The sequence below is a fragment of the Nocardioides euryhalodurans genome, from assembly GCF_004564375.1.
Classification (GTDB): Bacteria; Actinomycetota; Actinomycetes; order Propionibacteriales; family Nocardioidaceae; genus Nocardioides; species Nocardioides euryhalodurans.
The window spans coordinates 3506258-3560158 of record NZ_CP038267.1 but is presented as its reverse complement, the minus strand read 5'-3'; the positions used below and the strand labels follow the sequence as shown (position 1 = coordinate 3560158).

The following is a 53901-nucleotide window of genomic DNA, read 5'->3' as shown; positions in this document are numbered from 1 at the left end:
CGACCTCAACCACGAGCGCCGCGACCCGGGTCGTCGCAGGACGTCGTACGGCGACCGGCGCCAGCCGGTCCGCAACGGCGACGCAGCCAACCTGGTGACCGAACTGCTCGGTCTCGGGTCGGTCCCCGGGAGCCAGTTCGACCGCCACCAGCGGCTGGACGTGTCGCGCTAAGGGCGGGATAGCTGACCAGGGGGGCTAGCCGAACCAGAGCTCCGACGACAGCGGCCACGGGTTGTGGCGGCAGCCGTCGAGGCCCTTGGACTGCTGCATCATGACGGGCGCCTTCCGGCCGCGCGCGGAGCAACCGAGGTGCCCGTGACCGAGCCAGTGGCCGGTCTCGTGGTTGACCACCATGTGGCGGTACTCGCGGACCGGGCGGTTGGCTGCGTTCCACGACGGGCTCGCGAAGCGCCAGCGGGTCTGGTTGATGATCACGTAGCGACCGACCCGGCAGCTCCAGGTGGCACTGCACACGGGCGAGAAGTCGGGGACCCGGCTTGCCTCGGCGAGCACCACCGAGAACGAGCCGCCGCGGGACACCCGCCGGAACTGCACGCCGGCCGAGCGCCAGCCGCGCGGGTCGGCGAACGTCTGGGCGACCTGGCGGCGGAAGGTGTCGCGGTCCGCGACGATCCTTCCGCGGGTCTCGATCCGGTAGGTCACCGTGCGCCGGACGGGGACCCGGTGGCCGACCTCGCGGGTCTGCCTCGACACCGCATCGCCCCTCAGGTAGCCCTCCGCGCGCGCGGTCACGCGGACCCGGATCCGACGGCCCACGTCGGCCGCCTGCAGCGTGTAGCGGCGTCCGGTGGCGCCCTCGATCGGGTCACCGCCGCGCAGCCAGCGGAAGGAGACCGTACGCCGGCGGGCCGCCCACTCCCCCGGGTCGGCCGTCAGGGTACGGGTGAAGCGCATCGTCCCGGAGATGCCCGGCCGCTCCGTCGCCACCAGGTCGGCGCGGCGGACCCGGTCGGTCGGCTCGCTGGTGGCGGTCGCGGTCTGGCCGGCCTCGTCGGTCGCCGTGATGCGGACCGACAGCCTGCTGCCGATGTCGCGCAGCGTGGCGCGGCGGCGGGGCGAGGTCTCGCCCCGGAGCCGGCGGCCGTCCCGCAGCCACTGGTAGTCGTAGGTCAGCTGGCTCTCCGAGGTCCACGTCCCGGGCTGGGCACGGAGCACCTGGCGGTAGGCCGGTTCCCCGGTGACGGTCGGCGGGGCGGTGCTGGTCGGCGGGACCGTCCCCTGGGCGCCGGCCACGCCGGTCAGCAGCGAGGTGACCAGCGCCGCCACCGCGGTGACGACGCCGAGCCTCAGGCCCACAGCTGGCCGTCCAGCCGGTCCTCGGCCTCGTCGATGGTGCCCTCGTAGGCGCCGGTCGAGAGGTACTTCCAGCCGCCATCGCAGACGACGAACGCGATGTCGGCCCGTTCGCCGGCCTTGACGGCCTTGGCGGCCTGGGCGAGCGCCGCGTGGAGGATCGCACCGGTGGAGATGCCGGCGAAGATCCCCTCGAGGTCGAGCAGCTCGCGCACGCGTCGGACCGCGTCACGCGGCCCGACCGAGAAGCGGGCGTCGATCAGCGAGGCGTCGTACAGCTCGGGGACGAAGCCCTCGTCGAGGTTGCGCAAGCCGTAGACCAGCTCGCCGTAGCGCGGCTCGGCCGCGACGATGCGCACGTCGGGCTTGGCTCGGCGGAAGAAGCGGGAGACGCCCATCAGCGTCCCGGTGGTGCCGAGACCGGCCACGAAGTGCGTGATCTCGGGGAGGTCCGCGAGCACCTCCGGACCGGTGCCCTCCTCGTGGGCGAGGGCGTTGGCCTCGTTGCCGTACTGGTACATCATCACCCAGTCGGGGTGCTCCTCGGCGATCTGCTTGGCCACCCGGACCGCCTCGTTGGACCCGCCGGCAGCGGGGCTGGAGACGATCTCGGCGCCCCACATCCGCAGGAGCTGGCGGCGCTCCTCGGAGGTGTTCTCGGGCATCACGCACACCAGCCGGTAGCCCTTGAGCCGGGCGGCCATCGCCAGCGAGATCCCGGTGTTGCCGCTGGTCGGCTCCAGGAGGGTGCAGCCGGGACGGATCCGCCCGTCCTTCTCGGCCATCTCGATCATCTTCAGCGCCGGGCGGTCCTTGATCGACCCGGTCGGGTTCTGGTCCTCGAGCTTCGCCCAGAGGCGTACGTCGGGGCTCGGCGAGAGCCGCGGCAAGCCCACGAGGGGGGTGTCACCGACCGAGTGGAGCAGGCTGTCGTACCGCATGGGACCAGCATGACAGCCCCGCCCGAGCGGGGTGGGCGATGTCCGCGTCAGCGGAGGAACGACTCCGGGTCGAACTCCTCGAGCGGGATGATCCGCACCCGCGGCAGGGAGACGTTGAAGGCGCGGACGTCGTCCTCGAGGTCGTGGATCTGCAGGCCCTGCGCGGTGAAGGCGGAGCTGGCGAACTCGCGGAAGGCGAGCAGCCCCAACCGTCGGTCGTCGCCCGCCAGCCGCTTGACGTGCTCGGCGAAGTCGGCGTCGTGGGTGACGAGCAGGACGTCGGCCTCGGGGTGGTCGAGCAGCGCGTCGAGCGTGCGCTGGATGCCGATGTCGACGACCTTCTCGTCGGTCCGCCCGGCCAGCGGGATCGGCCGGTAGGACAGCGCGAGCAGCGCCTGCACGAATGCGCTCGGCAGGTTGTTGCCGCTGGCGTTGAGGAAGAACAGCCCGGTGACGGGCTGGTTCCACAGCCGCTCGGCGTACGCCGTCACCCCCTCCCAGCGCGGCCGCTCCTCGGGGAGCGGTCGTCTCCCGAGGACGGAGCCACCCAGGGTGGCGTCGATGTTCTCGCCGTCGACGAGGACGAAGGTGCGCCGGGGGCTCGAGTCCATGAGGCGGAGCCTAGACCTGTCCGTGTGCGGGTGTGGGCCGGTGGCGGGCTACGCATTTCCCATGTGATGTGGGGGCGTGGTCACTCCTCATGGCGGATCAACCGTGAGAAGTGAGCCGCTCCAGGGAGAACATGGGAAATGCCCCGGCCCGGGCCCTCAGCCTCCGGCGACGGCGGGGAGGACGACGACCTGGTCGCCGTCGCTCAGGGTGGCGTCGAGGCCGCCCATGAAGCGCACGTCCTCGTCGTTGACGTAGACGTTGACGAACCGGCGCAGGTCGGCGCCGCCGTCCTTGTCGTCGACCAGGCGCTCCTTGATCCCCGGGTGGTTGGCCTCGAGGTCGTCGATGAGCGCGGCCAGGCTGGCACCAGCACCGCTGACGGCCTTCTGGCCGTCCGTGTAGGTGCGCAGGATGGTCGGGATCCGGACCTCGATGGCCATGGGAAGCTCCTTGTTCGGTGGTACGTCAGCGGGGGAAGGCGTCGACGACGGAGACCGGTTCCTCGGTCACCTCGCCCTCGACGATCCTGTAGGACCTGAACTCCACAGGGCCGTCGTTATTCCCGTGCTCGCGGGTGCTGACCAGCACGTAGTGGGCGTTCGGCTCCATCGCAAGGCCGATGTCGGTACGGCTCGGGTAGGCCTCGGTGGCCGTGTGGGAGTGGTAGATCACCACCGGCTCCTCGTCGGCCCGGTCCATCTCCTGGTAGAGGTGGAGCAGGTCGGTCGAGTCGAACTCGTAGAAGGTCGGGCTGCCGGCCGCGTTGACCATCTCGACGAACCGTTCCGGCCGGTCGCTCCCCTCCGGACCGGCGACGATGCCGCAGGCCTCGTCCGGGTGGTCACGCTTCGCGTGCGCGACGATCGCGTCGTACGTCGCCTGCTCGATGGTCAGCACGGTTCAACTCTAGGGAGTCGGTGTCGGGCGTCCGGTCGGCGCCAGCATGTGGGCCGGTGGCGTCTGCTGTCCTGATCCGTGCGGCGCGTAGATGACCGACATGCTTCATGGCCGATGAGCCGTCACTCTTGCCACCTCAGATGGTGAAGGCGATGGCGAGCACCATCAGGCCCAGCACGAAGAGCGTGAGGGCTCGCTTCGGGCTTGGAGGCAGGGTGGCCTCGGTGCCGAACTGCTCGAACAGCCGGCGCAGGGCCGTCACGACGCGCTCGCCGTGGTTCAGCCCCACCGCCAGGAGCACGAGGCACGGAAGGCAGTACACGACGCCGTAAGCGACAAGGACGAGGACAGCGGTGGTGGAGGAGACGTCGGCGGTGAGCAGGCGCTCGATGGCGATGAAATACGGAAAAGCGTTGGGGAGGTCAGCGCCCGTCATGATGATGCCGAGACCTGCGGCCGTGGTCGGCGTGAACCAGTCCGGGAGCTCAATGGCCGAACGGCGCCTGGTCCTGAGTGAGCGAGCCGCTGACAGGAAGAGGACCAGCGCGGCGAGACCGAACGCGCCGCGACGCAGCCACGTCAGCGCCCCGGTGATCGACTCTGCGGCAGCCTCAGCGCCGAAGTACACGGCCAGACCGACCAGGAAGACGCTGGCGAACGCCCCGAACACGAAGCCGAGTGCTTCTCCGATCGGGTGTCGGCGCGAACCCAGCAGGATCAAGATGATGGCCACGATCGTGGCCGGGTTCAGTGAATCGAGGGCGGCCAACCCCAGCAGGGTGCCACCCAGTTCCCACGTCATCGATGAGCGGGCGTCATGGGGGCGAGAAGATGCGCGACCAGGCGTTCCACGCGCTCAGCGTCTGGTGGCACTCCACTGGCGAGCGCCTCGGCGAACAGACCGTCTCCGGTCAGCCGGACCACCTCGGCGCGTACCGGATCGCCGACCTCGAGACCGATCAGCGCTTCCCAGCGCCTGACGGCCTCCCCTACCTCAGCCGGCATACCGCCAGACGTGGGGGATCCGGCTGCCAGGACCACGGCTGCGGTAGCGCAGTCAGCATCGTCAGGTGAGGAGAGGCGGAGGTACGTCGCCGTCGGTGACGTCTCAGGAGCACCGTCTGCGGCCACGCGCATGGCCCGGTCGATCCGCTCCACCGACCTCATGATCACCGCAGAGTCGAGGGCCGCCCGGCTGGGGAAGTAGTGCAGCACGCCCTGCTTGGTGAGCCCGACCTCAGCCGCGACCTCAAGGATGCTCGGCAGACGACCTCGTGCTGTCGTCAACTCCGCGACTGCGTCCAGAATGCGTGAGCGCTGGTCCATCCCCCCAGCCTACCTGACGGTAGGTAGGGAGGAGGCGGCCGACTGCTGCCCTCAGCCGACGAAGCGGGCCGCCTGCTCGTCGGAGACCGCCGCCTCGATCCGCGCCCGCAGCTCCGCCCGCATCGGGGGCAGGGCCGAGGTGTCGAACCACCGCACCTCGGTGCTCTCGTCGTCGCCGACGTCGGCCTCGCCCGAGAGCCAGGTGCAGGCGAAGCAGAGGTCGAGGTAAGAGGCCCGGTCCCCGTTGGCGTGGACGACGCCGCGCATCACCGAGGTCGAGGCGAGCCGGTCCACGCGGGCCACGACCTGCGTCTCCTCGAGGACCTCGCGCGCGGCGCACACGGCGGGCTCCTCACCCGGGTCGACGATCCCGGTCACCGGAGCCCACTCGCCGTTGTCGGCGCGCCTGACCAGCAGCACCTGCCCCTCGCGTCGTACGACCGCAGTGACGCCCGGCATCCACAGCTCGGCCTGCCCCACGTGGCGGCGCAGCTCGAGGACGAAGTCAGGGATCGGCACCACGACAGGCTATCCAGCGCCCACCCCCGCGGCGGTCCGGTCCGGACCGGAACCGTTGCGCCTCCCTGCGGCGCTCGGACATGATGGCGACGAATCGGGTCGAACCTCGGGAGCGCGGGGGCGACAGTCGCCCCACGTTTCGACGAACCGGGGGGCACTCGCGTGTCGATCTTCCTGTTCCGCCTCGGAGGTCGGATCGCCCGACGCCGTGGCCTCGTCCTCGCCGTCTGGGGCATGCTCCTCGCCGCCCTCATCGGCGGCGCCAGCATGCTCGGCACCCACTACGACGACTCCTTCGTCATCCCCGGCACCCAGTCGCAGCAGGGCCAGGACCTGCTCGCCGACCGCTTCGGGCTGACCGGAACGAGCGGCCAGGTCCTCATCACCTCGACGGCCGGGCCGATCACCGGCCGGGCCGCCAAGGGCGCCGTGGCCGACATCGTCGACGACATCGACGGGCTCGCCGGCGTCGCGACGAGCAACCCGCTGACCGGCGACTACCCGCTCGTCTCCGACGACAGCCGCTCGACCATCGCCCAGGTCCGGTTCACGTCCCCGGCGCCGTCGGACCAGACCCTCGATGCGGTCACGGACGCCGCCACCCCGAGCGCCTCGAGCGACCTCGAGACCTGGATCGGCGGGGACGCGTTCAAGGACACCTCGGAGCCGAGCCGCGTACCCGAGCTGCTGGGCCTGCTCGTGTCGTTCCTGATCCTCGCGGTCACCTTCGGCTCGCTGCTGGCGGCCGGCATGCCGATCCTCTCCTCGCTGGTCGGTGTCGGCGTCACGATGAGCTCGATCGTGCTCATCACCTCGGTCGCGACCGTGTCGAGCAGCGCCCCGACCCTGGCCGAGATGCTGGGGCTGGCCGTCGGGATCGACTACGCGCTCTTCATCCTGTCGCGGCACCGGCGCCACCTCGGGGAGGGCCACTCGCCCACCGAGGCGATGTCGCGGGCGCTCGCGACGGCCGGCAGCGCGGTCGTGTTCGCCGGCGCGACCGTGGTGATCGCCCTCACCGGGCTGTCCGTCGCACGGATCCCGGTGCTCACCGTGATGGGCCTCTCGGCAGCGGCCGCCGTGTCGATCGCGGTGCTCCTGGCCCTGACGCTGCTCCCGGCGGTCGCGCTGCTGCTGGGCGAACGGCTCCGCCCGAAGCCGCGCACGCCCAAGGAGCGCAAGGTACGCCGGTCGCGACGCCACGCCGGCGGGACGGCCGAGCCGCGGCCGCCGCGGACGGGCTTCGGCACCCTCTGGGTCCGGGCCACCACCAAGGTCCCGCTGCTCACCATCGCGGCGGTGCTGGCCCTCTTCGCCCTCGCCGCCTCCCCGGCCAGCGAGCTCCGCCTCGCCCTCCCCGACAACAGCACCGCCCCGACGGACACCCCGCAGCGGGAGACGTACGACGAGATCACGAAGGCGTTCGGCGTCGGCTACAACTCCCCGCTCTCGGTGACGGCCGACATCATCACCAGCTCCGACCCCTCCGACACCGTCGACCAGCTCGCCTCGAAGGTCGCCGCCGTGCCCGACGTCGTCGCGATCCTCCAGGCCACGCCCAACCAGGAGGCCGACACCGGCCTGGTCGCCCTGATCCCCGCGGAGGGCCAGACGGCCGCCTCCACCAGCGAGCTCGTCCAGGACCTGCGCGACCGCAGTGCCGGCTGGGAGGAGGAGCTCGACGTCAGCGACATCCTGGTGACCGGCCAGACGGCCATCAACATCGACGTCTCCCAGCGGCTCGGCGACGCGCTGCTGCCCTTCGCCTCGCTGGTGATCGGCCTGTCGGTCGTGCTGCTGATGATCGTGTTCCGCTCGATCGCCGTCCCGCTCAAGGCGACGCTGGGCTACCTGCTCTCGGTGGGGGCGGCGTTCGGCGCGGTCGTGGCCGCCTTCCAGTGGGGGTGGCTCGACCCGTGGATGGGCGAGTCGGCGGGTCCGATCGTCAGCTTCCTGCCGATCTTCGTCATGGGCGTGCTCTTCGGCCTGGCGATGGACTACGAGATGTTCCTCGTCTCGGCGATGCGGGAGGACTACGTCCAGAGCCGGGATCCGCAGCAGGCAGTGCTCCGCGGCTTCAGGGCCTCGTCGGTCGTCGTCACGGCCGCCGCGCTGATCATGACCAGCGTCTTCGTCGCCTTCATCCCCGGCGGCTCCTCCACCATCAAGCCGATCGCGCTCGGCCTCGCGGTGGGGGTCGCGGTGGACGCGTTCATCGTGCGGATGACGTTGGTCCCAGCAGTCATGGTGATGCTCGGCCACCGCGCGTGGTGGCTTCCCGGCTGGCTGGACCGGCTGCTGCCCGAGGTCGACGTCGAGGGCGCGGCCCTGCATCGCAAGATCGACTACGAGGAGTGGGAGGCCGGCACCGGCCGGACCTCGCTCCTCGCCCGACAGCTGGTCGTCCGCGAGGGCGGACCACCCATCGACGTCATCGCCCCGCCGGGGACCGTCACGGAGGTGCGGGTCCCGTCCGGGGTCGACGAACGCACCCTCGGGCAGGTCCTCGTGGGGCGCACCCCCGCGCGCGGCGGTGAGCTCGTGGTCGGCGGGCGGCTGCTGCCGGAGCAGCGCGAGGAGGTCAACCGAGCGGCGACGCTGGTCGAGCTCGGTCGCGCCGACCCTGCGTCGGTGACCGAGGAGCGGATCCGCGCCACCGCCCGTCTGGCCAGCTCGCGCCGCAGCGTCCAGCGCGAGCACGTCGACCGCACGCTGGCGCTCGCGGCCGAGCTCGACGCCCACGTGGGCCCCGGTGGCTCAGCCGTCCTGTGGCCGGCGACCGTCCAGGCGGCCCAGGCGCTCGCCCGGCAGGTCGAGGTGGTCGTGCTGTCCGGGCGCGACGACCTGCTGCTCGCCGACGACCGGCGACGCGCCGATCGACTGGCGGCCGCCCTCGCCGACCGCGGCGCCGGCGTCGTGCTCCTCAGGACCGCCCCTGACGAGTACTCGGAGCCCCACGACCACGACGGCGTCCGTACGCCGACCGCGCTCACCCCGACCGGAAGGCAGGTCTCCCATGAGTGACGAGACGACCGCCGGAGGGCGGCGACGATGGCTCGGCACGATCGCCGTCAGCGTCGTGCTGCCCCTGCTGGCGGCGTGGGTGCTGGTCTGGTCGACGGCCGACCGACGCGAGGCGCTCGACCGGGTGCCGGTCGCGATCGTCAACTCCGACACGATCCTGACCGACCCTCAGCCGATGGCTGCCGGCCGCGCGCTGTCGGCGTCACTGCTCGACCCCTCCTCCGACGACGAGCAGCTCGACTGGACCCTCACCGACGCCGACGACGCGGGCGACGGGTTGCGCGACGGGACCTACTACGCCGTCCTGACGATCCCCACGGACTTCTCCGCCGCGATCCTGTCCACCGGGACCACCTCGCCGGCGAGCGGCCAGCTGCAGCTCGAGAGCAACGCTGCCGCCAGCACGACGCTCCCCTACATCAGCGAGCAGGTCGTCGCCGCAGCGGCGGACGCGCTCGGCAACCAGTCGACGCAGGCCTACCTCAAGCAGGTGTACGGGGGCTTCAACCAGCTCGCGGACGCCAACGAGACCGCCGCCGAGAGCGCCGGCGAGCTGGCCGACGGCACCGCCCAGCTCGCCGCCGGCGCGAGTGAGCTGGACGACGGCACGCAGAGCCTCGCCGCCAGCCTGGCCGAGGTCGCCACCGGGGCAGCGGCCCTCGAGGAGGGGACGGCGTCGCTCAGCAGCGGAGCCGGCCGCCTCGCGCAGGGTGCCGGAGAGCTGGCCCGGGGCACCCGTGAGCTCGCCCGCGGGCTGGCCGGCCTCGCCGGTGACGCCGACCGCCTGGCGACCCGCGCCGCCGTGCACGCCGAGCGGTCCCGGACCGCCACCCGCGGCGCGACGCTGGTGGCCGAGGGCGCCGAACGCCTGACCACGGCCACCGGCCGGCTGTCGACCGAGCTGGGCGACCTCGCCCGGCAGTGCGTGTCGGCGGGGGCCTCGGTCGAGTTCTGCGCCGGGCTCCGCGAGGCACGCGCGCGCTCGCGCGTCGTCGACCTGGGGAGCCGGGTCGTCACCCGCGCGACCGACGGGCTCGCCCTGGCGACGTCGCTGCTGGCCGAGGGCGCCCAGGGCCTCGCGGACGCCGACCGTGCCCTCGCGACGGGAACCCGCTCCGTCGCCGGGGCGGGCGGGCGGCTCGCCCGCAGCGCGACCGGGCTGGCCACCGGCACGAGCGACCTGGCCGCCGCAGCGGCGGAGGTCGACACCTCGACGGGAGAGCTGGCGGACGGCACGGCGGCGACCTCGGCGGCGGCGGAGTCGCTGGCCTCGGGCGGCGAGACCCTGGACGCCAGCGCGGCCTCGGTCGACGACGGCGCCCACCAGCTCAGCAGCGGCCTGGCCAAGGGCGCGAAGCAGAGTCCGACGTACTCCAAGGGGGAGCAGAACGCCCTGGCCGCGACCGTGAGCCAGCCGGTGCAGCTGAGCCACGCCACGGAGCACACCGAGCACGCCAACGGCTGGCTGCTCGGCGCGATCCTCGGGGTGATCCTCTGGCTGGCAGCCCTGGCCGCCGTGTCCCGCGCCGACGTCTCCGCCAGCCGGCACTTCGCCCTCGCCCCGGTCTCCTCGCGTCGCATCGCGGTCGTGCAGGTGCTGCCCGTGCTCGGCCTCGCCGTGCTGCAGGGCGTGGCCGTCGTGCTGGCCCTCGTCCTCACGGACGTGAGCGTCGCCTCGGCCGTCGGCGTTGCGCTGCTGTCGGTGCTCGCGGCGGTCAGCTTCGGCCTGGTCGCGTACGCGTTGCGGCTCGCGCTCGGCGCCGCGGGGGTGGCACTGTTCGTGCTCTTCCTGCTGGTCCAGGTGGCGGCCCTCGCCAACGTCCTCCCGCTGGAGACCGCCCCCGACCCGTTGCCGAGCCTGCACGGACTGATGCCGCTGACGATGTTCGTCGACGGCGCCAGCCGGCTCGTCTCCGGCGGCGAGGTCGGGTCCGTGACGACGGCCGTCGTGGTGATCGCGCTCTGGGGCCTGGCCGCCTTCGCCAGCACCCTCCTGGTCGTACGCCGGCGACGGATGCTCCCCGCCGCCGCGCCGGCTGCGCCGCCGGCCGGCCTCCCGCAGCCGTCGTGAGCGTCAGCCGCCGAGCGCGTCGACCAGCGTCTCCTGCAGCAGCCCGAGCCAGTGGTAGATGTCGTAGGCCTGTGAGCGCGGGTCGTCGTCGGGAAGCGAGAACCAGTAGTCCTCGTCGTCCTCCTCGACCCCGAGCCGGGTCGCGAGCGCCAGCCGCAGGTCGGTGAAGGTCCGCAGCCAGGCCTCCGCGGTGGGCTGGTCGATCTCGACGTCGATCACCAGCCCCTCCTCGGTGAGCTCGGTCGGCAGTCCGGCCTCCTCGAGGGTGTCGATCACGCTGGCGGCACCCGCCGCCTTGCCGTCGCGCAAGGAGGACTCGGTGTAGCGGCGGAACTCGGCCGCGGCCTCGTCGTCGTCGTGGTAGGCGGTGGGGAAGAGCCGGGCCAGCACCGGGTCGTCGGGCTCGGTGGTCGGGCCGCTGAAGTCGAGCATCGCCTCGAACGGGTCGACGTCGTGGCGCGGCACGGCCGCCTCGTTGCGCAGCAGCTCGACGAGCTGGGAGGCGAGCGAGCGCAGCAGGTCGGCCTCGAAACCGGTGAAGGTGGCGATCACGTGGCCGCTGCGCCGGTGGCGCGCGAAGCCGCTCACTGCTTCTCCATGGTGGCCCAGAGTCCGTACTCGTGCATGGCCTGCACGTCGCGCTCCATCTCCTCGCGGGTGCCGTGGCTGACCGCCGACTTGCCGTCCCGGTGGACCTCCATCATCAGCTTCTCGGCCACCTTGCGGTCGTAGCCGAAGTACTTCTGGAAGACGTAGGTGACGTAGGACATCAGGTTGACCGGGTCGTTCCAGACGATGGTCGCCCACGGCTTGGCGACGAGGGTGATCTCGTCCGGCGTCTGGGTCGGCTCGACCTCGACCGGGCTGGGAGCGGACACAGCGCCATGGTGGCACAGTGAGCGCGTGTCTCCGTCGACGGCGCTCCTCACCGACCACTACGAGCTCACCATGCTGCAGGCCGCTCTCGCAGCCGGGACCGCGCAACGCCGCGCGGTCTTCGAGCTCTTCCCCCGGCGCCTCCCCGAGGGGCGACGGTACGGCGTCGTGGCGGGGGTGGGCCGCGCCCTCGATGCCTTCGAGTCCTTCCGTTTCGACGACGAGGTGCTGGGCGTCCTCGACGAGGGTCGGGTCGTCGACGAAGCCACCCTGGCCTGGCTCGCCGACTACGAGTTCACCGGTGACATCTGGGGGTACGCCGAGGGCGAGACCTACTTCCCGTACTCCCCCCTGGTCGTGGTCGAGTCGACCTTCGCGGAGGCGGTGCTGCTCGAGACGCTGCTGCTCTCGATCTACAACCACGACTCGGCGATCGCCTCGGCCGCGTCGCGGATGACCTTCGCCGCCGGCGACCGGCCGTGCATCGAGATGGGTTCCCGGCGTACGCACGAGGAGGCGGCGGTCGCCTCCGCCCGCGCGGCGTACGTCGCCGGCTTCGCGTCATCCTCCAACCTCGCCGCCCGCCAGCGGCACGGCGTGCCCACGGCCGGAACCTCGGCCCACTCCTTCACCCTGCTCCACGACACCGAGGCCGACGCGTTCCGGGCGCAGGTCGACTCCCTCGGCCGCGGGACCACGCTGCTGGTCGACACCTACGACATCGCGGAGGCGGTCCGGCTCGGTGTCGAGATCGCGGGGACGGAGCTCGGGGCGGTCCGGATCGACAGCGGCGACCTGGGCGCCCTCGCCCGTCAGGTCCGTGACCAGCTCGACGACCTCGGGGCGCGCGACACCCGGATCGTGGTGACCAGCGACCTCGACGAGCACGCCATCGCCTCGCTCGCCTCCGCACCAGTCGACGCCTACGGCGTCGGGACCCAGCTGGTCACCGGGAGCGGGCACCCCACGTGCGGGTTCGTCTACAAGCTGGTCGCCCGCGAGGGCGGCGACGGCGCGATGGTGTCGGTGGCCAAGAAGAGCAAGGACAAGGCCTCGGTCGGTGGCCGCAAGTTTGCGCTGCGCCGCCGCGACCGCCACGGGACCGCGGAGGCGGAGGTGGTCGGCATCGGGAGCGCCCCCGAGGACGACGGCGACGACCGCAGCCTCCTGGTCCCGCTCGTCGAGGACGGCGAGGTGGTCGGGCGCGAGCCGCTCGAGGCAGCCCGCGCCCGGCACGCCGACTCACGCGCCGAGCTCCCCCTCGCCGCCCAGATGATGAGCCGCGGCGAACCCGTCATCAAGACGATCCACCTCGGGGGCTGACCGGTAGCGTCGCACCGTGGCCCTGCTGACCGTCGACCTGTTCTCGGAGTCCCTCGAGGTCGGGACCTCGCTCTCCGTCGTGCTCCCCCAGGCGACCCGCGCCCAGATCGGCATCGACTCCGTGTCCGCACCACCCCACGGCTGGCCGGTGCTCTACCTCCTGCACGGGCTGTCCGACGACCACTCCGCCTGGGTGCGCTACACCAGCATCGAGCGGTACGCCCGGGAGGCCGGGCTGGCCGTGGTGATGCCGGCCGCCGGCCGCAGCTTCTACGCCGACGAGGCACGCGGCCACCGCTACTGGACCTGGATCTCCGAGGAGCTGCCCGGCGTGGTCGCGGAGATGTTCCGGGTGTCGACGCGGCCGCAGGACACCTACGTCGCCGGCCTCTCGATGGGTGGGTACGGCGCGCTCAAGCTGGCCCTGCGCCACCCCGACCGGTTCGCGGCGGCCGCCAGCCTCTCCGGCGCCGTCGACGTCAGCATCCTGGCGACCGCGCCGGAGCGGGCCGAGCTGCACGAGCGGGTCTTCGCCGGGTCCATCCCCGCCGGTGCCGACCTCTTCTCCCTGGTCGACGCCCTCGACCCTGCGGCCGCCCCGCCGCTGTGGGTCGGCTGCGGCACCGAGGACGTCCTCCACGACGCCAACCGCCGCTTCGTCGACCACGCGGTGGCCGCCGGTCTCGACGTGACGTCCGACTTCCGGCCTGGGCTCCACGAGTGGGGACTGTGGGACCGGGTCGTCCGCGACGTGATCGCGTGGCTGCCACGCCCTAAGGTCGGGCCATGAAGCGCGCACTGATCGTCGTCGACGTCCAGAACGACTTCTGTGAGGGCGGGTCCCTCCCGGTGGCCGGCGGCGCCCGCGTCGCCGCCGACATCTCCGAGGTGCTGCACCAGTGGCACGCCCGCGGCCCACAGGCACCCACGTACGCCCACGTCGTCGCCACCAAGGACCACCACGTCGACCCCGGCGACCACTGGTCGCACGACCCGGACTTCCGCGACAGCTGGCCGGTCCACTGCGAGGTCGGGACCGACGGCGAGGCCTTCCACCCCAACCTCGACCCGCAGCCCTTCGACGCGATCTTCCTCAAGGGTGAGCACCAGGCCGCCTACTCCGGTTTCGAGGGTCGGGCCGGCGGCGTCACCCTCGCCGACTGGCTGCGGCGCCACGACGTCACCGAGGTCGACGTGTGCGGCCTCGCGACCGACTACTGCGTCAGGGCGACCGCTCTCGACGCCGTCCGCGAGGGATTCTCGACGCGGCTGCTGCCCGACCTGTGCGCGGGTGTCGCCGAGGACACCACCGCCGCGGCCCTGCGCGAGATGGCCGACGCCGGCGTCACCGTCTGACCTCGGGCTCAGTCGCCGGTGAAGATCGGGCGCCGCTTCTCGGTGAACGCCCGCATCCCCTCGGCGGCGTCGGCCGTGCGCAGCAACAGGGTCTGCGAGGTGCGCTCCAGCTCCAGCGCAGGCTCGAGCTGCGCGAGGGCGGCCGCGTTGACGGCGCGCTTGGTGGCCGCCTGGGCCAGGGGGGCACCGTGGCGGAGTCGGTCGACGAGCGCGGCCAGCTCACGGTCGTAGTCGGCGTCGGAGGCGAGGTGCGAGACCAGCCCGACGTCGTACGCCTCGCGCGCGCGGAGCGGCTCGGCGAGCAGCGCCATCCGCATCGCCCTGGCCCGGCCCACGGAGGCGGCGACGGTCGCGGTCGCCCCGCCGTCGGGCATCAGCCCGACCCGCGAGAAGGCCAGCAGGAAGGAGGCGGACTCGGCGCACATCGCGAGGTCGCAGGCGAGGACGGCGGACAGGCCGACGCCGGCCGCGATCCCGTTGACGCCCGCGACGACCGGCTTGTCGCAGCGCAGGATCGCGCGGACCAGGCGGTTGGCCGCGTCCAGCGCCCGGACGTCGAAGCGCTCGGCCGCGTCGTCGCCCGCGATGTCCGCTCCGGTGCAGAACGCCGGGCCGGTGCCGGTGAGCACCACGACCCGTACCTCGTCCCGCGCCCCGGCGCGCTCGAGCAGCTCGGAGGTGGTCGTCGTCATGGCGTCCGTGAGCGCGTTGTAGGCGGCCGGGCGGTCGAGGCGGATCGTGAGCACCCCGTCGTCCTCGGTCACGGCGAGTCCCGGCGTGGTCATGGCGCCCAACCTAGTCCGGCCGTCCGGCCGTCCGGCTCGATAGTGCGGTACGGAACGGTCGTGATCCTGGCTCGGGGACGACAGGAACTGACCGCACTATCGATGCCGCCACCCGCCCGCTCACGCTGGTCTCGCCGGCGGTACGCAACCTCGAGCGGCCCCGCCAGCCTGACCCGGAGCCGGTCAGCTCCGCTCCTTGACGACCACCGTCCCGGCGACCTGGTCGTGCCACGGGCGGCCCTGCGGGTCCTGGGTCGCGCGGTAGACGTCGAAGCCGATGAGCAGCAGGCCGAAGAGCTGTCCCCCGGGGAACATCGTGAACAGCACGCCACCGCCGCCGACCACCGACCGGCGGACGACCTGGGCGGAGGTCAGCTCGGTCCCCCGTTCCACCGGCTGCACCCTGAGGTGGAGCAGCCGCTTGCCGAGGGTCCGGCCGCCGGATCCGCGGAACGCGAGCTGGTAGCCCAGCCAGAGCACCACCCCCACCAGGGCGCCGATGCCCTCGGAGAGGGCCAGCGCCCCCAGGCCGCCGGGTCCGAGCAGGTCACCGGTCAGCCCCAGCGCGAGGTCGAACACCGACGACACCGCGCTGGCGGCGACGAAGACGAGCACGATGTCGACGGCGTACGCCCCGAGGCGCTCGGAGAGCTGCCCGAGCGGCGTCCCGTCGGGCAGCGCCGTGGGCAGCGAGCGGTAGCGCGCGACGAGGTCCGGCGACCCACCCGGTGCCGGGGTCGGACCGGCGGTCGCCTGGGCCGCTGGTGCCGGCGGCGGGGGTGGCGGGCCGACGGGCGGTTCGACGGTCCGGGTGTGGGCGGTCCACTGGTAGCCGTTCCACCAGCGCTCCTCACCGGGCGCCTTCCCCTGCGGGTCGGGGTACCAGCCCTCCGGCACGACCTGCGCCACCTCAGGCTCCCCACTTGGTCGACAGCGCGCGGATCACCGTGACGTTGCGGTTGGTGGCGACGCCGAGGTGCTTCTCGACGACCTCGTTCGTGAGGCTCGCGGTGTGGTAGTCGGGGCCGAGCAGGAGGTGGACCGCCCGGCCGCGCACGACGGCGCGCTGGCCGTCCGAACCGGCACCCTCGATCGCGGCCACGCCGGCAGCCGAGGGCGCCTCCTTGAGCAGCGAGACGTACTGCCGTCCCTCGTGGCCCACGGCGAGCTCGTCGGCGTCGGCCGCGATCGCGACCACCTCGGCCGGCGAGAAGACGATGGTCGGCACCGCGAAGCCCCGGTCGGCGGCGAACGCCTCCTCCAGCGTGCGCTCGACCTTCGGGCGGGAGCGCAGGGTCGTGGTGAGCCGGACGTTGCCGGTGTTGATGTGGGTCACGACGTCGGTCGCTCCCGTGGCCTCCACGACACGGACGATGTCGGCCTTGGGGAACTTCCTGGTCGGCCCCAGGTTGATCGCGCGCAGGAACGCGACGTACGTCGGCATGGCGTCATCCTGCCGCAGATCGCCGCGTCGTACGGTCGTTCCGTGCCGTGCGACTACTGCGGGAGAGAGTTCGACCCCATCGCGACCCGGTGGCTGTGTCCCCACTGCCACATGAAGGCCAACTGCTGCGACGGAGCGCCGCTGGCCGAGGTCGCCCCGAAGGCCGGCCGCGACACGTAGCCTTCCGCGCATGTCGCAGATCGCCCCGGGGTGGTACCCCGACCCTGCTCCCCCGACCTCGCCGCAGCAGACGCTGCGCTGGTGGGACGGCACCACGTGGACCGACCACGTGCAGCCGGTCGGCCCGCTCCCCTCCGCCCCGGCGCCCCGCCCCGGCCCGACGACAGCCGACGGCCGCCCGCTCGCCGGTCGGGGCTGGCGCTTCCTGGCGTGGATCGTCGACGGCATCGCCCTCACCATCGGCACCACGTTGCTCACCCTGCCGGTGCAGATCGACGTGAACCGCGCGATGGCGGTGCAGCAACGGGAGATCGACCAGCAGATCGAGGCCGGCGGGACACCCGACCTCGACGCCTTCTTCCAGGGGATGTTCGACGTCTACGCCGACCACGTCGTGGGGCTCTTCGTGATCCCCGCCCTGCTCGGGCTCGCCTACTACGTCGGCTTCCTGCGCTGGCGCGGAGCGACGCCCGGCAAGCTCGCGACCGGGCTGCAGGTCCAGCCGGTCGCGGGAGCCGGGCGTCTGTCCTGGGGCTCGATCCTGGTGCGCCTGTTCGTCTACCAGGGCGTCAGCTACGTCGCGCTCGCGGTCGGCTGGGTGACCGGGTCGCTCGCGACCTTCGTCGTGGCCTCGCTCCTCGCGGGGATCTTCGGCCTGGTCAACCTGCTGTGGATCTTCGGCCCGCGTCGGCGGGCCCTCCACGACCTCGCCGCCCGCACCGTCGTGGTCTCGACCCGCTGAGCAGGGCTCAGAGGTTGCCGCGAGCGTCCTGCTCGCGCTCGATCGCCTCGAAGAGCGCCTTGAAGTTCCCCTTGCCGAAGCCCAGCGAGCCGTGGCGCTCGATGAACTCGTAGAACACCGTCGGCCGGTCGCCCATGGGCTTGGTGAAGATCTGGAGGAGGTAGCCGTCCTCGTCCCGGTCGACGAGGATCTTGCGCTTCTTGAGCTCCTCGATCGGGACGCGGACGTCGCCGATCCGCGCCCGGAGCTCCGGGTCGTCGTAGTAGGAGTCGGGGGTCTCGAGGAACTCGATGCCGTTGTCGCGGAGGATGTCGACCGACCGCAGGATGTCGTTGGTCGCGAGCGCGATGTGCTGGCAGCCGGCGCCGTCGTAGAACTCGAGGTACTCGTCGATCTGCGACTTCTTCTTCGCGATCGCCGGCTCGTTGAGCGGGAACTTCACCCGGTGGTTGCCCGACGCGACGACCTTGGACATCAGTGCGGAGTAGTCGGTGGCGATGTCGTCGCCGATGAACTCCGCCATGTTCGTGAAGCCCAGGACCTTGTTGTAGAACTCCACCCACTCGTCCATCCGGCCGAGCTCGACGTTGCCGACGCAGTGGTCGACGGCCTGGAAGAGGCGCTTGGGGTGCCCCTCGCGCCGGACCACGGTGGAGCTCCGGGCGACGTAGCCGGGGAGGTACGGGCCGTCGTAGCGCGAGCGGTCGACGAGCGTGTGGCGGGTCTCGCCGTACGTCGCGATGGCAGCGGTGCGGATCGTGCCGTGCTCGTCGGAGACGTCGTGCGGCTCCACCAGGACCGTGGCCCCCACCGAGCGGGCGTGCTCGATGCAGCGGTCGACGTCGGGCACCTCGAGCGCGAGGTCGACCACGCCGTCGCCGTGCTTGCGGTGGTGGTCGAGGACCGGGCTGCCGGGGGTGACGCCGCCGGTGAAGACGAAGCGGGCGGACCCGGAGCGCAGCACGTACGACTTGGAGTCGCGGTGACCGTTCTCCGGACCGCGGTACGCCTCGAGCTCCATGCCGAGGGCGAGCTGGTAGAAGGTCGCGGTCTGGGTCGCGTTGCCGACCACGAAGCCGACCGCGTCCATCGCCGTCACCGGGAACGGGTCGCTGCTGGCGTCGTACTCGACGAGGCCGACGAGCTGCTTGAGCTGGTCGAGCGTGAGGCCCGCCTGCTCTTCTTCGTGGGTGAGGACGGTCAGCGTCGAGTCGGTCATGGGAGCAGCCTGCCGAGACCCGGCATGCTGTGCAACACTGGGCCACTTCACTGTGCAGGTTGTCCACTCCGGAGGCGCTCATGGATGCTCTCGATGGCAGATTGATCGAGATCTTCACGCACGAGCCTCGCATCGGCGTGCTCGAGGCGTCCCGGCGGCTCGGGGTGGCGCGCGGGACCGTCCAGGCCCGGCTCGACCGGCTGGTCGCCAGCGGGGTGATCCTCGACTGGGGACCCAACCTCTCCCCCGAGGCGCTGGGCTTCCCGGTCACCGGGTTCCTGACCCTGGAGATCCGCCAGGGAGCCGGTCACGACACGGTCGCCACGCATCTCGCCGGCATCGCCGAGGTGCTCGAGGCCTACACGATCACCGGTGCCGGGGACATGTGGGCACGGGTCGTCGCCCGCTCCAACACCGACCTGCAGCGGGTGATCGACCAGGTGCTGGCCGACCCCGGGATCGAGCGCTGCACGACCGTGATCGCGCTCGCCGGCCAGATCCACCACCGGGTTCTCCCGCTGGCGAGGGCTGCCTCAGCGCAGCAGTGAGGCCAGCGCTGCAGCGGCGCCCTGGACGGTCGGGCCCAACAGGTCGACGTCGAGGTCGTCGAGGGTGACGATGCCGACGCTGGCCTCCAGCCCGTCGACGCCCCGGACGGGGGCGGCCAGGCCACGTGCGCCGGGCTGCAGCTCGCCGGTCGTGGCGACGTACGAGGGCCGCGGATCCCCACCGTGGGCGACGTCCGTGGTGGCGCCCGCCCGTGGGTCACCGCGCCCCAGGAGGATCGCCCGACCCGCGGCGCCCCGGTCGAGCGGGTGGCGGGCACCGACGCGGTAGCTCACGTGGAAGTCGGTCCAGGACGGCTCGATCACCGCCAGGGCGAGCGCGTCCTCGCCGTCGGCGATCGTGAGGTGGGCGGTGCACCCGACCGTCTCGGCGAGCTCGCGCAGCACCGGCGTGGCAGCGTCGCGCAGCACCGGCTGCACCGCCGCGGAGAGGTGGAGGACGCCCAGCCCCACGTGCAGCCTCCCGGTGCGGTCGCGGCGGACCAGGGCGTGCTGCTCGAGGGTGCTCACCAGGCGGTAGACCACCGTCCGGTTGACGCCGATCGTGCTCGCGAGCTCGGTCACGGTGAGGCCCGTCGGGGTGCCCGCCAGCACGCTCAGCACGCGCAGGCCCCGATCGAGGGTCTGCGACGTCTCGGACGGCATGACGGGAGCCTAGTGGCCGTCGGCGCGCGGGCGCTGCGGGCGTCTCAGGAGCTCTTGCGGGTCGCCCACTCGCGGATCCGGTCGATCCGCGCCAGCAGCTGCTCGGCGTTGGCGATCGCCGCAGCCGGGCCGCCGCACTCCTTGCGCAGCGCGGCGTGGGTGATGCCGTGCGCCTGCCCGGTGCGGTGGTGCCAGGCGGCCACCAGCCCGTTGAGCTCGCGCCGGAGCACCGCCAGCTGCTCGTGGGTGGAGACCTGCTCGACGGTGTCGGGCTGGGGGCTGGCCGGCTTGCGGGTGCGCGCGCGCTCGCTCTGGCGGTGGTGGAGCAGCTCGCGGACCTGGTCGGCCTCGAGCAGCCCGGGGATGCCGAGGAAGTCCATCTCCTCCTCCGACCCGACCTGCACCTCGCCGGCGTGACCGAAGGAGGCGCCGTCGAAGAGCACGTGGTCGAAGCGGGCCTCGGACCCCAGCGCCTCGAAGGACCGCTCCAGCTCGTCGGAGGCGGACTCGCCCTGCTCGGCCTTCTCGAGCAGGTCGCGCTCGGCGGCGAAGATGTCGTCCTCGTCGGTGACCTTGCGGCCGAGCACGTGGTCGCGCTGCGCCTCGAGCTCGGAGGCGAAGCCGAGCAGCGAGGGCACCGAGGGAACGAAGACCGATGCGGTCTCGCCGCGCTTGCGAGCCCGGACGAAGCGGCCGACGGCCTGCGCGAAGAAGAGCGGCGTGGCGGTCGTCGTGGCGTACACGCCGACGGCGAGCCGCGGCACGTCCACGCCCTCGGAGACCATCCGGACGGCCACCATCCAGCGCGACTCGTCCTCGGCGAACGTGGCGATCCTCTTCGACGCGGCCTTCTCGTCGGACAGCACCACGGTCGGGCTCTCGCCACTGATCTGCTTGAGGACCGCGGCGTACGCCCGGGCGGAGACCTGGTCGGTCGCGATCACCAGGCCCCCGGCGTCGGGGACGTGGCGGCGTACCTCGGAGAGCCGCTTGTCGGCCGCGGCGAGCACCGACGGGATCCAGGCGCCCTTGGGGTCCAGGGCGGTGCGCAGCGCCTGCGCGTTGAGGTCCTTGGTGAGCGGCTCGCCGAGGCTGGCCGCGACCTCGTCACCGGCGCTGGTGCGCCACGTCATCTGGCCGGAGTACGCGAGGAACAGCACCGGCCGGACCACGTGGTCGGCCAGCGCGTGGGCGTAGCCGTAGGTGAAGTCGGCCACCGAGCGCGGGATCCCGTCGGGTCCGGGCGCGTAGGTCACGAACGGGATCGGGTTGACGTCGGAGCGGAACGGCGTGCCGGTCAGGGCCAGCCGGCGGGCGGCCGGCTCGAACGCCTCCCGGACGCCCTCGCCCCACGACAGCGCGTCGCCGGCGTGGTGCACCTCGTCGAGGATCACCAGGGTCTTGAAGCGCTCGGCGCGGATCCGCATCGCGAGCGGGTTGACCGCGACCCCGGCGTAGGTCACCGCGACGCCGACGTAGTCGCTGGAGGTCTTCCCCTTGCCCGCGCTGTACGTCGGGTCGAGCGGGATCCCGGCCCGCGCGGCGGCCTCGGCCCACTGGCTCTTGAGGTGCTCGGTCGGCGCGACCACGATGATCCGGTCGATGATCCGGCGACCGATCAGCTCGGCCGCGACCGAGAGCGCGAAGGTGGTCTTGCCCGCGCCGGGCGTCGCGACCGCGAGGAAGTCGCGCGGCGAGCGCGCGAAGTAGTCCTCCATGGCCGCCTGCTGCCAGGCACGCAGCGACGTGGCCGTCCCCCAGGCCGCGCGGTCGGGCCAGGCAGGCGAGAGGGGGACGGGCTCGAGCCGTCCCGTCACTCGGCGGAGTCCCCTCCGCCGTCTCCGTCGCCCCCGGGCTTCATCTGCTCCCAGACCTCCTTGCAGGACGGGCAGACCGGGAACTTCTCGGGAGCCCGGCTGGGCACCCAGACCTTGCCGCACAGGGCGACCACGGGCGTGCCCATGACCATCGCCTCGGTGAGCTTGTCCTTGGACACGTAGTGGGAGAAGCGCTCGTGGTCACCGTCGTCGGTCGGGACCGTACGACGGTCCTCGATCGTGTCGGTGCCGCTTCCGAATCCGAGGGAGCTCATGATCACCAGACTCTAGTTCATCGACGGGCGTCCCGCGGCCTCCCCGGGCTCCTCCCCCCACAGGTTCGGGTCACGACGGTGCGGCGCGCGTGAAGGTGCCCGTGGCGAGCCAGCGCGCGAGCCTGCGCACGCTCACCCCGAGGTAGTCCTCGGCCTCTCCGCGCAGCTCGGCGTTGCTGCTGGCGAGCAGGCTGTTGGCCAGCAGCAGCTGGCGTGAGGCCACCATCGCCTCGAAGTGCGCCGGGTCGACGACCGGCGGCGGCGTGACGTCGGCGTACCCCTCCCACATCGCCTGCTCGGGCGCCGGGTCGACGTCGCGCAAGTAGAACGCCGAGATGGCGAGGTCGAGCTCCGGGAGGCCGAGCCCGCAGTCGTCGAAGTCGAAGACGGCGAGCCGCCCGGCGTGCCACTTCAGGTTCCCGCCGTGGAGGTCGGCGTGGAGCGGACGCAGCGACGCGCCGTCGAAGAGCGCGCCGAACCCCTCGTCGGCCACCTCCCGGGCGCGGTCGAGCACGGCCCGCCCGTCGTCGTCGAGACCCTCGGCCGACGCGAGCAGGTCCTCGTCGCCGAAGAGCGGGGTGTCGAAGACCGGCATCGCGGCCCCGTCGGGCAGCGACCACGCCTCCGCCTGGAGGTGAAGCCGTGCCATCGCCCGGCCGAGCTCCCGGGCGACCTCGGCGTCCGGCTCGTCGACGTCCGGGCCCTCGAGCCAGGAGGCGCCGGTCACCAGCAGCGGGCCTCCGTACGCCTCCGACGCGACCTCCACGGACCACGCACCGTCGGGCGTCAGGAGGGGTACGGGCACGAGCACGTCGGTCTCCGCGGCGATCCCGCGCTGCCACTCCTGCTGGGCGACGACGTTCTCGGGGCCGCTCTGGGAGCCGGTGTTGACGCGCAGCGCGACCCTCTCCCCCTCCTTGGTGTCGACGGCGAAGGTCGTGTTGAAGGCGTGGGCGGCGACCTCCAGGCCGGTCACCTCGAGGCCGAACCGCTCGGCTGCCGTCGCGGCCGCGGTGCGCAGCGCCGCCACCTGCTGGTCCTCGGGGAGGTCTCGGTAGTCCACAAGGAGCAGCCAACCACGCAGCCGACCGGCCCGCCCCTCAGTTCAGCTGGGGGTCGACCGGGCGGGTGGAGTGCCAGGCCAGCTCGCCCGGCTGGCGGCGCAGCACGTCGCGCCACAGGTCGGTCGGGTCGTCGCGGAACACGTCCGGGGGCTGGGCCGGGACGACGTACCAGCTGCCCTCCTCGATCTCGCCGCCCAGCTGCTCGGCGCCCCACCCGGCGTACCCGGCGAAGATGCGCATGCCGCTGAGCGACCCGTCCACGAGCTCGACGGGGGTGTCGAGGTCGACGACGCCGAGCCGTCCGGCGATCTCCCGGAACCCCACCGGGACGTCGTCCTCGTCGGCGAGCCAGCCGACGGCGAGGGCGCCCTCGGTGGAGACCGGCCCACCCTGGAAGAGGACCTCCGGCTGGGCCACGACCTCACCCCAGGCCGCGAGCACCTCGCTCACCGCGACCGGGGTCGGTCGGTTGAGGACCACCCCGAGCGCGCCTTCGTCGTCGACGTCGAGCAGCAGCACGACGGTGTCGGCGAAGTTGGGGTCGAGCAGCTCGGGCGTGGCGACCAGCAGCATCCCGGCACGGAGCGGGGTCGCCTCGGTCATGGCTCCATCATGACCGAGGCGGGCCGGACGCGGCACCCCCGGGACGAGCGACGGCCCCGGTCCCGGCGCGGAGGGAGGGTGCGGCCCAGGGGACCGCGGGGAGGGTGCGCCGGAGGCCGGGGCCGTCGGGTCTGGGGTGGGTCAGGCGGCGAGGACCGCCCGGATCCGGTCGAGCAGTCGCGGGTTGCCGAGGTGCCGTGGCGACCGGCCGGGACGACGGGTCGCCCGGGCGCGGCCCTCGATCGCGGCGCCCACCGCGGCGGCGCCGGTGTCGAGGGTGCCCGCGCGGCCGGCCATCACGGCCAGCAGCGTGTGCTCCTTGGCCGTGGCGGTCCCCATCGCCTCGGCCATGGCGTCGTCGAGGGGGTGGGCACGGTGCTGGTCGATGATGGCGCGGATGCCCGGGAGGTCCTCCGCGGTCTGCTGCCAGGCGCGGACGACGGCCGCCTCCAGGTCGAGCGGCTGGCTCATGAGCTCGCGCTCGATCCGGCCGGCGAGCCGGGTGTGCCAGCGCAGCTGGAGGGCGCCGAGCAGCTCGAGCTCATCGGCGAAGACGTGCCGGACGCCGTCGACGTCCAGCGGCAGGGACCCGTCACGACGGGCGTCGGCGGCAACGGTGACGGCACGGAGGATCTCCCCGCGCGAGTGGAAGGCGTTCCAGGTCATGGTCGGCTCCTTCTGTGACCTCTGGTCCCTCGGTCGGGTGGCTGTCGGTCACGACATACCGTTGGTACGTACTCAGAGTACGTAGCCATACCGAGAGTATGCAAAGCAGCGGACCGTGACCTCGCTCACCGACCCCTACACTCGGCCGAATGAGCAAGGCCACCGTGTCCAAGCTGGTCCCCCGGGTGCCGACCCGGCGCCAGCAGTACTCCGCCTCCACCCGGCGGGCGCTGATCGACATGGGCGAGGAGCTCTTCTCCGAGCACGGCTACGCCGCGACCTCCCTCGACACGATCGTCGCCGGGGCCGAGGTCACCAAGGGCGCGCTCTACCACCACTTCAGCGGCAAGCAGGCCCTCTTCGAAGCGGTCTTCGAGAGGGTCGAGGGCGAGGCCGCCCGCGAGATCTCCGAGGCGCTCCAGGGACACGAGGACCCGTGGGAGAAGGCGCTCGCCGGCCTGGACCGCTTCCTCGCCGTGGTCCAGCAGCCGGCGTACCGGCGGATCGTGATCCTCGAGGGGCCGGCGGTCCTCGGCTGGGCCAGGTTCCGCGAGCAGGCCGAGCGGTCGACCTTCGCGACCGTGCACGACATCGTCGGCTCGGTCCTCGAGGCCGGCGACTGGGGCCTCGACGAGGCGATGGTCGAGACCTTCACCCGGATCTTCTTCGGCGCGATGTCGTCGGCCGGCGAGTCCGTGTCGACCAGCGACGACCCCGAGGCGGCCGCGGCCCGGGTCGAGGCCGCGATCCGCTTCATCCTGGCCGGGCTGCGCCAGCTCGCGGAGGCCGGCGTCGAGCTCGAGGACGTCACTCACCGGTGACCTCGGCCGCGTGAGCGGTCGGTCGTCGCGACGGTCACCGATGAGAGTGCGGCACCGCGCGGGTCTCCACGGGACGGAGCACCTGCTCCGGAGCCGACCGGGAGGACGCCGCATGAGCGAGGACGAGAAGCAGATCCGCGAGCTGGTCGAGGCGTGGACACGCGCGGTCCACGAGGGCGACCTGGACGCCGTCACGGCCCACCATGCCGAGGACATCGTGATGTTCGACGTCCCTCCGCCCCATGAAGGGGTCCGTGGGATCGACGCCTACCGCGCCACCTGGCCGGAGTTCTTCGCCTGGCAGGCCTCGGGTGCCTGCTTCGAGATCGCGTCCCTGGACGTGACGGCCGGTGCGGACGTCGCCTACGCGCACGGGCTCCTCCGGTGCTCGACCCCGGAGGGACTGCGCGAGGACCCCAGCTACCTGCTACGGCTGACCGTGGGGCTGCGTCGCGAACGGGAAGGGTGGGTCGTGGCGCACGAGCACCACTCCTTCCCGCTCAAGGGCTGAGGCGAGCCCCCCGGGCGCTCAGTTGTAGGTGACGTTCCCGTTGGCCGCGGGGACCAGCTCGATCCAGGTGTGGCCGGCCGGGACGGTGAGCTCCTTCTTGCCGGCGCTCAGCGAGAGCGCGTCGCCGAGGCCTGACTTCTCCCAGGTGCCCTTGACGACCATGCCGTCGTGGAAGAGCAGCGCCGCCCCCTTGCCCTCGAGCTTGGTCTCGGGCACCGGGTTGCCGGCGGGGTCGGTGTAGCCGGCGTCGCCGACCGGCACCCGCAGCACCAGGACGGTGTCGGTCGGGAACTGGTCGTCCTCGGCGGCGTACGAGTTCTGGTTGACGTACCCGTCCTTCTGGAAGGCCCAGGTCGTCGTGTGGTTGCCGAAGTTGGCCGCGATCGTCGTGGCCTTCTTGCCCTTGGGCAGGTCGGACGGCTCGCCCCAGGGCAGGTAGTCGTCGGGGCGGGCCTCGTCGCGCTCCGGGAAGGAGTCGACGAGCTGGGACATGTCGCTCATCAGGTTGTAGGGCGCGCTCCGGTCGGTCGCCCGGGACATGCCGGTCGAGCCCTCGCCGAAGAACTTGATGCCGGCACCGCTGATCCGCTGGATCGTGACCGGGGCGGCGCCGCTGGTCACGACGGAGGCCTCGACGGGCGACACGATCCCGATGTCGCTGGCGCGCATCGAGCGGATCGGACCGACCTCGCCGGGGATCTCGGAGTAGAAGAACGCCGCCAGCCGGGTGGTGCCGCCCTCGACCAGCTCCTCGACCACCAGGTCGGCGGAGCCGAGGCCCTGCTGCGGGGCGCTGGAGGAGGTGTTGTCGATCTTGGCCACCATCACCGGGTGGGTCTGGGCCGAGCTGTCCTCGCCCTCCACGTCGAGGCCGGTCAGCGGCCAGGTCTGGCCCAGCGTCGAGCCGCCGGCGACCTCCTGGCCGGGGGCCGGCTCGTCGGCCGCGGGGGTCTCGTCACCGCCACAGGCGGCCAGCAGGAGGCCGGCGGCGAGGATGGTGGCGGTGCTCTTCAGGCTGGTCAGGTGCAGTCGGCGCACGGTGACTCCGATCGATGGATCTCGGGGGTGGATCGCGGTCAAGTGTGGACGCCGGGCGTACGCCGCCGTGGCAGGCGCGCCCGGGACGCGGGCGAATCTGAAGTGACTCGCTCGACATTAGGCGGGACCGGTGGCGGGCTCAGTCGAGCCGGGCGCCACCGTCGACGTACAGCGTCTGGCCCGTGATGTACGACGCCTCGTCGCTGCACAGGAAGGCAGCCGCGGCGGCGATGTCCTCGGGGAAGCCGACCCGGCGGACCGGGTTGGCGTCGGCGCTGAGCTTGCGGAACTCCTCGACCGGCAGGCCGAGCCGCTCGGCGGTGGCGTCGGTCATCTCGGTGGCGATGAAGCCGGGCGCGACCGCGTTGGCGTTGATGCCGTACGGGCCGAGCTCGATGCCGAGGGTGCGGGTGAAGCCCTGGATCCCCATCTTGGCCGCGGAGTAGTTCGCCTGGCCGCGGTTGCCGAGCGCCGAGGTGCTCGAGAGGTTGAGGATCTTGCCGTACTTCTGGGCCACGAAGTGCTTCTGCGCGGCCCGGGTCATCAAGAAGGCCCCGCGGAGGTGGACGCCGATGACGGAGTCCCAGTCCTGCTCGGTCATCTTGAAGAGCAGGTTGTCGCGGGTGATCCCGGCGTTGTTGACCAGGATGTGCAGGCCGCCGAGCTCGCTGACGACCCGCTCGACCGCGGCGTCGACGCTCGCGGCGTCGGAGACGTCGCAGCCCAGGCCGAGGTGGCTGGTCCTCGGGTGGTCGGCTCCGGGCAGCGCGGCCGCGGACTTCCTGGCCGAGGCCTCGTCGAGGTCGAGGACGGCGACGCGCGCACCCTCGCTCGCGAAGCGCTGGGCAGTACCGAAGCCGATGCCTCGCGCGGCGCCCGTGATCACGGCGACGCGTCCGTCGAAACGGCCCATGCTGATGACTCCCTGGGGTCTCGGGGGTGGATCGCAGGTCACTCTAGGACGGACCGCAGCCGTTCCGCGTATCGGGCCGCCTCCGCGGCGTCGACGTACTTCGTGCGCGGCCAGAAGAAGCCCCGCAGCCCGTCACCCTTGGTCCGCGGCACGACGTGCAGGTGGAGGTGGGGCACCGACTGGCTGACGGTGTTGTTGACCGCCACGAAGCTGCCCTGCGCGTCCAGCGCGTCCTTCATCGCGCTGGCGAGCCGCTGTGCCCGCTCGAGGAAGCCGTCGCGCAGCGCCGACGGCAGGTCGGGCAGCGTGTCCACGTGCTCGCGCGGCACCAGCAGCGTGTGGCCCTTGAAGACCGGCCGGGCGTCGAGGAAGGCGACGAAGTCGTCGTCCGCGAGGACCACGTCGGCCGGGGTCTCCCCCGCCACGATCGCGCAGAAGACGCAGCCGGCCACCCGTCGTACGCCCGTCAGTGGCAGACGCCCGGGCCGCAGTCGGCGGTCCGCGCCGTGATCACGCGGCCGCTGCCCGCAGGAGCGTCGAAGTGGTGGGCGTCGCTGGTGCCGTAGGTCCACCGCAGGCCGTGGCGTGCCATCAGCGACACCACGGCGTGGCTGCGCGAGCGCCACGCGACCCGCGGGTGGGAGCGACCGACCCACCACGTGTTGGGGACCCAGCCGTGCGAGGCGCGGTAGGGGTTCTCCCACGGGTTGATGTCGAGCGCGCGTCCGTAGGAGTGGGGCGACCGGACACCCGGGCGGCCCACGACGTTGCGGCAGTTGAACGCGGAGGTGTTGCCGGCGGCCATCGACCGGTAGTCGTCGGCGCCCCGGAGGCGGCGCGACCAGCCGAACCGGTCGACCCGGTACATCGAGCGGATCGGCAGCTTGCGGGCGTACATCTCCGCGAGCGCGGCGCGCATGTTGCCGACCGCGTCGGCGTGAGCGACCAGCTCGCCGCGGTGGCGGTAGCCGCTGTAGTCCCAGTAGTTGATGCGCAGCAGCCGCAGGCTGGCCCGCCCGACCGGGCAGCCGCGGTGCCAGGAGCGACCGGTCATGTTGTTCCAGACGCCGTTGGGGATCCGGGACACCACCGCATTGGCGCCCTCACCCTTCGCGTAGCCCTGGTCGGGGAGGTTCACGCGCGGCCGCGGCGCCGCTGCCGGGAGGCGCACGGGGTTCCCGGGCGGCACGTTGTCGATGGCGTGGACCGCGCTGCGGTCGGCGGCCACCCAGTCGAGCCGCGGCGCCTTCGCGCGCCAGCGGGAGTCCTTGCGGGGGCGGGTGGTGACGGTCGCAGTGCCGTCGGCGCCGGTGCGCGGCCGCGCGACCCGCTTCCACGGACCACCGGCGAGGCTGCGGAACAGCTGCACCCGGCCGGCCACGGTCTCGCCGTTGCGGGTGCGCCAGGTGAGCGTCAGGTCCACCGTGCGCTCGTCGACGACGCGGTCGGGGCCGGTGACGCGGACGATGCCCTTGCGCCGCTCCATCCGGAGCTGGACCCGGCCGGTCCCGGAGCGGGCCCAGGTGATGCCGTCGCCGGCGTACGTCGCCCGGAAGACGTTGTCGTCGGCATCCCGGCGCAGCACCTGCTCGCTGACGGCCCGGCCCTCGGCGTCGGTGACCAACCCCTCCGCGACCGGCGCCCAGGTCCCGCCCGTACGTCGGCTGAGCGTGACCGGCTGGCCCGCCACCGGTGTCCCCTCCGCGTCCACGAGCAGCAGCCGTACCGGCGTGCCCTCGCCGGCGAAGCGTGCCGGTGACGACATCGTCAGCGTGGTCGGAGCCGGCTCCGCGGAGCGGGCCGGCGGTGCGGCCAGCAGGACGGCGGCCAGGGTCAGGGTGAGGAGGCGCCCGAGCATGGGGTGATTGTGCACGACGGCGGGAGCTGGGGGCAGGGGGCAGGCCGTGATCTGTCGCCGGGCCACCTCCGACCGACGCCGTCTCCCTCGAGCGGAAGGTCTCGGCCTACCAGGTGGGGGTCTCGGGATCGTCGTCGTCGTCCGACGACGAGCTCCGAGCAGGGCCCAGCGAGCGCAGCCGCGTGTCGTTGGCACGCAGCAGCCGCTGCGCACGCTCCAGGCCGCCGCCGGCGCCGGTCCCCACGACCGGTGCCGGCGGCGGCGGCTCGAGGGGCCGACCACGCGGCTCGAGGCCCGCCGGCGCGAGCAGCACGACGCCGTCCCGGCGCAGCACCCGGACCCCCAGCAGCCGCGCCGTCACCGTGGTCTCGACCACGACACCGTCGGCGAGCCGGTGCTCAGCGTCGGGGCGGAGGACCGGCGTCGTGACCGCCTCCCTCGAGGCGGCGAGCGAGCGTGCCGCCCGCGCCGTACGCCTCGAGCTGCTCCGCCGACCGCCGCGCCGCCTCCATGATCTGCTCATAGCGTTCCTTCCCCGCACGAGCGCCGAGCACGAACCCGAGCCCGAAGAAGCCGACGGTCGTGAGCCTCACGACTCCTCTCCGCGACGGCGTACGGCGCTGGTCACCGCGCTGGCCACGGAGACCGCCAGGAAGGTGGCGCCGGCGGCGAGGCCACCGCGCACCACCTGGCCGCCGCTGCCGGAGGTGACGGGCTTGGCCAGCTTCTGCCAGGTCGACTCCTTGCGGAACATGCCCATCACTGCTTCCCCTGTCGTGCGGCACCGCTCAGCGCGGCGACGAGCTGCACCTTGTTCTTGGAGCTGCGCCCGGCGATGCCCTGGGCGGCAGCGAGGTCGAGCAGCTCGGCCTTGGTGAGGTCGCCGAGCCGTCCGACCGGCGTGTCCGGCCCGGCCTCCCGGGTGACGGCCGAGGCCGCGGCCTCCGTCGTACGCCGGATCTCCTCGGCCTGGGCGACGGCCTCGTCGGCGCCCGCGGCGTCCTGGTGGGCCTCGGCACTGATGTGGTCGGCCTCGGCCCGCGCCCGGTCGGCGGCCTCGGTCGCCGCGGCCGCCGCGTCGTCGGCCAGCGAGCGTGCCTCCGCCAGCAGCTCGGTGGCCCGCCGATAGCTCTCCTCGGCCTCTTGCTGGGCCTTCTCCGCGTCCGCGCGGGCCCGGGCGCTGCGCTGCTCGCTCTTCCCGCGCTCCTCGTCGAGCTCCTCGGCGGCGGCCTGCTCCGCCTCGGCGCGCTCGGCGGCGACCCGCTCGTCGGCCCTTCGGCGGGCCTCCTCGGTGCGCCGGTCGACGACACGGGACTGCTCCGCCCGGACCTCGTCCAGGCGCGACCGCTCCTGCTGCTGGACGTCGGTCGCCTCGTCCGCGGCCCGCTGCGCCCGCTCGGCGGCGCTCAGGGCCTCCTGCTCGGCCTCCTGGGCACGCTGAGCGGCGGTGCGGGCCCGGGCCAGCCGGGCATCGACGGAGTCGTGGCCGGGCATCGCCGACGCGAGCGTCGGCCCTGCCTGGCGTACGGAGTCGACGACGCCGTTGGAGCTGCCGGTGCCGTTGGTGGCGACGGCCTTGCCGACGAGCCACGAGACGTTGCGCGGGATGTCCTTCACCCCCGTCGCCCAGGACGTGACGAGACCGCGCTTCGGTTGTGGACCTGCCATCTGGTTCTCCCTCCCGATGACTTGCGCCTCCCAACGCAAGGTGGCCCGTGGAGCAGGCCTCAGGAGTGCGTACCCACGTCCCGCGGTTCCATGCCGCTGACGTCCCCCCGCTCAGCCCCTCGCGCTCGCGTAGCCGAGGACGGCCGCGAGCCCGAGGGCGCTGGGTGGGGCGTACGCCGCCCGCCACAGGCCGCCGTGCACGGCGGCGTGGGCCTCGTCCTGCCAGGGGTGCGCGTGGGCGGTGGTGCCGCCGGCGACGTCGCGGACCAGCAGCGCGGCCATCAGCGTGTTGGCGGTGTCGGGCTCGAAGACCTCGACCCCGAAGCGGTGCGCCCCCGCGAAGGCGGCCGCGAGGGCGCGGTTCTTGACCACGGAGCGGGTCCGCGTGGACGGCGCGACGTGGAAGGAGACCAGCCTCCCGTCGCGGCGGGCGGCGGTGGCGCGCCAGCGCTGCACCCGCTTGGCCAGCGCATAGCTCGGGCCCTGCACCGGCACGAGCGCGTCGGCGATGCCGGGGTCTGCCTCGGGCGGGTAGGCGCGGTGGAGCAGCCGCCCCCGCGTCGCCCAGCGCAGCGGCCTCCCGGCGAGCTTCGCCATGCCCGAGCGCTCGGCGTAGGCGCGGGTGGACTGGGCCACGGCCTCGTGAGGTACGGCGAAGACGTCGGTCGGCGTGGCCAGGAAGGCCAGGCCGGTGTCGGGACGGTCCGCGACGAGCCTCGTGGCGAGGGCGTCCGCCGCGACCGAGACCCGGACGTGGGTGCCGCCGTCGGCGTAGAGGTAGTTGCCGAGCACCAGCCTGCCGTCGAGGCCGCGCAGCCACTCGGCGGCCTCGGGCACCTCGGCCAGCAGGTCGACGCCGGCCACCTTCCCGGGGTCCCCCGGCTCCCCCGTCGGGACCGGCACGAGCAACCGTCCGGCGGACGCGCGGGCGGTGGCGACCACCCGCTCCCAGACGGCGGGCCGCGGCAGGTCGACGGCCGCCACGGTGGCGCCCCAGCCCAGGAGCGGTCCGAGCGGGCCCATCTCGGCGCCGGCTCCGAGCACGACCGGCGTACGGCCCTCCAGCCGCAGCCACTCCGGGTGCTCGGCCACCTCCAGCACCGCCGCTGCGGCCGACGGCTCGAGCACCCCCCGGTCGGTCCACTCCCCCAGCTGGTCGCTCAGCTCGGCACCCCGGAGCCGCCGGCCGCGGTAGGGGATCTCGAGCTGCTCGACGGGCTTCGCCTCTCCCGCGACGACGTCGGTGTCGAGCCGGCGTACGGGCTCGGCGTGGGTGAGCGAGGACAGCGGGAGGTCGGCACCGCCCTCGTGCGCGACCACCATCCGCTCGTGGATCGCCCCGAGACCGGCGTCGGCGATGGCACACCAGGCCTCGGGCGTGGCGAGCCCGGCCTCGACGAGCCGGCGGAAGTGGGCGACGTACTGGCTGCGCCACGCGGTCTCCTGCTCGGCCCCGAGGGCGCCGACCGGGTCCGCGGCGCGCAAAGCGGTCGCGACCACCTCACGCCCCAGCGCGGTGGTGCTGCGACGACCGTCGGGGCGGGCGGGGAAGGAGACGCCGTGGGACATGGGCACCATCATGGGCCATCGTCCGGAGGGGTCAGCCGGTCGTGGCCGCCCACGCCTTGGCGGCCTCCAGCTCGGCCACCGGGAAGGCTCGCGCCTTCCCCGGCCAGAGCGCGCTGAAGGCCTTGATCGCCGGGCCCGCACCCCGGGCGTCGGTCACGATCGCCATCCGCTCGAAGGACAGCGGGTGCCGGACGCCGAGCTTGACGTCCTCCCAGATGGCGTCGCCCTCGTACTCGTCGAACTCCGGTCCGAGGACGTAGACGAGCCGGACCTTCCCCCGCTCCGCGATCTCGGCCTCGATCGCCGGGACGAGGACGTCCTCGTAGTCGTCGTCCTCCACCTCACCGACGGCCTCGAACCCGAGCACCCCCGCCGGCATGTCGTGGCGTCGTCGGATCATCGTTGTCGCTCCCTCCGTCGAGGCCGACGCTAGCCACGGAGGACCGTCACCAGATCACCCGGCGCGGACGAGGAGCCTGTTGCGTCGCACCACCACACTCGGGGGGTGCGCACCATCGGCAACATCTTGTGGTTCATCCTCGCCGGCTGGTGGCTGGCGCTCGGCTACGTCGTCGCCGGCGTGCTGGCGTTCATCCTCATCATCACCATCCCGTTCGGCTTCGCGGCCTTCCGGTTGGCGAGCTTCGTCGTCTGGCCGTTCGGCCGGACCACGGTCTTCCGGCGCGACGCCGGCATCTGGTCGGTCCTCGGCAACGTCGTGTGGATCATCTTCTTCGGCTGGGAGCTGGCCCTGGGCCACCTCCTCGCGGGGTTGCTGCTGTGCATCACGATCATCGGCATCCCGTTCGGGGTGGCCTGCTGGAAGATGGTCCCGCTCGCCCTCGTGCCGCTCGGGCAGGTGATCGTGCCCATCCGGGAGACGGAGCGGGACCCGTACGGCCTGCCGGTCTGAGGAACGCCGGCCTTGCCGCCGAGCGGCCGCAGGCAGGTCGCCAGCGGGGGCAGTCCGTGGCTGCGGGAACCTCCGCGCAGCGCGGGCCGAGTGCGTACGTCGACCGGGGTCCCGAACCGTACGCGCGCCGGCTCCGCGCTGGTGCCCCTCAGGCCGTCACGGCACCCCGGACCTGCTCGAGAACGGCCTGCTCGCGCTCGCTGACCCGTTCGGCGTGGAAGCCCATGAAGCCGCCCTCCTTGGCCGCGTCGGCCGCGGCCTGCGCAGCCGTCACCAGCCAGCTCCCGAACGCGGTGCTCTCCTCGGCCGTCGCCCTGGCCGAGACGATGCCGACCACGGCGCGCAGCTCGTCCAGCACCTGATCTCCCGGACTGCTTCCCGCCGCGGTGGGCTTGAACCCCTTGAGCGGATTGTGGCGCTGCTGCGCCTGAGCCTGGATCTCCAACGCCACCTCGGTCAGCAGCTGTTCGTGGCTGGGAGGGTTGGTCGCCGCCCTGACCGTCGCCATCGTCTCCTTGGCAGCCTCGATGGGACCGCCCGGGTCGGCCAGCGAGATGGCCATCCCGGCCACCATGGGTGCCCGCACGACACGGGCCCACTCGTCCTCGGCGAAGTCGTCCTTGGTGGTCACGATGTCCTTCCCGTTCTCGCCCGGGGGCGGGCGTCGAGCGTGACGTCCTCCCAGACCGCGTCGCTCTCGTCCTGGCCTGCGTCGGGTCCTGGCACCGCCTGCGGCCTGTCGTGGCGTCGTCGGACCATCGTTGCGGCTCCCTCCGTCGATGCCGACGCTAGCCATGGAGGACCGTCACCAGATCACCCCTCGCGGACGAGGGATCGAGCCTGGTGGCGAGGCGGCACGGTCGCCACGCGACGCTCGAGAGGGTGCGCACCGGACCGCAGCGGATCCGGTCGAATTGGTGCAGGTGCACCACGCGCGGGCCGGGCGAACCCGCGGACCCTTGGCGCATGACGACCACGACTCCGGACGCCGCCACGACCGTCGGCACGCCCCTCTCACGGGCCGCTCAGCTCGCGACCGGCTGCTGCCTCCTGGTGGCTGGCCTCACCAACGGCCTCGCGCAGTACCTGGGGCACCTCGCGATGCCCGACCTCGCCGACTTCAGCGCGCAGATCAGGTGGGGGGTCGATCATCCCGGCATCCACGTCGCGGAGCAGACAGCCCTGCTGGTGAGCATGCTCGTGATGCCCCTGGGCCTGCTCGGGCTGGCCACCCTCACCCGCTGGGCGTCACCCCGGCTGACGGCCCTCGGCATCGTTCTCACCCTGTGGGGCATGTGGGGTTTCCACAACGTCGTGGCCCTCGGGTACGCCGCCGGCACCGTCGGCCCGGGAGCGATCGGGACCGAGGCGGCCGTCGCGCTCAACGACGGCTACCTCGACCACACGGGGACCGTCCTCACGGCGTTGCTGCCGCACCTCGTCGGGTCGTTCCTCGGCGTGCTGCTGCTCGCGGTCGCCGGCCTCCGTGGCCGGTCGCTGCCGCGGGTCCCGCTCCTCCTGCTCGTCGCCTTCCTCGTGTGGGACTTCCTCCTCCCCTCGACCGGCCTGCTGGAGCCGCACCTGCTGCTGGCGGTGTCGCTGGGCTGGCTCGGGGCCCACGTGCTCCTCCTCGCGCCCTCGGAGTGGCGGAAGCCGGGCAGCGGTCGACTGCAGGCCTGATACTGGAGCGGTGAGGGCCGCTCGTACGCTCGTCGGGGCCGCCGCCTCGGTGGCGCTGGCCGTCGTGCTCGCCACGGTGGCCCTCAGCCCGGACGCCGGTCAGTGGAAGCTGGTGCTGATCGCCCTCGCGCTGGGAGTGCCCGGCGCCCTGTGCGCCGTGCTCCAGCCGCACAACCGCGTGGGGTGGCTGCTGCTCGCCGTCGGCGTCGTGCTCTCGTGCCTGGGCCTGGCCACCCGATGGGTCGAGTCCGGCCACGCCAGTGCCTGGGCCTCTTGGGCGTCCGAGCGGTCCGGCGCGATCGTCGTCCCGCTGACGTTCCTGGCGCTGGTGCTGATGCCCGACGGGCAGCTGCCGTCGCCGCGCTGGCGACCCGCGGTCGTGGCGGTGGTCGTCGGCCAGGTGGCCGTCGTCCTCACCTGGAGCCTGGTCCCGGCCACGTCCGGCCCCGACAACCCGGTGGGCGTCCTCCCCGGCTCGTGGGCCGGCCCGGTGGGGAGCGCGGGCGACTGGGTGCTCCAGCTCCCCTTCCTGCTCGCCGTGGCCGCCGTCGTCGTACGGCTCCGCCGACACCCGGACCGGGCCCGCCTGGCGCCCGCGCTCGGAGGGGCGGCCGGCTTCGCGGTCCTGGCACTGGGCGGTCACGTGCTGTGGCCGCGGGCGGCCGACGCGCTCGACGTCCTCGGCGCGATGCTGCTCGGCGCCGGGATCACCCTCACGCTGCTCCGGCAGCCGGAGCCCGCACCCGGCCCGGCCCCAGCACCCCCACCCCCGGAGACCCCCGGGTTGTCGGGCCGCGAGCGCGAGGTCCTCGAGCTCGTCGCGGAGGGACTGACCAACCGGCAGATCGCCGAGCGTCTCTTCATCTCCCCGGTCACCGCGCGCAACCACGTCAGCCGGATCCTGACCAAGCTGGGGCTGGAGAACCGCACTCAGGCCGCGACGTGGCTGGCGCGGCAGGGGGCCGGGAACCCACCTTCTGCGAGCCCGGGCCCGTGAGCCGGAGCCACACGTCGCAGACGCGGTCCGGCAGTCGATCCGCTCAGCGCTCGTCCTCGAAGACGACGGGATCCCGCAGGGGCGTTCCGTCGTACCGGGTGACGGGGACCGCCTCGATGATGCCGCGCAGCCGCGCGCGGTCTCCCGCCTCGCAGCCCACCAGCAGGTGCTCGCTGCGCCCGCGCGGGTCGACCACTGCTGTGAAGCCGGCCGTCTCGACGGCGGCGAGGATCGTCGAGGGCTCGACGCCGTTGGGGATCTCGTAGGACACCGTGTGCGTGTGGGGGTCGTGCAGCCGGGCGTCGGTCTTCTCCTCCTGCCTCACGAGCGAGCGCAGGACCAGCGCCACGACGAGTCCGGCGATCATGACCAGGACCGCGATGAAGAGTGCCGCGCCCATCGTCCCCGCCTCCTCTCGTCCGGTCCACTGGTCCGGCCGCCGGGTGACGAGCGGTCGGTAGTCCCATGGTCGGTCTGCGCCGGTCCTGCGGGCAGAGTCGCTGGTCCCGACCTCCGGCCCGTTGGTCCCGTCGTGCCGACGTCGCGCGTCGCCTCATTCCGCCCGGTGGCGGCCGGGGCTCCTCCAGGGCTCCGGCTGGAGGAGCCCCCGGGCTGCCTCGACGACGTCGTCCTCGGAGAGCAGGACGGCGCCGGCGGCCGGGCCGAGCGGGATGAAGCTGTCGTGGCTGGTCACGCGTCGGACCCGGGCCGGGTTCCCGGCCTGGCCCAGGGCGGTGACGACCGACTCGGACACGCCGCCGCTCGCCCGGGTCTCGTCGACCACGAGGATCCGCTCGAAGCCGGCGGCGGCCTCGAGCAGCGCTGCGACCGGCAGCGGCGAGACCCACTGCAGGTCGACCACGGTCGTGGCGATCTGCTGCTGCTCGAGCCGGCGGGCCGCACGCAGGCTCATCGGCACGCCGTTCCCGAAGGTGAGGACCAGCAGGTCGTGGCCGGTGCCGTACGAGCGGGTCGTCCCGACCGCCGTCGCCTCGGGGTCCCAGCTGCCCGGCGCGGCGTACGGCGCGAGCCAGGCGCCGTCCTCCGCCTGGTGCAGGTCCCGCTGGTGGTAGAGCGCGATCGGCTCGACGTAGACGCAGACGCGGCCCTCGACGCGGGCGAGCGCGAGGCAGTTCCGCAGCAGGCCGGCGGCGCTGCTCGGGTGACTGGCCACGGCCACCGCGATGCCGGGGATGTCGCGGAGGACGGCCAGCGAGTTGTCGTTGTGGAAGTGCCCGCCGAAGCCCTTCTGGTAGGCGAGACCGGCGACCCGGACCACCATGCCGTTCTGGTACTGCCCGTTGCTGAAGAAGCGGAGCGTCGCCGCCTCGCCGCGGAGCTGGTCCTCGGCGTTGTGGAGGTAGGCGAGGTACTGGATCTCGGGCACGGGGAGGTAGCCGGCAAGGGCCATGCCGAGCGCGGTGCCGAGCACGGTCTGCTCGTCGAGGAGCGTGTCGAAGACGCGGAGGCCCCCGAATGTCTTGCGCAGACCCCGGGTCACGCCGTAGACGCCGCCCTTGCGGCCCACGTCCTCGCCGAAGACCACCGTGTCCGGCCGGGCCGCCATCGCGTCGGCCAGCGTGGCGTTGATGGTCTGCGCGAGGGTGAGGGCCGGCCCGTCCTCGGGCAGGATGCCGTGGAACGGCGCGGCCCGCGTCGGCGAACAGGCCGCGGCCTCGCGGGCCACCATGGCGGCTCGGGTCTCCACGAGCGGTCGTACGACGTCGTCCGGACGAGTCAGCCGCACAGCACCCACCCGGTCCTTCGCCGCCGCCATCACGTCCTGTCGGGTGCGCTCGTACAGGTCGACGACCTCGTCCACGGCGAGGGTGCCCGACCGGACCAGCAGCCGGGCCGTGGCCAGCAGCGGGTCCTCGGCGAGGTCGGCCTCGATCTCCGACGGCGACCGGTAGGCCAGCTCGACGTCGGACCCGGCGTGACCCAGGAACCGCACCGTGCGCAGGTGCAGCAGGACCGGGCGGCGCTCGCTCCGGACCGTGTCGACGGCCGACGTCACCACCGAGCGCAGGCCGAGCGGATCGCTCCCGTCCGCCGCGGCGTACTCGATCGCGGGCAGCGACGAGAGCATCCGCTCGGCCCACCCTCGCGGCGTCCGGGTGCTGATGCCGAGGCCGTTGTCCTCGCAGACGAGCAGCAGCGGCAGCGGCGTGCCACGGTGCGCGAGGTAGCCGGCGGTGTTGAACGCGCCGACCGCGGTCGAGTGGTTGACGGAGGCGTCGCCGAAGCTGGCCACCACGACCGAGCCCGACGGCCACGGGGTCTCGTGCTCCGAGGCACCCAGGTCGAGCGCGAGGGCCAGGCCGACCGCCCGGGGCAGGTGCGAGGCGATGGTCGACGTCTGCGGAACGACGGCGAGCCTGCGGCTGCCGATGACCTTGTGCCGGCCACCGGAGATCTGGTCCTCGACGGAGGACGCCACGCCGTCGAGCACGTCGCCGACCCCGCTCTCGCTGCCGGCCTGGAGGCACCGGGCGAGGTAGAAGGCCGCCGATCGGTAGTGCAGCAGGGCCGGGTCCGTCGGTGCCAGGGCCCGCGCGACGGCGGCGTTCGACTCGTGGCCGGCCGAGCCGATCGTGTAGAAGCCCTCGCCCTGTGACTGCAGCCAGCGGGAGGCGAAGTCCGTGTGCCTGCTCTGCACCTGCGCGACCAGCACCTGCTGCAGGTACTCCGCCTCACCCGCACCCAGTGCCGGGCCGTCACCCGCCGGGCACGACGAGACGGACGTCAGGAAGTGCTCGTCGATCGAGGTTGCCACGTCACGTCCGGCCTTTGCTCCAGGGGTGCTCCAGTCTGGGCTCCCATCGCTCGACCCGCCAGTGACCCGCCGCCGTCCACCCGACCGCACGCTCATCACAGGACGTCGTGAACCTGGCACAGGCTAGGGTCGCGAGCGTGGCCAGGACGTCCGAGATCGGCTTCGCAGCGGGCATCGGGGGACTCGCCGGAGCTTCGCTCGCGGCACACCGCGGCCCCGGGGCGGCGGCTCGGGCGGCCCTCGCCGGCGCGGTCGGCCTGGGGGCGTCGGAGGCGGTGGCCCGTGCCCGGCAGCGGGAGGGCGAGATCCCTGCGTTGTGGCACCGGATCGCGGTGAGCACGGCGATGGCGGCACCCCTCGGGTGGCTCGTGGGCGCGGCGACCGGTCTGGGACCTCGTGCGGTCGGCGCCGGCGCGGGAGCCGTGGTCGGGGCGATGGGCCTTCGCCCGCAGAAGGTCGCGATGGGCCCGGCCGTCGGTCTCGCCGTGGGCCAGGCCCTGCGCCGCGGACCGACGTCGGCGGCCCTGGTGGCCAGCAGCACCGTCCTGGCGTATCGCACCCTGTCGGCGATGCTGTTCCGCGACGCACAGGTCAGCCTGCTCGCGGAGCGGGTCAGGGCCGCCGACCTGCCGTTCGTGGTTCCCCGGCCGGCGCGGTCGCGGTACGTCGGCACCGGCTATGTCCGCGACCTCGCCGAGGAGCTGGGAGCCCGCTACACCGAGGACGCCGAGGACGCCGGCATCGTGGCGTCCCTGGACGCGCTGGCCGGACCGGAGCTCGACCCGGCACAGGTGGACCCGCTGGTGCGGGAGTTCTACGAGCACACGACGCGGTTCGCCCTGGACATCGTCCCGCGGTGGCGGCTGTGGGTGCGGCCCGGCTACCTGCTGTACCGGAGCCTGGTCGCGCGCCCGCTGGGCCAGGCCAGCCTTCCGATGAACCAGCGCGAGGCCCAGCGAGGGGTCCGCAGCCGCATCGACACGGTCACCGACCTCGACGGGGTGGTCTCCGTACGCGGCTGGATCCGGTCGTTCGCCGACGACGACGAGCCGATCATGACCGGCATCTACACGACGTACACCCATGACGGCCGCGGTTACGTGAGCGTCGGGTTCCCGGTCCCGGAGGGCAGCTTCACCGCCACGTTGCGCCCTGCCTCCCGCCCCGACCGCGGGCTGAGGTTGACCAGTCGCGTCGACGACGGTCAGGCGGGCCACTACCTCACCTACATCGACACCACCGCGGACGAGCTGACGGCCGTCGCGGTGCACGGCTTCGAGGAGCAGCTCGACGTCTTCGTCGAGGATGGCGTGCTGCGCGCCGAGCACGCGTTCTGGGTCTTCGGTTTCCCGTTCCTGACCCTCGACTACCGGATCGCACGCAAGGTCGATGCGTGACGGCGTGCGCCATGTGGATCAGGCGCATCCCGAACTGATCGTGGGGCCTCGCCCCACGAGAAGCGGCTCCACCCGAGGTCAGGTGGAGCCGCCCAGGGGCGTACTCGCTGGATGCCGCACGCGCAGCACCGGAGTGAACAGGCCCCGTCCACGTGCACAGGCGCCGGGACCTGGCGCACAGCGCGCCCGCTACCTCGAGGGAAACTCCGGGAGCGGTGTACGTCGGAGGGGGACGTCCCAACGCCGCGAGCCGGACGCGCGCTAACGTCGCTGAGTGCGCTCCCTCCGATGAGCGTCGCCCAGACTCCGAACGCTTCATGCCCCCAAGGGCGCCCCCCGGAGCGGGGCTGTCACGCGCGGTCGCGTGACGCTCCCTGGCTCGACGCGTCCTGCATGCGTTCGGCGAGTCCCGCCGCCACAGCGGCGATCGTGAGCACGTCCAGTGCCTCTCCGGCAGTCCTCACCAACCACGGCCGCCGGGCCGCACCAACTCGCAGGCGTAGCAGAACTCGCGTGGGTTCGCCCGCACCGGTGCCAGCCGGGCGCAGCACAATCGACCAGCTGATCAGGGCGCGGCCGCGTTGCGATCGGTACACCAGCGAGTGCGGCGGGTCGATCGACGCGACGGTGAACGTCTCCTTGGCTCCCCCGTAGTCCGGGACAGTGTCTCCTGGACTGAGGTGTTGCCATCTGGGCTCGATGTGCCGCAAGGCCCGGCGGCGTGTCGGCAGGCAACGTTCGACGTTCCGCGGCAGGTACCAACCAGCCCTGCCCTTGCCGAGCTGTCGCATCCACGGGAACACCATCTCGGGAGTTCCCGGGACGGTGAAGGCTCGGTCCATCACCACGTCCGCTGGCACGACGATGTCGTCGCCCGGACGCTGCTCGCCTCCCTCGGCTCGCGTGGCTGTGACGTGACTGAACACGTGCGTCTACCACCGACCTTCTCCGACCGCGAGTTCACGTACCAGTGCTGCTCACCCACCCGCGGTGGGCCGACCAGCTCGCCTGCCCAGAGATTGCGCCCGCGATGAGTGCGTCCTCAACATACGTCCATCCGCCGCACATGCCTCAGCTACGCCGAGCCGTCAGGTGTACGGCTACCTGATCGCCGTCGTTCTTCCCGATGGCCCGCCGGATCGCCGCCGCGATCGGGAGCTTGTGGGTGCCATCACCGAGTGCCATGAAGGCACCATCGAAGGGTTCACCGTCGACGGTGCCGGAGACCTTGACCAGGCCGCGGGTGCCGAAGATGGCGGCGGAGTCGGGAAGCTGAACGCAGGTCCAGGTGTCTCCCTCCCGGAGCCGGCCCAACGTCGCGGTGAAGCTGATGTCGAGAGGGCCAATGGCTGCACTCATGCCGGGAACCTTCCTGGTCGAACGAGGGTCTCGAAGGTCTGACCGGCGTCCCCCTCGTGAGTCATCGCTCCTCAGGCGGATCCGCCGCCTACCCCAAGGCCGGCCATTCCGACAGCTCCATGGCCACGCTCGCCCAGGCCAGCCCTGCTGGTCGCTGCGTCCCGCCGAGCGGGGGCGAGGATCACAGAGCCTGGGGCGCGAACAGGCCCAGCCGCACCACGGCTGGGCCTGTCACTTGCGACCGGGGCACGCGCAGTGGTGCGGGCACCCTCAGTCGGTTGGTGGGGTGTTCGTAGATTTCGAAACCCTCGGGTCAGCCGACTGTTTCTGCGGACAGGCACGGATGTCTGCACCCCAGACCGCCGGAACCAGCACCCGGTCCGAAACGTCAACCGCTGCCACGAACACCGCGGCTGGCACCATGCGGCTCGTGGACATCACCAACGATCTCGCCCCGACCGGCACCCTGCGTGCGTCGATCAACCTCGGCAACCCGGTGCTCGCCCAAGGCGCGCCCGACGCCCCAGGCGGCGTCACCGTCGACATCGCCCGTGAGCTCGGCTCTCGGCTCGGCCTCCCGGTCGAGCTGATCTGCTTCGATGCCGCGCGTGACTCGTTTGAGGCGATGGCCGCGGGCCGGGCCGACATCTGCTTCCTTGCCGTCGATCCTGCTCGCGAGGAGACGGTCGCGTTCACCGCGCCGTACGCGGTCATCGAGGGTGTCTTCGCGGTTCCCGACCACTCATCCCTCACCTCGGCCGCCGACGTCGACCGGCCAGGCGTCCGGGTCGGGGTCAAGAGGGGGTCCGCCTACGACCTGTTCCTCACCCGCACCCTGGCTCACGCAGAGGTCGTCCGTGGCAGCGAGGGCACCTCGGTGTTCAGCGAGCAGCAGCTGGAGGTCGCCGCCGGCATCAGGCAGCCGGTCGTCGACTTCGCCGCCAGCCACCGCGGGACCCGGCTGCTCGAGCCACACTTCATGGAGATCAAGCAGGCGGTCGGGACCACCCGCTCCCGCAGCGACCAGACGATCGGATTCCTGCACGCCTTCGTCGAGGAGCTGAAAGCCAACGGCTTCATCGCGCGCGCCCTCGACCGATCCGGCCGACGTGACGCGACGGTCGCCCCACCCGCCGCATGAAGCAGGCGCGACGAACGAGAGCCGCGCCGACGGGTGTCGGGGCGGCTCTCGTGTTCAGAGGGATGAGATCCGGTGGGTGGCCACCGGATCCGCTGATTCTGCGAAGTCTTCGCGTTCATTCTGCGAAGACCCCTTGGTGGAGCTGGCGGGAATCGAACCCGCGTCCTCGAGCGTCGAACCAGGTCTTCTCCGGGTGCAGTCGGTGATGTCGCTTTTCTCGGCCCCGGCGCTCGCACAGACACGTCGCCGACAGGCCCAGTCAGGAAAAAGTCCCGCTCACCCCTCCTGACAGGAGATGAGCAGCAAGTCCTCTAGATGAGGCCTGGGTCCGGGACGAGGACGGATGCCCGGTCAGACCCTTCGATCACTGCTCAGGCAGCGAGAGCGAAGTCGTTGCGCTTAGAGTCGGCAACTATAGGTTTCCAGCGATCGTTTACGAGATGACGCTGGCTTCTCGACCCGCTTCCCCTGGAACTAACGTCCCAAGTCGAAACCGATCAGCCCCTCTGGAGTTGTCAATCAACTGCTCCACGCAGTGTAGGGGTGAACGCCCACCGCGTCGCATCCATTCCTCTCCACAGGCTCAGCGACACCGTTGATCCCTGTCACCGCCGCCGCCTAGAATCGAACACACGTTCGATGTAGCCGACCGCGGAGAGGAGGGTCCGATGTCGACACTGCTGCAGGAGGTCCACGCGGCCCTCGACCGGGTGCAGCCGGGCGTCCCGTCGGAGGGGTACGCCGTGGCGGTGGTCGAGTGCGACCGGGCCGTACGCCGGCTCGAGGCGCTCAAGCTTCGGCTCGTCGCAGCCGCCGACCATGCGTTGGTGCCACAGCGGTCGGGTGCCCGCGACGCGGGCTCGTGGCTGGCGAGCCAGACCCGCGCCGGGCAGGCCCAGGCGGCCCGCCATGCCCGGCTCGCCACCTCCCTGGACCGCGACCTGCGTGCCACCGCCTCGGCGCTGGCCAGCGGCGACGTCTCGGTCGAGCACGCCGCGGTGATCGCGGATGCGAAGCGCAAGCTCCCGGCGGCTCTCACGCCCGCCCAGACCGGCGCCGTCGAGTCACGGCTGGTCGAGCAGGCGCGGACCTGCGACCCGGTGCAGCTGCGGCGACTCGCCCGGCGGGCGCTCGAGGCGGTGGAGCGAGACCCGGCGGTCGTCGACGCCCACGAGGACGGCCTGCTGGTCGACGAGGAGGCCGCGGCCCTGGCTCGGACGCGGCTGACCCTCCACGACCACGGCGACGGCACGACCTCCGGACACTTCACCGTCCCCACACTGGCGGCCTCGATCCTGCGACGGGTCCTCGACACCATGACCGCACCCCGACGCGGGCGGCTCGGCGCCGGCCGCGCACAGGCCGGCGACCAGGCGGTCGACCGCGGTCCCGCCCACGACCGGGGGCTGGCGTTCGCGACCCTGCTGGAGCGCGTCCCGACCGACCACCTCCACGGCAAGGTCGCCGCCACCGTGCTCGTGAAGCTCGACCTCGACACCCTCCGCGGCCGGCTCAAGGCGGCCGGGCTCGACACCGGCGACCTGGTCTCCGCCGGCGAGGCCCGCCGCCTCGCCTGCAACGCCGGCCTCGTGCCCGCGGTCCTCGGCGGGCAGTCCCAGCCCCTCGACCTCGGCCGGAGCCAGCGGCTCTTCACCGAGGCCCAGCGCACCGCGGGCGTGCTCACCCACACCTCGTGCGCGGCCGACGGCTGCGAGGTCCCGTACGCGTGGACCGAGCTCCACCACCGACGACCCTGGTCACGCGGCGGCCGCACCGACCGCGCCGACATGGTGCCGCTGTGCGGGTTCCACCACCGGCGGATCCACGACCGGGGGTTCCGTCACGCCCGGCTGCCCGACGGCAGCGTCCGGTTCACCCGGCGGACGTAGCCGGATGGATCAGTCGCTCACCGTTGTGCCACAGCACTGCACGCAACCACTCGTCGCCGAGGTCGAGGCGTTCGAGCGCGTCGAGCTGCGTCTCGTACGGGTAGGGGATGTTGGGGAAGTCGGTGCCCAGGAAGACCTTGCCCGCCAGGCCGAGGTCGCCCAGGCGGGGCGTCAGGTCCTGCGGCCAGCTTCCGCCCATCTCGGAGAAGAACTCCGTGAAGGCCATCGTCGTGTCGAGGGCGACGTGCTCGTGGCGCTCGGCCAGCTCCAGGAACTCGCGGTACTCCGGCGCGCCCGCGTGGGCGATCACGAGCCGCAGCTGCGGGTGGCGTCCGAGCAGCTCCGCGACCGGCCCGGGGCCGGTGAACTCCGTCGGGACCGGCCCGCTGCCCGCGTGCAGGACCACCGGCGTGCCCGCCTCGGCGAGGATGCCCCACGGCACGTCCAGCAGCGGGTCGCGGACGTCGAAGGCGCCGACCTGGACGTGCACCTTCATCACCTGCACTCCCCCGGCGACCCGCTCGGCGACGTACGCCGCTGCGTCGGGCTCCGGGTAGAACGTCGCGCACCGCAGCGCCTCCGGCACCCGCTCGGCGAAGTCGTGGGTCCAGTCGTTGAGGAACTCCGCCATGCCGGGCTTGTGGGCGTAGGCCAGTGCCGTGAAGTGTCGTACGCCGAGGCCGCGCAGCACCTCGACCAGCGCCTCGTCGCTGTCGCGGTAGCGGAGCGGCCACGGCCGGCCGATCAGCGGGCCGGCCGCGTCGAACTGGGCCCGCACCTTGGCCATCACCCGCGGCGGCAGGAAGTGGGTGTGGAGGTCGACAAGTCCGGGAAGACCCAGGCGCTGCCACCCAGGCTCAGTCACGCATGCCCTTCAGGTGGCGGCCCAACGCCTGCTCCTTCTCACGGTTCGCGGTCCGGGCGGCGATGGTGTGCCGCTTGTCGTACTCCTTCTTGCCGCGCGCCACCGCGATCTCGACCTTGGCCCGGCCGTCCTTGAAGTAGAGCGCGAGCGGGACGAGGGTGAAGCCCTTCTCGGAGACCTTGCGCTCGATCCGGGCGATCTCGGAGCGGTTGAGCAGCAGCTTGCGGCGCCGGCGCGCGGCGTGGTTGGTCCAGGTGCCCTGGGAGTACTCCGGGATGTGCACGTTGTGAAGCCACACCTCGCCGTCGTCGACCTCGGCGAAGCCGTCGACGAGCGAGGCACGCCCCTGCCGCAGCGACTTCACCTCGGTGCCGACCAGCACGATGCCGGCCTCGTAGGTGTCGTCGATGTGGTAGTCATGGCGCGCCTTCTTGTTCTGCGCGACCATCTTCTGCCCCTGCTCCCTGGCCATCCGACCATTCTCTCAGGCAGGGGCAACGGGTTTGGAGCCGGCGGAGGTCAGAGCCAGCCCATCGGGTTCACGGGCTGCCCGTTGACCAGGACCGTGAAGTGCAGGTGGCAGGCGGTCGACCAGCCGGTGGTCCCGGAGTAGCCGACGACCTGGCCGCGCTCGACCCGCTGTCCGGCGCTCACCGTGTCCGAGGACAGGTGGTTGTAGACGATCGTGAGGCTCTTGCCGCCGACGTTCCCGACGTGGACGAACACTCGGTTGCCGTAGGTCGACGAGTAGTACGTCGACACGACCGTGCCGGACGCCGACGCGACCAGCGGCAGGCCACAGCCGCCCCCGAAGTCCGTCCCGTTGTGGAGCGAGTAGTAGCCGTAGATCGGGTGCGTGCGCATCCCGAACGGCGAGGTGACGTAGCCCCCGGGGATGGGGTTGGACAGGAAGCCGCCGCCCGACTGGGACCGTGAGTACGACGGGGTGCTGGCCCGGGCCGACCGCCGGGCGATCAGCTCCGTGATCCTCTGCTCCTCGGCCTTCAGCTTCTGCAGGTCGCGCAGGTCCCGCTGCCGGGCGATGGCGGCGCGCTGCTGGGCGCTGCGGCGCGCGGTGACGGTGTCGACGACGCGGGCCTTGGCCTCGCGGGCTCGGGCGGTGAGGTCCTGCGTGACGACCAGGTGCTCGGCGGCCTCCTGGCGCTCGACCTCGACCTCGGCCTCGGCCTCGGCGACCTGCTCCTCACGGACCTGGAGCAGCACCTCGGAGGCGCGGAGCTCGTCGTAGGCCCGTGTCTCGCGCTGGACGACCACGTCGCGGGCCTCCTCGGCCCAGGTGAGGTCGGCGGGGTTCTGGGCCTGCATCATCGAGGCGAAGGTCTCCAGCTGGGTGTCGCCGTCCTGGTACATCTGGGTCACCATCGAGGTGACGGCCTCCCGCTGCTGCGAGAGGTCCGCCCGACCGGTGGCGAGCTCGGCCTGGGCCTGCTCCAGCCGGGCGCGCGCCTGCTCCAGCTTGATCCGCATCGCCTCGTCACGCTCGCGCGCGACATCGAGCTGGGCCAGCGTGCTCGCGAGCTCGGCGCGGGCCTGGTCGAGCTCGGCGCGGGCGGCGTCGAGGGCGGCGGCGGCCCGGCGCATCCGGGCGCTGGACTCCTCCAGCGCGTGGTCGGCGTGCTCGAGGCGCTTCTCGACGTTCTTGCGACGGTCGTCGAGGTCGTCGGCGTGGGCCAGGGGAACACTCACCGCGCCCAGCGCCAGCACACCCGCCGAGGCGGCTGCGAACAGGCGGTGGCGAGCGGTACGGGGGAAGAAGCGCACCGGGTCTGCCTTCGAGGTTCGGGGAAGTGGAACACCTCGACGGTAACCGAGCAGGATCAGACTTTGAGGTATTTCCGCGTCAGCACGAGTGTCGGCAGCAGCGTGAGCAGCGGACCCACCACGGCGACCACCGCCACGGCGACGAGGTACTCGGGCAGCCCGATCCACGGGATGAAGCCCACGAAGTCCTCGAGCCGCTGCCGAACGCCGAACCACATGAAGGCCCCCATGGCCCCCGCGGCGAGGGCCACGCCGATGATCGCGGTAACCACCGCCTCGAGGAGGAACGGCAGCGCGATGTAGAGGGTGGAGGCTCCCACGAGCCGCATGATCCCGATCTCGCGGCGGCGGGCCAGGGCAGCGAGTCGAATGGTGTTGGCGACCAGCAGCAGGGCCGCGATCACGAGGAACACCGCGATCACGAACGCACCGATCTGCATCGCGTCGATGCCTCGCAGGATCGGGCCGACCACCTGGCGCTGGTCACGGACCTGGCTGACGCCGTCGAGGCCCTGGACGGCGCTGGTGATGCCCTGGAACTCGTCGGGGTCCTCGAGCGTGATCCAGATCGACTTGGCCATGTCGGCCTGGGTCGCGGCGGCGTTGGGGCCCTCGAACTTCTCAGGGCCGATCAGCACCTTGACCTTCTCGAACGCCTCGGCCTTGGACTCGACGTACCAGCTGGAGACCTCGGGGCTCTCGTCGACGACGTCCTCGATCGCCCGCTGCTGAGGCGCGGTGACCTCGGTCGGGCAGGCCGGGTCCGGATCGTTGTCGCGGCACATGAAGACCGTGATCTGGAGCTCGTTGCCCCACTGCTCACCGGCGCGGGTGGCCTGCTGGTTGAGCATGACGCCGAAGCCCACGAGGGTGAGCGAGACGAACAGGGTGAGGATCACCGCGATGTGCATGGACAGGTTGCGGCGCAGGCCCTGGCCGAGCTCTGAGAAGACGTAACGCAGCTGCATCGGTGAGGAGGCTCTCTTCGGGGTGGGGAGCGGGTGGGCTCGCGGGTCGGTCAGTGCTGGAAGCCGTAGGCGCCCTGCGCCTGGTCGCGCACGACGCGACCGCCCTCCAGCTCGATGACGCGCTTGCGCATCTGGTCGACGATGCTCGAGTCGTGGGTCGCCATGACGACGGTCGTCCCGGTCCGGTTGATCCGGTCGAGCAGCTTCATGATGCCGACCGACGTGGCCGGGTCGAGGTTTCCGGTCGGCTCGTCGGCGATCAGGATCATCGGACGGTTGACGAACGCACGGGCGATCGCGACGCGCTGCTGCTCACCACCCGAGAGCTCGTCGGGGAACCGGTCGCCCTTGCCGTCGAGCCCGACCATCTCGAGGGTCTCGGGGACCAGCGTCTTGATGTCGCCGGCGCCCTTGCCGATCACCTGGAGCGCGAAGGCGACGTTCTCGGAGACCGTCTTGTTCGGCAGCAGCCGGAAGTCCTGGAAGACGGTGCCGATCTGGCGCCGCAGGCGGGGAACCTTCCAGCCGGCGAGCCGGTTGATCTCCTTGCCGGCGACGTAGACCCGGCCCGAGGTGGGGCGGGACTCGCGCAGCACCAGCCGCAGGAACGTGGACTTGCCCGAGCCGGAGGCGCCGACGAGGAAGACGAACTCGCCCTTCTCGACGTCGACGGAGACGTTGTCGAGGGCGGGAGCGCCCTGACCGGGGTAGGTCTTGTCGACCTTCTCGAAGCGAATCACCGGATCGAGAGTAGTCGAGGCACCGCGGTGCCTCCCAACCCTCGCCCCCCGGGCGCGCCACGGACCGGCCGCCGCATGACAGAGTTCTGCCATGCGCGGAGGGCGACGGGCCTCGGGGGCCGGGCGGCTGGGGGTGGCCGCGGCCACGCTGGCGCTGGTCGGCTGCACCGGCGGCGAACCGGCCGGCCAGTCGCCCGCGAGCCAGGTCCCCGCGCCGGAGCCGACGTCGCTGGCGGCGTACGACGTGGCGGGAGCGGTGGCCGCCCGCGCCCCCTTCTGCGACCGGGTCTCCCCCACCGGCATCGAGCACGCCCTCGGCGACGTGCCCGAGGCGCACGAGGAGCACGCCAACGGCGATCGGTTCCGGCTGCCCGACGGGTCGCGGAGCGTCTCCCACGAGTACGGCTGCTCCTGGACCGCCCCGGACGGTACGGCGGCCCGCGCCTGGGTCTTCGCGCCACCCGTGACACCGGCCCGTGCGCGCCGCCTGGCGGCCGACGCCGCGAGGGGCCGGTGCACCCGGGTCGGCAGCGGCGACTTCGGGAAGCCGTCCGTGGCCCTGCGCTGCCGGACCGAGGAGGGCGTCGAGTCCTCCTGGCGCGGGCTCCTCGGCGACGGCTGGCTCACCTGCACCCTCGGACCCGTCGACGACCCCGTCCGGCTCGAGGAGCGTACGGAGGAGTGGTGCGTGGCCGTGCTCGAGGCGGCGCGCGCCTGAGGAGTCAGGCGAGGTCGAGGCGGGTGAGCACCTGCTGGGCGATCTCGTCGGGCGTCTGGTCGACGTCGACCGCCATGCCTGCCTCGTCGTCGTCGAACTGCTCGAGGGTGTCGAGCTGGGACTCCAGGAGGGTGGGCGGCATGAAGTGGTCGCGGCTGCTCATCCGCTCGAGCAGCAGCCCCTTGTCGCCGACCATGTGCACGAAGAACGTGTGCTCGCCGCCGGTCCGCAGGATGTCGCGGTAGGACCTCCTCAGCGCCGAGCAGCTGATCATCGTCGGCTGCCCGGCCGCGTCGCGCTCACGCGTCCAGGCTGCGAGCGACTCCAGCCACGGGATCCGGTCCTCGTCGACCAGCGGCCGGCCGGCCGACATCTTGTCGATGTTGGCCTGCGGGTGGAAGTCGTCGCCCTCGGCGAACTCCCACCCCAGCCGGGCGTTGACCGCCTGGCCGGCCGTCGACTTGCCCGACCCGGACACCCCCATGAAGACCAGGTGCCAGACCGGCCCGCTCCCGGTCATGGCGTGGCGTACCAGAGCGCCAGCGCCAGCACGAAGATCGACAGCCCGAGCGTCGTCTCCATGACGGTCCAGGTGCGGAGCGTGGTCTTGACGTCCATCCCGAAGAACCGGCTCACCAGCCAGAAGCCGGAGTCGTTGACGTGGGAGAGCACCGTCGCGCCGGCGGCGATCGCGAGCACCAGGCAGACCAGGTCGACCGACGACAGGTCGGCGCCCGCGGCAGCCGTGCTCAGCAGCCCGGCCGTGGTGGTCAGCGCCACCGTCGCCGAGCCCTGCGCGACGCGCAGGATGGTGGCGATCACGAAGGCCGAGACGATCAGCGGCAGGCCGAGGTCGGCGAGCGAGTCGGAGAGGGCCGTGCCGATGCCGCTGTGGCGCAGCACGCCGCCGAACATGCCGCCGGCACCCGTGATCAGGATGATCGCGCAGATCGGGGCGAGCGCGTCGTTCAGGATCACTTCCGTGTCGGCGAGCGAACGGCCGCGCGTCCCGAGCGTGTACGTCGCGACCAGCAGCGTGATCAGCAGCGCGATCGGCGTCTGGCCGATGAAGACCAGTGCGTCGACCACGGCCGACTCCCCGATGGTGCCGGCGAGCACCAGCGTGGTGAGGATCGTGTTGATGCCGATGAGCACCAGCGGCAGCAGCAGGATCGTCAGCACCAGCCCGAACGTCGGCGGCGCCTCGGTGCGGGTCTCGGTCGCGGTGCCGGTGCCGCCGCCGACGCCGGGCTCGTCCGCCTTGCGACCGGTGAGCATGCTGTCGTCGATCGGCACGTAGATCTTGCCGCCGTAGTAGCGGGTGAAGAGGTAGGAGCCGACGTACCAGGCGAGGACCGCGACCGGAGTGCCGATCAGCAGCGTCAGTCCGATGCTCGCGCCCAGCAGGTCAGCGGCGGTCACCGGCCCCGGGTGCGGCGGGACGATCGCGTGCATCGCAGCGAAGGCACCGGCCGCGGGGAGCGCGTAGATCAGCACCGAGCCGCCGAAGCGCTTGGCGACGGAGAAGATGATCGGCAGGAAGACCACGAGGCCGGCGTCGAAGAAGATCGGGAAGCCGAAGAGCAGCGCCGCGATGCCCAGCGCGAGCGGCGCCCGCTTCTCGCCGAACTTGTTGATGAGGGTGTCGGCCAGCACCTGCGCGCCGCCGGTCACCTCCAGCAGCCGCCCGATCATCGCCCCGAGCCCCACCAGGAGGGCGACCGTGCCGAGTGTCTTGCCGAAGAAGTACGTCGTCACGAACGCGACGTCCGTGAGCGGGATCTGGGTGGCGATCGCCGTCAGCACGCTGACGAGGATCAGCGCGACGAACGCGTGCATCTTCAGCCGGATGATGAGGAACAGCAGCAGGAGCACGGCGACGCCGGCGATGGCGAGCAGGATGCCGGCGGAGTACGCCGGTTCGATGGGTGCCGGATCCACAGGGACCTCCCGAGCGAGTGAACTGGGTCACCCGACCCTAGAGCACCCCGGACCCGCGGCGCCGGACCGACCGTCAGGCGTCCGGGGCTGCGGCGCCCGGACCTCGGTTGGGCTGTGCCCACGAGACGAGGTCGGGGAGCTCGACCTCCCGGTCAGAGGCGTGGAGGAGCAGCTGGACCAGCTCCCCCGCCGTGCGCGAGACGGGCCGTTCGGGGTGCTGCACGACGCAGATGTCCCGCCGTACGACGGGGTCCACGAGAGGCCGGGACAGCAGGCCTGCGAACTGCATCAGGGGCAGTACCAGGCCGGGGGCCGCGGTCACCCCCAGGCCTGCTGCGGTGAGACCCGCGACCGCCGCGATGTTGCGCGCCTCCGTCTGCGGGCCGACCGAGACGCCTCGCTCGCGCAGGGTCCGGTCGGCGTGGTCCCGGATGCTCGACGTGGTGTCGAAGGAGACGAAGGGCCGTCCGGCGAGGTCGGCCCACCGGACGGTGTCCTGCTCGGCGAGCTGGTGCCCCTCGGGGAAGACGCACGCGAACGTGTCCGTGGCAACGCGCCGCACCAGGAGGTCCTCGGTGTCCTGCGACGCGACGGTGAGCGCCAGGTCGACCGCTCCGGTGCGCACCATCTCGAGGACCTCCCCTGAGAGACCGTCGCGCACGCTCACCGACACCTCGGGCCGAGGGCCTCGGAACGCCGCCAGCGCCGCGGGCAGCAGGGTGGCTGCGACCGACGGGAGCGCCGCGACGACGATGGTCCCCCGCTCCCCCGACAGGTACCCCTCGAAGTTGGCCAGCGTCGCGTCGAACTCCGCGAGGAGCCGCCGCGCCGCTCGTACGAGCTCGACGCCGTCGGCCGTGGGAGCCACCCGGCGCGTGGTCCGCTCGAAGAGCTGGACGCCGAGGCGGCGCTCCGCCTCCAGGACCGTTCGCGAGAGCGACGACTGCGCCACCCGGAGCTGCCCGGCGGCCGCGGTGTAGCCCCCGGCATCGGCGACGGCCACCACTGCGCGCAGGTGCCTCACGCCGATATTGATGCTCACAGCACATCAATATATGTCAGATCAATGTTGGACGTGCTCGAGTGAGGGCAGTCACACTCGGTCGAGCCGTCCCTCCTGAAAGGCCGTCATGCTGTCACTCATCGGCTACCTCACCGTCGCCGTCATCCTGACCCTCTTGCTCACCAACCGGGTCGCCGCCGTCGTGGCCCTCGCCGGCGTCCCGATCGTGGGCGCCCTGATCGCCGGCTTCGGACCTGCGGAGATCGGCGAGCTCGTCACGGCGGGCCTGGGTGGCGTGGTCGGGACCGCGACCATGTTCGTCTTCGCGATCGTCTACTTCGGCCTGATGCGGGACGCGGGCATGTTCGATCCCATCATCACGCGGATCGTGCGCTTCGCGGGCAACGCGCCCGTGACGGTCTGCATCGGCACCGTGCTGCTCGCGATGGCGGCCCATCTCGACGGCGCCGGAGCGACGACGTTCCTGATCACCATCCCGGCGATGCTGCCGATCTTCGACCGGCTCGGCATGAGCCGCCTGGTGCTGACGACCTGTGTCGGACTCGGGGCCGGCGTCATGAACCTCCTGCCCTGGGGCGGCCCCACGGCCCGTGCCGCCACCACCACCGGCGTCGGGGTGAACGAGCTGTGGACTCCCCTGATCCCCGCCCAGGTGGTCGGGATGGTCTGCGTGGTCCTCGTGGCCTGGCACCTGGGGCGCTCCGAGGACCGGCGGCTCTCCGCCGTCGGCCGTCAGGACGACGGGACGACCGCGGAGCAGAGCGACGACACGGTCGCGCGGCGCGAGGTGACGGTCACGACCGGCGCGGCAGCGTCGGCCTCCGACGAGGAGCCGAGGTCCCGGGCCGCTGGACGCGCCGTCGAGCCCGCGCCGCTGGAGCCGGCGGGCGCACCTGACGACGTGCAGGCCGAGCTCCGTCGACCGCGCCTGTTCTGGTTCAACGTTGCGCTGACCGTGGCCGTGATCGCCGTGCTCGTGGCCGGGATCGCCCTCCCCGAGGTCGTCTTCCTCGTCGGCGTCGTCATCGCCCTCGTCGTCAACTACCCCGGTCTCGCCGAGCAGACGC

At 72.4% G+C, this 53901-nt stretch carries 62 protein-coding genes and 1 other RNA gene (2 of these 63 only partly in view); 19 read left to right on the top strand and 44 right to left on the bottom strand.

The genetic code is table 11. The features are described from left to right. A protein-coding gene (locus EXE57_RS17295) for an alkaline phosphatase family protein (protein ID WP_135079662.1) crosses the window boundary here: on the top strand, positions 1-172 show its end. 857 nt of this gene lie to the left of the window's left edge; the window shows 172 of its 1029 coding nt (coding positions 858-1029); its start codon lies off the left edge, out of view; the stop codon is at positions 170-172. Between the two features lie 24 nt (positions 173-196). Here the strand turns inward: EXE57_RS17295 and EXE57_RS17290 are convergent, their stop codons facing one another. The 8 genes from EXE57_RS17290 to EXE57_RS17255 all read right to left on the bottom strand — a co-directional run bounded on the left by EXE57_RS17290 (position 197) and on the right by EXE57_RS17255 (position 5610). Beyond that, positions 197-1318 (bottom strand): DUF3152 domain-containing protein, encoded by a 1122-nt coding sequence (locus EXE57_RS17290; protein WP_135079660.1) that lies wholly within the window; start codon positions 1316-1318, stop codon positions 197-199. After that, complete coding sequence (locus tag EXE57_RS17285; protein ID WP_135079658.1) at positions 1309-2256, bottom strand: PLP-dependent cysteine synthase family protein; 948 nt, start codon at positions 2254-2256, stop codon at positions 1309-1311. The genes EXE57_RS17290 and EXE57_RS17285 overlap by 10 nt, the downstream gene beginning before the upstream one ends. 47 nt (positions 2257-2303) lie before the next feature. Further along, positions 2304-2867, bottom strand: a complete 564-nt coding sequence (locus tag EXE57_RS17280) for an NYN domain-containing protein (RefSeq protein WP_135079656.1) — start codon at positions 2865-2867, stop codon at positions 2304-2306. A gap of 156 nt (positions 2868-3023) precedes the next feature. Next, positions 3024-3308 carry a MoaD/ThiS family protein gene (locus EXE57_RS17275; RefSeq protein ID WP_135079654.1) on the bottom strand — a complete coding sequence of 95 codons (285 nt, stop codon included), beginning with the start codon at positions 3306-3308 and terminating at the stop codon, positions 3024-3026. Between the two features lie 25 nt (positions 3309-3333). Further along, the gene (locus tag EXE57_RS17270; protein ID WP_135079652.1) at positions 3334-3765 is read right to left on the bottom strand and encodes a M67 family metallopeptidase; all 432 of its coding nucleotides are present in this window, start codon (positions 3763-3765) and stop codon (positions 3334-3336) included. A gap of 136 nt (positions 3766-3901) precedes the next feature. Then, complete coding sequence (locus EXE57_RS17265; RefSeq protein ID WP_135079650.1) at positions 3902-4567, bottom strand: GAP family protein; 666 nt, start codon at positions 4565-4567, stop codon at positions 3902-3904. Beyond that, positions 4564-5091 (bottom strand): TetR/AcrR family transcriptional regulator, encoded by a 528-nt coding sequence (locus tag EXE57_RS17260; RefSeq protein ID WP_135079648.1) that lies wholly within the window; start codon positions 5089-5091, stop codon positions 4564-4566. Before EXE57_RS17260 ends, EXE57_RS17265 begins: the two co-directional genes overlap by 4 nt. Before the next feature lie 51 nt (positions 5092-5142). Then, positions 5143-5610, bottom strand: a complete 468-nt coding sequence (locus tag EXE57_RS17255) for an NUDIX hydrolase (protein WP_135079646.1) — start codon at positions 5608-5610, stop codon at positions 5143-5145. Between the two features lie 162 nt (positions 5611-5772). Here EXE57_RS17255 and EXE57_RS17250 point away from each other — a divergent pair, with 162 nt between their 5' ends. Then, a complete protein-coding gene (locus EXE57_RS17250; RefSeq protein ID WP_135079644.1) occupies positions 5773-8634 on the top strand; it encodes an MMPL family transporter in 2862 nt (953 codons plus the stop codon). Then, positions 8627-10705 carry a YhgE/Pip family protein gene (locus tag EXE57_RS17245; RefSeq protein ID WP_135079642.1) on the top strand — a complete coding sequence of 693 codons (2079 nt, stop codon included), beginning with the start codon at positions 8627-8629 and terminating at the stop codon, positions 10703-10705. The genes EXE57_RS17250 and EXE57_RS17245 overlap by 8 nt, the downstream gene beginning before the upstream one ends. Positions 10706-10708: 3 nt before the next feature. On the opposite strand, the gene EXE57_RS17240 is transcribed toward EXE57_RS17245, so the two are convergent. Continuing rightward, positions 10709-11293, bottom strand: coding sequence for a DUF2017 domain-containing protein (locus EXE57_RS17240; RefSeq protein WP_135079640.1), 585 nt, complete (start codon positions 11291-11293; stop codon positions 10709-10711). Continuing rightward, the gene (gene clpS, locus EXE57_RS17235) at positions 11290-11583 is read right to left on the bottom strand and encodes an ATP-dependent Clp protease adapter ClpS (protein ID WP_135079638.1); all 294 of its coding nucleotides are present in this window, start codon (positions 11581-11583) and stop codon (positions 11290-11292) included. Before clpS ends, EXE57_RS17240 begins: the two co-directional genes overlap by 4 nt. Positions 11584-11653: 70 nt before the next feature. Here clpS and EXE57_RS17230 point away from each other — a divergent pair, with 70 nt between their 5' ends. From EXE57_RS17230 to EXE57_RS17220, 3 genes are read left to right on the top strand one after another with little or no spacing between them, the layout of a single operon-like run. Further along, positions 11654-12904 carry a nicotinate phosphoribosyltransferase gene (locus EXE57_RS17230; RefSeq protein ID WP_244247105.1) on the top strand — a complete coding sequence of 417 codons (1251 nt, stop codon included), beginning with the start codon at positions 11654-11656 and terminating at the stop codon, positions 12902-12904. A 16-nt stretch (positions 12905-12920) separates the two neighbouring features. Then, positions 12921-13694: an alpha/beta hydrolase gene (locus EXE57_RS17225; RefSeq protein ID WP_135079634.1), complete on the top strand. Its 774-nt coding sequence runs from the start codon at positions 12921-12923 to the stop codon at positions 13692-13694. Then, entirely contained in the window at positions 13691-14260 is a 570-nt protein-coding gene (locus tag EXE57_RS17220; RefSeq protein WP_135079632.1) for an isochorismatase family protein, read from the top strand. The genes EXE57_RS17225 and EXE57_RS17220 overlap by 4 nt, the downstream gene beginning before the upstream one ends. Before the next feature lie 8 nt (positions 14261-14268). Here the strand turns inward: EXE57_RS17220 and EXE57_RS17215 are convergent, their stop codons facing one another. From EXE57_RS17215 to EXE57_RS17205, 3 genes are all read right to left on the bottom strand, one after another. Continuing rightward, positions 14269-15045: an enoyl-CoA hydratase-related protein gene (locus tag EXE57_RS17215; protein ID WP_135079630.1), complete on the bottom strand. Its 777-nt coding sequence runs from the start codon at positions 15043-15045 to the stop codon at positions 14269-14271. 183 nt (positions 15046-15228) lie between these two features. After that, positions 15229-15954, bottom strand: coding sequence for an RDD family protein (locus EXE57_RS17210; RefSeq protein WP_135079628.1), 726 nt, complete (start codon positions 15952-15954; stop codon positions 15229-15231). A gap of 1 nt (position 15955) precedes the next feature. Further along, positions 15956-16489, bottom strand: a complete 534-nt coding sequence (locus tag EXE57_RS17205) for a DUF1697 domain-containing protein (RefSeq protein ID WP_135079626.1) — start codon at positions 16487-16489, stop codon at positions 15956-15958. Between the two features lie 42 nt (positions 16490-16531). Here EXE57_RS17205 and EXE57_RS19855 point away from each other — a divergent pair, with 42 nt between their 5' ends. After that, positions 16532-16669 (top strand): hypothetical protein, encoded by a 138-nt coding sequence (locus tag EXE57_RS19855; protein WP_167305959.1) that lies wholly within the window; start codon positions 16532-16534, stop codon positions 16667-16669. 10 nt (positions 16670-16679) lie between these two features. Continuing rightward, complete coding sequence (locus EXE57_RS17200) at positions 16680-17411, top strand: RDD family protein (protein WP_135079624.1); 732 nt, start codon at positions 16680-16682, stop codon at positions 17409-17411. 7 nt (positions 17412-17418) lie between these two features. Here EXE57_RS17200 and hppD read toward each other — a convergent pair whose 3' ends face one another. Then, entirely contained in the window at positions 17419-18630 is a 1212-nt protein-coding gene (gene hppD / locus EXE57_RS17195; RefSeq protein ID WP_135079622.1) for a 4-hydroxyphenylpyruvate dioxygenase, read from the bottom strand. 101 nt (positions 18631-18731) lie between these two features. Here hppD and EXE57_RS17190 point away from each other — a divergent pair, with 101 nt between their 5' ends. Further along, the gene (locus EXE57_RS17190) at positions 18732-19178 is read left to right on the top strand and encodes an Lrp/AsnC family transcriptional regulator (RefSeq protein ID WP_244246884.1); all 447 of its coding nucleotides are present in this window, start codon (positions 18732-18734) and stop codon (positions 19176-19178) included. Here the strand turns inward: EXE57_RS17190 and EXE57_RS17185 are convergent. From EXE57_RS17185 to EXE57_RS17160, 6 genes are all read right to left on the bottom strand, one after another. Then, the gene (locus tag EXE57_RS17185; protein ID WP_135079618.1) at positions 19164-19841 is read right to left on the bottom strand and encodes an IclR family transcriptional regulator; all 678 of its coding nucleotides are present in this window, start codon (positions 19839-19841) and stop codon (positions 19164-19166) included. The two genes, EXE57_RS17190 and EXE57_RS17185, sit on opposite strands and share 15 nt — an antisense overlap. Before the next feature lie 44 nt (positions 19842-19885). Beyond that, positions 19886-21559: a DEAD/DEAH box helicase gene (locus tag EXE57_RS17180; protein WP_244247104.1), complete on the bottom strand. Its 1674-nt coding sequence runs from the start codon at positions 21557-21559 to the stop codon at positions 19886-19888. Positions 21560-21654: 95 nt separating this feature from the next. Continuing rightward, positions 21655-21933: a DUF3039 domain-containing protein gene (locus EXE57_RS17175; protein ID WP_135079614.1), complete on the bottom strand. Its 279-nt coding sequence runs from the start codon at positions 21931-21933 to the stop codon at positions 21655-21657. Positions 21934-22003: 70 nt separating this feature from the next. Then, positions 22004-22996 (bottom strand): phosphotransferase enzyme family protein, encoded by a 993-nt coding sequence (locus tag EXE57_RS17170; RefSeq protein WP_167305958.1) that lies wholly within the window; start codon positions 22994-22996, stop codon positions 22004-22006. Positions 22997-23033: 37 nt separating this feature from the next. Next, complete coding sequence (locus EXE57_RS17165; RefSeq protein WP_135079610.1) at positions 23034-23600, bottom strand: YqgE/AlgH family protein; 567 nt, start codon at positions 23598-23600, stop codon at positions 23034-23036. A gap of 141 nt (positions 23601-23741) precedes the next feature. Further along, complete coding sequence (locus EXE57_RS17160; protein WP_135079608.1) at positions 23742-24266, bottom strand: hypothetical protein; 525 nt, start codon at positions 24264-24266, stop codon at positions 23742-23744. Between the two features lie 149 nt (positions 24267-24415). On the opposite strand from EXE57_RS17160, the gene EXE57_RS17155 reads away from it, so the two are divergent. Beyond that, the gene (locus EXE57_RS17155; RefSeq protein WP_135079606.1) at positions 24416-25087 is read left to right on the top strand and encodes a TetR/AcrR family transcriptional regulator; all 672 of its coding nucleotides are present in this window, start codon (positions 24416-24418) and stop codon (positions 25085-25087) included. Positions 25088-25199: 112 nt separating this feature from the next. Continuing rightward, positions 25200-25598, top strand: coding sequence for a YybH family protein (locus EXE57_RS17150; protein WP_135079604.1), 399 nt, complete (start codon positions 25200-25202; stop codon positions 25596-25598). An 18-nt stretch (positions 25599-25616) separates the two neighbouring features. Here the strand turns inward: EXE57_RS17150 and EXE57_RS17145 are convergent, their stop codons facing one another. The 10 genes from EXE57_RS17145 to EXE57_RS17105 all read right to left on the bottom strand — a co-directional run bounded on the left by EXE57_RS17145 (position 25617) and on the right by EXE57_RS17105 (position 33044). Continuing rightward, positions 25617-26636, bottom strand: a complete 1020-nt coding sequence (locus EXE57_RS17145) for a DUF3048 domain-containing protein (RefSeq protein ID WP_167305957.1) — start codon at positions 26634-26636, stop codon at positions 25617-25619. A gap of 139 nt (positions 26637-26775) precedes the next feature. Next, on the bottom strand, positions 26776-27549 hold the full coding sequence (locus tag EXE57_RS17140; RefSeq protein WP_135079600.1) for an SDR family NAD(P)-dependent oxidoreductase: 774 nt from the start codon (positions 27547-27549) through the stop codon (positions 26776-26778). A 38-nt stretch (positions 27550-27587) separates the two neighbouring features. Then, positions 27588-28001 (bottom strand): HIT family protein, encoded by a 414-nt coding sequence (locus tag EXE57_RS17135; RefSeq protein ID WP_135079598.1) that lies wholly within the window; start codon positions 27999-28001, stop codon positions 27588-27590. A 14-nt stretch (positions 28002-28015) separates the two neighbouring features. Then, complete coding sequence (locus EXE57_RS17130; protein ID WP_135079596.1) at positions 28016-29407, bottom strand: M15 family metallopeptidase; 1392 nt, start codon at positions 29405-29407, stop codon at positions 28016-28018. Positions 29408-29513: 106 nt separating this feature from the next. Beyond that, positions 29514-29783 (bottom strand): hypothetical protein, encoded by a 270-nt coding sequence (locus EXE57_RS17125; protein WP_135079594.1) that lies wholly within the window; start codon positions 29781-29783, stop codon positions 29514-29516. A gap of 22 nt (positions 29784-29805) precedes the next feature. Then, positions 29806-30000, bottom strand: a complete 195-nt coding sequence (locus EXE57_RS20035; protein ID WP_208542898.1) for a hypothetical protein — start codon at positions 29998-30000, stop codon at positions 29806-29808. Further along, complete coding sequence (locus tag EXE57_RS19850) at positions 29997-30161, bottom strand: hypothetical protein (RefSeq protein WP_167305956.1); 165 nt, start codon at positions 30159-30161, stop codon at positions 29997-29999. Before EXE57_RS19850 ends, EXE57_RS20035 begins: the two co-directional genes overlap by 4 nt. A gap of 5 nt (positions 30162-30166) precedes the next feature. Further along, positions 30167-31075 carry a coiled-coil domain-containing protein gene (locus EXE57_RS17115; protein ID WP_135079592.1) on the bottom strand — a complete coding sequence of 303 codons (909 nt, stop codon included), beginning with the start codon at positions 31073-31075 and terminating at the stop codon, positions 30167-30169. 111 nt (positions 31076-31186) lie between these two features. After that, entirely contained in the window at positions 31187-32656 is a 1470-nt protein-coding gene (locus EXE57_RS17110) for a hypothetical protein (RefSeq protein ID WP_208542897.1), read from the bottom strand. 19 nt (positions 32657-32675) lie between these two features. Then, a complete protein-coding gene (locus EXE57_RS17105; protein ID WP_135079590.1) occupies positions 32676-33044 on the bottom strand; it encodes a SpoIIAA family protein in 369 nt (122 codons plus the stop codon). Positions 33045-33149: 105 nt separating this feature from the next. On the opposite strand from EXE57_RS17105, the gene EXE57_RS17100 reads away from it, so the two are divergent. Then, entirely contained in the window at positions 33150-33557 is a 408-nt protein-coding gene (locus EXE57_RS17100; protein WP_135079588.1) for a YccF domain-containing protein, read from the top strand. A 148-nt stretch (positions 33558-33705) separates the two neighbouring features. Here EXE57_RS17100 and EXE57_RS17095 read toward each other — a convergent pair whose 3' ends face one another. Continuing rightward, complete coding sequence (locus EXE57_RS17095; RefSeq protein ID WP_135079586.1) at positions 33706-34188, bottom strand: hypothetical protein; 483 nt, start codon at positions 34186-34188, stop codon at positions 33706-33708. Positions 34189-34523: 335 nt separating this feature from the next. On the opposite strand from EXE57_RS17095, the gene EXE57_RS17090 reads away from it, so the two are divergent. Then, positions 34524-35237 (top strand): hypothetical protein, encoded by a 714-nt coding sequence (locus EXE57_RS17090; protein ID WP_135079584.1) that lies wholly within the window; start codon positions 34524-34526, stop codon positions 35235-35237. 10 nt (positions 35238-35247) lie between these two features. Then, positions 35248-36234, top strand: a complete 987-nt coding sequence (locus tag EXE57_RS20410) for a helix-turn-helix transcriptional regulator (protein ID WP_279633170.1) — start codon at positions 35248-35250, stop codon at positions 36232-36234. A gap of 43 nt (positions 36235-36277) precedes the next feature. On the opposite strand, the gene EXE57_RS17080 is transcribed toward EXE57_RS20410, so the two are convergent. Together EXE57_RS17080 and EXE57_RS17075 are read right to left on the bottom strand one after the other, a co-directional pair. Further along, complete coding sequence (locus tag EXE57_RS17080; protein ID WP_135079582.1) at positions 36278-36634, bottom strand: hypothetical protein; 357 nt, start codon at positions 36632-36634, stop codon at positions 36278-36280. A gap of 153 nt (positions 36635-36787) precedes the next feature. Next, positions 36788-39010 (bottom strand): thiamine pyrophosphate-dependent enzyme, encoded by a 2223-nt coding sequence (locus EXE57_RS17075; protein ID WP_208542896.1) that lies wholly within the window; start codon positions 39008-39010, stop codon positions 36788-36790. Positions 39011-39147: 137 nt separating this feature from the next. Between EXE57_RS17075 and EXE57_RS17070 the strand changes: the two genes are divergently transcribed. Beyond that, positions 39148-40407, top strand: a complete 1260-nt coding sequence (locus EXE57_RS17070) for a hypothetical protein (RefSeq protein ID WP_135079578.1) — start codon at positions 39148-39150, stop codon at positions 40405-40407. Positions 40408-40757: 350 nt separating this feature from the next. On the opposite strand, the gene EXE57_RS17065 is transcribed toward EXE57_RS17070, so the two are convergent. Further along, positions 40758-41333, bottom strand: coding sequence for a hypothetical protein (locus tag EXE57_RS17065; protein ID WP_135079576.1), 576 nt, complete (start codon positions 41331-41333; stop codon positions 40758-40760). A 145-nt stretch (positions 41334-41478) separates the two neighbouring features. Next, positions 41479-41766: a DUF1905 domain-containing protein gene (locus tag EXE57_RS17060; protein WP_135079574.1), complete on the bottom strand. Its 288-nt coding sequence runs from the start codon at positions 41764-41766 to the stop codon at positions 41479-41481. 421 nt (positions 41767-42187) lie between these two features. Between EXE57_RS17060 and EXE57_RS17055 the strand changes: the two genes are divergently transcribed. After that, positions 42188-42907, top strand: coding sequence for a transporter substrate-binding domain-containing protein (locus EXE57_RS17055; RefSeq protein ID WP_135079572.1), 720 nt, complete (start codon positions 42188-42190; stop codon positions 42905-42907). Between the two features lie 134 nt (positions 42908-43041). Here the strand turns inward: EXE57_RS17055 and ssrA are convergent. Then, positions 43042-43412: a transfer-messenger RNA gene (gene ssrA, locus EXE57_RS17050) on the bottom strand. A gap of 163 nt (positions 43413-43575) precedes the next feature. Between ssrA and EXE57_RS17045 the strand changes: the two genes are divergently transcribed. Then, a complete protein-coding gene (locus tag EXE57_RS17045; protein WP_135079570.1) occupies positions 43576-44796 on the top strand; it encodes an HNH endonuclease signature motif containing protein in 1221 nt (406 codons plus the stop codon). Here the strand turns inward: EXE57_RS17045 and EXE57_RS17040 are convergent. The 5 genes from EXE57_RS17040 to ftsE are packed head-to-tail and all read right to left on the bottom strand — an operon-like array spanning position 44780 to position 49151. Continuing rightward, on the bottom strand, positions 44780-45661 hold the full coding sequence (locus EXE57_RS17040; RefSeq protein ID WP_244246883.1) for an amidohydrolase family protein: 882 nt from the start codon (positions 45659-45661) through the stop codon (positions 44780-44782). The genes EXE57_RS17045 and EXE57_RS17040 overlap by 17 nt on opposite strands. Continuing rightward, the gene (gene smpB / locus EXE57_RS17035; protein WP_135079568.1) at positions 45654-46133 is read right to left on the bottom strand and encodes an SsrA-binding protein SmpB; all 480 of its coding nucleotides are present in this window, start codon (positions 46131-46133) and stop codon (positions 45654-45656) included. The genes EXE57_RS17040 and smpB overlap by 8 nt, the downstream gene beginning before the upstream one ends. A gap of 47 nt (positions 46134-46180) precedes the next feature. Further along, positions 46181-47443, bottom strand: coding sequence for a M23 family metallopeptidase (locus EXE57_RS17030; protein WP_135079567.1), 1263 nt, complete (start codon positions 47441-47443; stop codon positions 46181-46183). 56 nt (positions 47444-47499) lie between these two features. Further along, entirely contained in the window at positions 47500-48411 is a 912-nt protein-coding gene (ftsX, locus tag EXE57_RS17025) for a permease-like cell division protein FtsX (RefSeq protein ID WP_135079565.1), read from the bottom strand. A 50-nt stretch (positions 48412-48461) separates the two neighbouring features. Further along, entirely contained in the window at positions 48462-49151 is a 690-nt protein-coding gene (ftsE, locus tag EXE57_RS17020; RefSeq protein ID WP_135079563.1) for a cell division ATP-binding protein FtsE, read from the bottom strand. A 91-nt stretch (positions 49152-49242) separates the two neighbouring features. Between ftsE and EXE57_RS17015 the strand changes: the two genes are divergently transcribed. Then, positions 49243-49869: a hypothetical protein gene (locus tag EXE57_RS17015; protein WP_135079561.1), complete on the top strand. Its 627-nt coding sequence runs from the start codon at positions 49243-49245 to the stop codon at positions 49867-49869. Positions 49870-49873: 4 nt separating this feature from the next. Here the strand turns inward: EXE57_RS17015 and EXE57_RS17010 are convergent, their stop codons facing one another. The 3 genes from EXE57_RS17010 to EXE57_RS17000 form a co-directional block, all read right to left on the bottom strand. After that, a complete protein-coding gene (locus EXE57_RS17010; RefSeq protein WP_135079559.1) occupies positions 49874-50389 on the bottom strand; it encodes a gluconokinase in 516 nt (171 codons plus the stop codon). Further along, positions 50386-51810, bottom strand: a complete 1425-nt coding sequence (locus EXE57_RS17005; RefSeq protein WP_135079557.1) for a GntP family permease — start codon at positions 51808-51810, stop codon at positions 50386-50388. Before EXE57_RS17005 ends, EXE57_RS17010 begins: the two co-directional genes overlap by 4 nt. 73 nt (positions 51811-51883) lie before the next feature. Continuing rightward, a complete protein-coding gene (locus EXE57_RS17000) occupies positions 51884-52852 on the bottom strand; it encodes a LysR family transcriptional regulator (protein WP_135079555.1) in 969 nt (322 codons plus the stop codon). A gap of 88 nt (positions 52853-52940) precedes the next feature. Here EXE57_RS17000 and EXE57_RS16995 point away from each other — a divergent pair, with 88 nt between their 5' ends. Beyond that, positions 52941-53901: the 5' portion of a CitMHS family transporter gene (locus tag EXE57_RS16995; RefSeq protein WP_135079553.1), read on the top strand. Its footprint extends 479 nt past the window's final position; the window shows 961 of its 1440 coding nt (coding positions 1-961); its start codon is at positions 52941-52943; its stop codon lies off the right edge, out of view.

What these genes read in the sequence shown, in the direction of transcription:
- EXE57_RS17275 (WP_135079654.1), bottom strand. Translation starts at nt 3,308, where the DNA reads ATGGCCATCGAGGTCCGGATCCCGACCATCCTGCGCACCTACACGGAC.
- EXE57_RS17130 (WP_135079596.1), bottom strand. Translation starts at nt 29,407, where the DNA reads ATGCTCGGGCGCCTCCTCACCCTGACCCTGGCCGCCGTCCTGCTGGCC.
- EXE57_RS17165 (WP_135079610.1), bottom strand. Translation starts at nt 23,600, where the DNA reads ATGACCGAGGCGACCCCGCTCCGTGCCGGGATGCTGCTGGTCGCCACG.
- EXE57_RS17060 (WP_135079574.1), bottom strand. Translation starts at nt 41,766, where the DNA reads ATGAGTGCAGCCATTGGCCCTCTCGACATCAGCTTCACCGCGACGTTG.
- EXE57_RS17285 (WP_135079658.1), bottom strand. Translation starts at nt 2,256, where the DNA reads ATGCGGTACGACAGCCTGCTCCACTCGGTCGGTGACACCCCCCTCGTG.
- EXE57_RS17155 (WP_135079606.1), top strand. Translation starts at nt 24,416, where the DNA reads ATGAGCAAGGCCACCGTGTCCAAGCTGGTCCCCCGGGTGCCGACCCGG.
- EXE57_RS17110 (WP_208542897.1), bottom strand. Translation starts at nt 32,656, where the DNA reads ATGATGGTGCCCATGTCCCACGGCGTCTCCTTCCCCGCCCGCCCCGAC.
- EXE57_RS17080 (WP_135079582.1), bottom strand. Translation starts at nt 36,634, where the DNA reads ATGGGCGCGGCACTCTTCATCGCGGTCCTGGTCATGATCGCCGGACTC.
- EXE57_RS17215 (WP_135079630.1), bottom strand. Translation starts at nt 15,045, where the DNA reads ATGACCACGCCGGGACTCGCCGTGACCGAGGACGACGGGGTGCTCACG.
- EXE57_RS17260 (WP_135079648.1), bottom strand. Translation starts at nt 5,091, where the DNA reads ATGGACCAGCGCTCACGCATTCTGGACGCAGTCGCGGAGTTGACGACA.
- EXE57_RS17205 (WP_135079626.1), bottom strand. Translation starts at nt 16,489, where the DNA reads ATGCCGACGTACGTCGCGTTCCTGCGCGCGATCAACCTGGGGCCGACC.
- EXE57_RS17115 (WP_135079592.1), bottom strand. Translation starts at nt 31,075, where the DNA reads ATGGCAGGTCCACAACCGAAGCGCGGTCTCGTCACGTCCTGGGCGACG.
- EXE57_RS17180 (WP_244247104.1), bottom strand. Translation starts at nt 21,559, where the DNA reads ATGGAGGACTACTTCGCGCGCTCGCCGCGCGACTTCCTCGCGGTCGCG.
- EXE57_RS17160 (WP_135079608.1), bottom strand. Translation starts at nt 24,266, where the DNA reads ATGACCTGGAACGCCTTCCACTCGCGCGGGGAGATCCTCCGTGCCGTC.
- EXE57_RS17150 (WP_135079604.1), top strand. Translation starts at nt 25,200, where the DNA reads ATGAGCGAGGACGAGAAGCAGATCCGCGAGCTGGTCGAGGCGTGGACA.
- hppD (WP_135079622.1), bottom strand. Translation starts at nt 18,630, where the DNA reads ATGACCGACTCGACGCTGACCGTCCTCACCCACGAAGAAGAGCAGGCG.
- EXE57_RS17010 (WP_135079559.1), bottom strand. Translation starts at nt 50,389, where the DNA reads ATGACCGGGAGCGGGCCGGTCTGGCACCTGGTCTTCATGGGGGTGTCC.
- EXE57_RS17185 (WP_135079618.1), bottom strand. Translation starts at nt 19,841, where the DNA reads ATGCCGTCCGAGACGTCGCAGACCCTCGATCGGGGCCTGCGCGTGCTG.
- EXE57_RS19850 (WP_167305956.1), bottom strand. Translation starts at nt 30,161, where the DNA reads ATGTTCCGCAAGGAGTCGACCTGGCAGAAGCTGGCCAAGCCCGTCACC.
- EXE57_RS17265 (WP_135079650.1), bottom strand. Translation starts at nt 4,567, where the DNA reads ATGACGTGGGAACTGGGTGGCACCCTGCTGGGGTTGGCCGCCCTCGAT.
- EXE57_RS17280 (WP_135079656.1), bottom strand. Translation starts at nt 2,867, where the DNA reads ATGGACTCGAGCCCCCGGCGCACCTTCGTCCTCGTCGACGGCGAGAAC.
- ftsX (WP_135079565.1), bottom strand. Translation starts at nt 48,411, where the DNA reads ATGCAGCTGCGTTACGTCTTCTCAGAGCTCGGCCAGGGCCTGCGCCGC.
- EXE57_RS17175 (WP_135079614.1), bottom strand. Translation starts at nt 21,933, where the DNA reads ATGAGCTCCCTCGGATTCGGAAGCGGCACCGACACGATCGAGGACCGT.
- EXE57_RS17105 (WP_135079590.1), bottom strand. Translation starts at nt 33,044, where the DNA reads ATGATCCGACGACGCCACGACATGCCGGCGGGGGTGCTCGGGTTCGAG.
- EXE57_RS17220 (WP_135079632.1), top strand. Translation starts at nt 13,691, where the DNA reads ATGAAGCGCGCACTGATCGTCGTCGACGTCCAGAACGACTTCTGTGAG.
- EXE57_RS17230 (WP_244247105.1), top strand. Translation starts at nt 11,654, where the DNA reads ATGCTGCAGGCCGCTCTCGCAGCCGGGACCGCGCAACGCCGCGCGGTC.
- EXE57_RS17245 (WP_135079642.1), top strand. Translation starts at nt 8,627, where the DNA reads ATGAGTGACGAGACGACCGCCGGAGGGCGGCGACGATGGCTCGGCACG.
- EXE57_RS17015 (WP_135079561.1), top strand. Translation starts at nt 49,243, where the DNA reads ATGCGCGGAGGGCGACGGGCCTCGGGGGCCGGGCGGCTGGGGGTGGCC.
- EXE57_RS17200 (WP_135079624.1), top strand. Translation starts at nt 16,680, where the DNA reads ATGTCGCAGATCGCCCCGGGGTGGTACCCCGACCCTGCTCCCCCGACC.
- EXE57_RS17045 (WP_135079570.1), top strand. Translation starts at nt 43,576, where the DNA reads ATGTCGACACTGCTGCAGGAGGTCCACGCGGCCCTCGACCGGGTGCAG.
- EXE57_RS17090 (WP_135079584.1), top strand. Translation starts at nt 34,524, where the DNA reads ATGACGACCACGACTCCGGACGCCGCCACGACCGTCGGCACGCCCCTC.
- EXE57_RS17140 (WP_135079600.1), bottom strand. Translation starts at nt 27,549, where the DNA reads ATGGGCCGTTTCGACGGACGCGTCGCCGTGATCACGGGCGCCGCGCGA.
- smpB (WP_135079568.1), bottom strand. Translation starts at nt 46,133, where the DNA reads ATGGCCAGGGAGCAGGGGCAGAAGATGGTCGCGCAGAACAAGAAGGCG.
- EXE57_RS17055 (WP_135079572.1), top strand. Translation starts at nt 42,188, where the DNA reads ATGCGGCTCGTGGACATCACCAACGATCTCGCCCCGACCGGCACCCTG.